This is a genomic window from Lentzea sp. NPDC051838, assembly GCF_040681245.1.
GTDB lineage: Bacteria > Actinomycetota > Actinomycetes > Mycobacteriales > Pseudonocardiaceae > Lentzea.
The window spans coordinates 1-57,671 of record NZ_JBFAYI010000003.1; the positions used below are offsets into that span (position 1 = coordinate 1).

The following is a 57,671-nucleotide window of genomic DNA, read 5'->3' on the forward strand; positions in this document are numbered from 1 at the left end:
GTTTCGCGTTGTTGTGCTCTCGTTCGGCTCGGCTTCGCCATCGCCGCTTGCCTTCGGCTTTGCGGGAGTGCCGCGCGTGCCGCGCGGGACGTTGTTCGCTCGTGGCTGGCTCCCGGCTTGGCGCACAACGTTTCGGCGCAACGGGGCAGCCGACAATGGCTCAGCCGACAACGTCCCGACTGGCAATGGTCCGAGTGACAAATGATCCAGGCGACGACGACTCAGCACCCAATAGCCGGGATCCCAATGGCCAGCCTCACAATGGCCCGCCTTGCAATGGCCGCTCGCCTGGCGGTTCAGGCGGCGGTGTGGAGCTGGTTGCGTCTGGGTTTTCGTTCCGGGTCCAGCCATGGCGGCGGATAGAACGTCGGGATGCCGTGGATCAGCTTCACTTCCCACTCGCTTTGGTGGATCAGCGTGTGGTGGTGGCGGCAGAGCAAGACGGCGTTGTCGACTGAGGTGTCGCCGCCGTTGGCCCAGTACTGGACGTGGTGGGCATCGCAGTGCCGTGGTGGCCTGGCGCATCCCGGGAAGGCACAGCCTCGGTCTCTCGCGACCAGGATGCGGCGGATTCCCGCCGGGAAGGTGCGGGTTTTGCGGCCGATGTCCATCGGCTGCGACTGGCCGCCCAGGACCAGCGGGATGATGCCCGCGTTGCAGGCTAGCTGGCGGACCTGGTCGGCCGGGATGCGCTCGCCGTTGTCCAGCAGAGCGTCGCCGGTCTTCGCAGCTAGGTCGTCGTAGCTCATCGTGAGCGTCAGGGTGACCGGTTCGCCGCCGTGCTCCGGGAGCTGGTCGGCGCGGACCATCAGGTTGACCAGCTCCGCGAACGCCTCGCCTTCGCGTTCAGAACGGTCGCGCTGGTCCGGGCCTTCGCCGGTGTCGGGGCGGGGCTTGGCCAGCGGGTCGAGGGCGGCTTCGTAGGCGGCGCCGGTGACCTTGTCCAGCAGGGCGCGGATCTCCAGCATGCCGTCCTTGCGCCAGCGCTTGTGGTGCTGATTGACCAGCCGCTCCGGCTGGGGCGCGGCTGGCTCGGGGTCGTCCTGGTAGAGGCCGTAGGCCAGGCTCTTGCCGAAGTCGCCAATGGCCTTGGGCTCGTGCTCGCGGGCGAAGTCCACGACGAGGGTCTCGACCTTGGCGGGCAGGTGCTTCATCGCCTTGGCGATCTCCGCGACGTGCGCGATCGACAGCGCACCCTCGGCTGCGGCCGAGGCGGTCTCGGGGAGCTCGGGAGCAAGCTCGCTGCCGGTCGGAGTGATCGTGCTGCTCAACAACGCGGCATTCGCGACCATCTGCCTGGCGGTGTTGCGGTCGCAGCGAATCGTATGCTGCAACACATACGCCACATCCTTATAGCCAAGCTCAGGACCGGCTCCGCGCCGCTCCAACTCGGCGATTTCCTGCATCTGGTCGAAAAGCTCCGCCCGCATCCTCTTCTCCCGGCTGACGATGCTGGCCAGCAGCGCGTCAGTCGAGAGGAGTTGGACGGGAGTTTCGCTCACGTGTTCGACTCTACCGCAAGATCACGACCGGATAACGCGAAAAAGAAGACACTATCGTGTGAACCGCTCGAACGAGAGCATCGCAACGCGGGAAACCGGTGATAACCGCAGCCTAAAAACGAAGACGCAATCACGCACGCGAAGTGATTGGGGCTTGGCTTTGGGTGCGAGGTGCTACCCTTTTCCGCCCGACACAGCGCCTTGCAAGGGACCCGAAGTCAAGCCCCAGTCGCAATCGTCGCGAAGCGGCGATGACGAAACCAAAGCCCGTCATTGTTTGCACGTCGGCGCGGTCAGCTCGCCTCGACTGGTGGGAGATCGTCGTCCAGCCAGTGCAGCGAACCGATGGGATTGGTCACGCGGTCGGCGCGGTGGAAGATCGCCTCGCCCGCCGCGTGCCAGCCGTGGTCTGGCAGATCGACGGCCAGCAACGCGTCGAGGTCCGCGAGCACCGCGTTCTGGTCGCCGTCGGCCAGGTCCGTCGTCGACCACAGGTCGGTCAGCTCGCTGCGAAGTCGTTGCAGCGCCTCGCGTTGCACCTGTTCGGCGCGCTCGTGTTCACCGGCGGCGAAGAGCATGCGGCCGAACTGGATCAGCTCGATGGTCAGCTGGCCTCGCCGGCTCACCGCGTAGTTCGGGCCGGTGAACTCCTCGCTGCCGCGCTGGAGCTCCAGTTCCTGCTCCATGAAGCCGACGGCCGTGTGGAAGTCGCCGAGGTGTGCGTGGGCGTAGGCGAGCACGGTCAGGGCGGTGGACAGGTCCTCGCGGCTGCCGATGTCCTGGTTGCGTTCCCTGGCCACGTGACCGGCCTCGATCGCGTCGGTGTAGCGGCCCTGCTGGTACAGGCACTTGGCGGCGACGCTGAGCAGGCCGCGTTCGAGGTCCATGCGGTTCTCGGTGCGGAAGAGCTCGCGCGCCAGCTCGACCCGGTCGAGTGCGGCGTCGGTTTGCTTGACGGCGGCGAGCACGCCGACTGCCTGGCGGTGGACGTACGCCTCGGCGAGGCGGTCGCCTACTGTCGCGAACGCCGCCGCGGCGTCGTCCATGTAGCCCAGGCACGTCTCGATGTCGTTGTACCACCAGGCGACCCTGGCGAGGCCGCGGTAGGCGTAGCCGGCGCCGCGCTGGTCGTTGGTCTGGTGGGCGGCTTGCAGGGCGATCTCGTTGCACAGAGCCAGGTCGTCGATGCGGCCTGCCCAGTCGAGGTAGCGGCGCAGGTACCAGGTGAGCTGCCAGGCGTGCCGTTCGAAGCCCGTCTCGGCGGCGCGGCGGATCAGGGTCAGGACCGTCTCGTAGGCGGAGTGGAACATGGTGACCGAGGACTGCTCGTCGAAGGCGCGGGGTGGCAGCACGCCCGGCGCGATCTCGATCGGTGGTGGCTGGTCCTCGTTGTGCGGGTCCATGGCCAGAGTGCCCGCGTGGGTGAGCAGCAGGTAGTGGTCGAAGAGACGGCGGTGGGCCGCGAGGATCTCCTCCGGGCTCTCGGTTCCCTCCAAGAGCTCCCTGGCGTAGTCGCGCAGCAGGTCGTGCCAGCTGTAGCGGCCGCGTTGCGGGGTGAGCAGGCACGCACGCGTCAACTCCTGCATGACGGCGGTGGTCTGGCTCAGCGTGAGGCCGATGAGGCTCGCCGCCGCGTGCGGGCTGAACTCGGCGCCCGGCAGCAACGACAGGCGCCGGAACAGTTGTGCCGCTTGGGGAGTGAGAGCGCGGTACGACCACGACAGCAGTGAGCGCAGGTCAGTGCTCGGGTCGGCGGCGCCCAGCACGTCCAGGCGGTTCTCGGCGTGGTGCGTGAGCTGGTCCAGCGCGTCGGAGAGCGGCAGCCTGGGGTTGTTGGCGATGCGGGCGCAGACGACGGCGAGCGCCAGCGGGAGTCGGGCGCAGGTGTCCGCGATTTCTTTGACAGCACCGGGTTCGGCGGCGACACGGCTCGGGCCGAGGCGTGCGGCCATCAGCTCGGCGGACTCCTGGTCGTCCATCAGGTCCAGCGTCACGGTGTGGGCACCGGTGGTGGCGACGAGCCCGGTCAGCTCGACGCGGCTGGTGATCAGTGCGAGGCAACGCTTTCCGCCTGGCAACAAAGGCAGAACCTGTGCGCTCGTCCGCGCGTTGTCCAGCAGCACCAGGACGCGGCGGTCGGCCAGCGCGCTGCGGTAGAGCGCCGTGAGGGCGTCGACGCTGGTGGGCCTGTTGGTCTTGGGCACACCCAGCGCGTCGAGCAGCTCGGCGAGCACCTCCTCCGGTTTCCTTGCCACACCACCGGCTTCGAAGCCGCGGAGGTTGACGTAGAGCTGACCGTCCGGATAGGACGGTGCCGCGTGGTTCGCCCAGTAGACCGCGAACGTCGTCTTGCCGACGCCCGCCGTGCCGTGCACGACCGCGACGCCAGGAACCGGTGGGGTGACGAGACGCGTGGTCAGGTCGTCGAGCTCGGTGCGCCTGCCGACGAACATGGGCAGCGCGGCGGGCAGCTGCGCGGGACGGATCACGGGCGGCGGCAGGAACGGCGGCAGGCCCGACTCCGGCGGCGCGATCGGCAGCAGCGTGGTGTCCGCGGTCAGGATGCGTTCGTGCAGCGCGCGCAACGACGGGCCGGGGTCCACGCCGAGCTCGTCGCGCAGGGTGACGCGCAGCCGTTCGAACACGGTGAGCGCCTCGGCCGGGCGGCTCGCGCGGTACAGGGCGAGCATCAGCAGCTCGTGCACCCGTTCCCGCAGCGGCTCGGCCTCCGCGAGCGCGGTCAGCCGTTCCGCGACCTCGGTGCTGTGGCCCAGTTCGAGCTCCAGCTCGGCGAGCGTCTCGATGGTCTGGATGCCGAGGCGCTTGAACCGCTGCCGTTCGGTCTCGGCCCATTCGCCCGGCAGGCCCGCGAGCGCGTCGTCGTGCCACTCACCGGTGGCTTCGCGCAGCAACGCCACCGCGCGGTTCGGGTTGTCGTGCGCACGCGCCTCGGCGGCGGCCTGGCGCGCGGCGAGGAAGCGGCCGAGGTCGAAGGCCTGGTCGTCGATCCTGAGCTGGTAGCCGTTGCCGACCGAGCGCAACGGGTTCAGCGTGCCGGTCTCGTCGTCGAACACGCGGCGCAACCGGTGCACGTACGTCCGCACGGTGCCGCGTGCGGCCTGGGGTTCCCGATCTCCCCACAGCGCCGCGATGATCTCGGGTACCTGCACGACCCGGCCGCGGGCCAGGGCCAGCACGGCGAGGGTCAGTCGCTGCTGGGGTGAGCCGACGTCGAGCTCGACCCCGCCCCGCCACGCCCGCACGGAGCCGAGCACCGCGAGCGCCAGACCCTTGCCGGCCTGCGGAAGCTCGTCGCTCGCCTCCGACAAGTTGAACGCGACCATGGGCGCATGTTACGTCCCGATGCCCCGTTCGGCCCAATGCCTCAGGGGCACAATTCATTGCGCCGATTACCCTTCGCCGGTTTCGTCACGCTGACGTGCGGCTGGGACGTCCCGGCGTGAGAGCGCGCTCGCGAATCCCGGTCCGCGGCTCGGCGTGGCGGGCTCCGGCGGACGGTGAGCTGACTGATCAATCAGTTATAGCTGGAAAATCACGGTGTGGTCGCGCTTCCACGGTTCCGTCTCATTACGGCGGGTGTGGCGGCAGGGTGTCAACGGCCTGCCGGCCCGGTTCGGGCCCGTTTCGTCGTTCGGTCGAGCCGAGTCCCTGACGTGCGGATTCCTCAGGTTCTGCCGTCTCGTACCCGCTGGTACTGAAAAGTTCTTCAGATTTTTGGTGGACGATCACGCCCGTTTCCCGGTACGACCGTCGCGAATTCGTTGACAGTGCGTCGACGGCGCGTTGACAGATCTGTGTTGTCCTCCGCCCCGAAAGGTGTAGTGGCGCTGGAGAGGTGACCGATGAGTTCGCAAGCGATGGCAGGTGCAACGACCGCAACCCCCGTTCGGGTGGCGGTGACCGTGCTGGCGGGTGATGCACGGCTGGCCGGTGAGGTGGTCGCGTCGCTGAACGTGCGCCGGGACGCCGGGGTGCAGGTGGCCGAGCACGACGACGCGGACGTCGTGGTGGTGCTGGCCGAGCTGGTCACCGACGCGGTGGTGGACGAGCTGGCGGCGTGGGAACGCGCGGGACAGCGGATCGTGCTGGTCGCGGGCCCGTTGCGGGAGCGGTACCTGCCGCGCCTCTTCGGTGCCGGCGTGGTGAGCGTGCTGCCGTACCGCGACGTCAACGCCGGACAGGTCATGCGCGCGGTGCTCGCGAGCTCCGCGGGCCGGGCGGTCGTGCCGGACGTGCTGGTGCGCTGGCTCGTCGACGAGGTGCGGTCGTCGCAGTACGACCTGCTGGTGTCGCAGGGAATGCTGGCCGGTGGGCTGACCGAGCGCGAGGTCGAGGTGCTGCGCCGGCTGGCCGAGGGGTACGACACCAGCCGCATCGCGAGCGAGCTCAACTACTCCGAGCGCACGATCAAGAAGATCATCCAGGACGTCATGAGCCGGCTGCGCTTGCGCAACCGCGCGCACGCCGTTTCGTACGCCATGCGCGTCGGCGCCATTTGAGACGACCCCGTGGCACGAACGGGCTTGATTGAGAGGTTTCCCGGTCATCCCCGCCGTCGCAGTGGTCTAGAGCTGTACGACGCCGAAATACCCTCGCCGGCGTGACGACACCACCGGTCGAGCAGTGCGCCTGCTGCGGCGCCGCGATCACCAGTCCCGGTCGGATCGACCTGACCGTGCCTCTGCCCGACGGTGCCATCGCGTCGGAGGAGACGAACCCCAACGCGGCCTTCCTGCGCTTGGAGACCGGGCAGACGTTCGTGCGGTGCTCACTCCCGGTGGCGCTGACCGGCGGCACGACCCTGATGTACATGACGTGGCTCGAACTGGGCGAGAGCGACTTCGAGCGCGCCGTCACCGCGTGGCGTGACTCCACATGGGACGGTCTGGTGCTGCACGGCACGCTGGGCAACGACCTCAAGCCGTGGACCGCGGAACTGCGCGGCGCGGAGGTGATGGCCTCGGTCCGCGCGATCGACGAGGTGCCGACGGTCGTGAACTCGGATCATCCTGTGCTGCACCGGATGCTGACCGAGACGTGGGACCGCGACGTCGTGCTGAGCTGGTTCCCCGACGCGCTGCCGGTCGCGATCCGCGCGAGGGTCGCGCGGCACTGGAGCCTCGAACGCGGCGAGGGCATGATCGCCGGCCTGAACGACGGCACGTGGCGGTTCGGCGGGCAGGGGCGCTCGGTGTTCGTCGACGTGCTGACCGACGACCGGCGGCGCTCGCCCGCGGAGTTCCTGCACGACCTGCTGGACGGCGCGCCCGACGTGCCCCCGGAGCAGACGCTGATCACGCCCACCGCCGACGACATCACTCACGCTTTCTGGCTCGACACGGTGGTCGACGGCGTGCCGCAGCGCGATTTCTACGCGCACGTGGTTCGGGAGGGCACGGCGTTGAGTCTCGGTGCTTTCTACCGCGATCCGGACGACCACAAGTGGGCTCTTCACGTACTGCGTTCCGTCACTCATCACGGGTGAGAAACGATTTGTGGTCGCTTGCGAAATGAGACGGCGGCGGGTATGTGAACAATCGGGCTTTGTCGCAGGTGAAGTGCGGTGAGAACCCCGTCGAAAGTAGGGTTTTCGGGCCCAGGAGCTCGGGTGATGTCTAGAAGGGCACACAGTCGCGGCGCTTTCGGGCAGTGCTGGTTGCGTGAGCTGCGTCTCCCCGATTAGCGTCCGGAGCCGGGAGCGAGAGCGCTCCCACCGTTGAAGCGCATTCAAGCGATAACGATGTTTCGGTGGCCGCTGCCCGCATTCAGGGCGTTGACCGGCGACGTCGTGGGATTCATTGAGGAGTTGAGCAGCGATGACTAGTGCCGAGAACTCGGTAACTAGGGAGGGAATGCTCGCCGCGGCGGAGCGGATGGGGCAGACCCTGCGCACTGTCCAGACCGAGCGCGGCGAGGTCGAGACCTCCATCAACAGCCTGTCCGCCACCTTCACCGGTTCCGCGGCCAACGAGTACCGCCGGGCGTTCTCCGGCTGGTTCGCCAACGTCGCCGAGATCGAGGCGGCGCTGAGCGAAATGATCCGCATCATGCAGGACGGCGCCGAGCACGTCGGCAAGAGCGACTCCGACACCACGACCGAGGTGACGGAGGGCTCCGGCCGGATGAACAACGCCTTCGCCGGCGGCCTTTCCGGTCTCTAGAAAGGGAACCAACCGTGTCTCAGCCGACCTACACCTACAGCAGCGGCATCAACCAGAACGTCGCCGCGAACATCATGGACGCCAACCAGCGCGTCAAGCGGGAGCTGGACCAGCTCCACACCGACCTGCAGGCCTCGCTGTCCGCCTGGCAGACCCCCACCTCGAGGGACGCGTACAACCAGCGCAAGTCGCGCTGGGACAACGCCGCCAACGCCATGCCCGTGTCGCTGCAGATCGGGTCCGAGGTGCTGACCGGTGTCACGAACCGCATGAACCAGACCGAGACGGCCATCACCGACAGCTGGAGCTGATCGCCGCTGCGCCCGCGGCCGGGTGGACCGGTCCACCCGGCCGCGGCACCGCGACTGAAGTCCTTTGACAGCAACGATGAAGGAGGTGTGGTGAATGGCGGACTACAAACCCGGCGACGTGGTGTACGACCTGCCCGACGGTACGAGTCACGGTGGTGGCCACGACGGGTGGGACTTCGTCAGCGCCACCATGCAGGACGACGGCCGGTGGCTGCTCAAGTACGACAACGGTGACACCGTCTACTCGGGAGGGTCGACGCCCACCCCGCCGAAGCCGGATCCCAACTGGCAGCCGGACACGAGCGGCTCCCAGCAGGGCGACCCGTGGGACATCTACAAGGGTTCCCAGCCGCCGTTCCCGCCCGCGCCGAACGTGCCCGGCGGCACCGAGACGCCCGGCAAGGGCGTCAACGTCATCTCCGTCGACGCGATCAAGCTCTACGCCAACAACATCCGGGCGTTGAAGCCGGTGATCACGCAGGCGATCAAGGAGCTCGACGACCTCGCGGCGCGGGGCTTCGGTCCCGGCAACTTCGGTGCCGCGAACAACTTCAAGTCCAAGGTGTTCGGTGCGGCCGGCGGGCAGAGCGGTGCGACGCTGCTCGCGTCCACCCGTCAGGTGTTCGTCGAAGCGGAGACGATCATCAACGAGGTCGCCGCGCGGTGTGACGAGATCGCGACGAAGTACAAGAACGCGGACGAGCTCACCGAACTGGACGCCAAGGAGTTCACGCAGATGGTGTCCAACGTGAAAGCCAAGGTCGACAACATGCCTCTGGGCGCTGCGGCCTGACGAAGTTCTTCACCAGTCGGGGCCGGCCGGGCGGGCCGGACCCGGCACACCACGTTCGGCGGTGCGTGGTTCGGAGTCCCTGACTGAAGGTGTGGGTGTGCGATGCCTCCCGGCGTGTACGACAAAGACGGGTTCAAACTCGGTCCCAACGGCGGGATCTTCGCGGATCCCACCGCGAACCTGACGGACAACAGGGACTTCGAGAGCTGGGACTGGAAGCAGATCAGGGCCGCCGTCGTCGGCTACTCTGCCGCGCCCGCTTCCGCCGTCCCCACGAGCACACCCTTCGCGGATCCGGACTCGATCCGCAACGCCTCCGTCGTCTTCAACCGTGCGCGCGCGGCACTTCAGCACGTCAGCGACAACGTCCGGTTGCAGACCGAAGCGCTCGCGGGCGAGAACGGCGCGTGGAAGAGCCCCGCGTCCGAGGCGTTCCGCTCGATGAACCTCCTCTTCGCCGCCAAGCTCGAGGCCAAGGCCGAGCAGATCAACGGCGGTGAGTTCGTCGGCACGAACAACGTGCCCGCGCAGCTCTGGAACAGCGGCAACTACCTGGAGTGGGCGCAGGAGGCGATCAAGGCGATCGACGTCGCCTACGCCGACTACGTCCGGTCCATCGGCGTCACCATGGGCAACGGCCTCGCGCGGATCTCCGACTACCCCGAGCTCGTCACGCAGCTCGGCGAGGACATGAAGAAGATCGTCCGCGTGCTGGCGCAGCAGTACACCATGAACACCAACAGCGTCACGCCGCCGAACCCCTCCGACTTCGGCGCCGGCCCCCAGCCGCCCGGCACCGGTGGCAACCAGCCGCCGCCCAACCTCCAGGACATCCCGCCGCCTCCCGGTGGCTCCGGTGGTGGCGGTGGCGGCGGGAACCCACCGCCCAATGTGGACATTCCCCCGCCTCCCGGTGGAGAGGGCGGTGGTTCCGGCGGTGGCGGTGGTGGTGGCGGCAACCTTCCCCCACCTCCGAACCTCAACCTGGCCGGGCCTCCCGGAACCGGTGGTGGCTCCGGTGGTGGTGGCGGCGGTGGCGGTGCGGGCAACATCCCGCCGCCTCCGTCCGTCAACGTGCCGCCCCCGCCCGGCTCGGGTGGTGGTGGTCCTGGTGGTGGCAGCAACGGTGGCGCTGGGAACATCCCGCCGCCTCCGTCCGTCAACATCCCGCCGCCGCCCGGTTCGGGTGGTCCCGGTGGTGGAAACAACGGTGCCAACGGCAACCTGCCGAAGCCGCCTGCGCTCAACGTGCCGCCGCCTCCTGGTTCGAGCGGCAACAACGGTGGAAGCAACGGCGGCAACAACCTGCCGAAGCCTCCGTCCGTCAACGTGCCCCCGCCTCCGGGATCGACGGGCGGCAACAACGGCGGTACCGGCAACATCCCGAAGCCGCCGGCGTTGTCCGTGCCCCCACCGCCCGGCAGCGAGGGTGGTACCGGCAACCTGCCGAAGCCTCCCGGCGTCAACGTGCCTCCGCCGCCCGGCAGCGAGGGCGGCTCGAACACGGGCACGGACATCCCGAAGCCGCCGCCGCTCAACATCGACGGGCCTCCCGGCTCGAACACCGGCACGGACAAGGGCGGCGCGGTGCCGCCTCCTCCGATGGTGCCGCCGCCCTCGGGCATGGGTGGCGGGCCCGGCGGTACCGGGTCCGACCGGCCGGACTCGTCCGGTCTGCTCGGTGGCGTCAAGAAGCCGTGGGAAGCGGGTTCTCCGCCTCCGCTCGGCGACCCCGGTGGCATCAAGCCGCCGGTGACCAAGCCGGAGGACTGGGCCGCGCCGCCGTCGCAGGGTTCCAGTGGCGGCAACGGTTCCCAGGTTCCGCCGCCGCAGGCGCCGATGATGCCGCCGCCCTCAGGGATGGGCGGGCAGCCCGGTGGCTCGAACGCGGAACGGCCGGACTCGTCGGGTCTGCTCGGTGGCGAGAAGAAGCCGTGGGAGGGCGTCAAGCCGCCCGCGCTCGACCTCAGCCAGGTGCCGCCGCCCGTGTCGGGGCCGGAGGACTGGGCCGCGCCGCCCGCCGGGTCGGGCAACGGCACCAGCGTGCAGGTTCCGCCTGGCGCGCCGATGATGCCGCCGCCGTCCGGCATGGGTGGTCAGCCCGGTGGTTCGAATGCCGAGCGGCCGGACTCGTCGGGTCTGCTCGGTGGGGAGAAGGAGCCGTGGGAGGGCGTCAAGCCGCCCGCGCTCGACCTCAGCGAGTTGCCTCCGCCTCCGGTGTCGGGGCCGGAGGACTGGGCGACCGGTGGAGACAAGGACGGGGCTATGCCGCCGGGTGTCGTGCTGCCGCCGGGTGTCCAGGTGCCTCCAGGTGCAGGGGTGCCGCCGGGTGCTCAGGGGTCGTCCGGGGTGAAGGTGCCGGCCGTCGACCTGGCGAACCCGCCGGGCACGTCCGGCCTGCTGCCCGCGACCGATCTGGCGAACCCGCAGGGAACTCCCGCGGTGTCCCAGCCGGGACAACAGGTTCCGGCCGGTGGCATGCCACCGATGATGCCTCCCGGCGCGGGTGCGCCACCCGGCACGGGTGCGGACCGGCCGGACTCGTCCGGACTGCTCGGCGGGATCAACGAACCGTGGACCGGGGCGGGCGACGCCGGCAAGGTCGGCGGCACCTCGGACGTGTCGGTGTCGGCGACGCCGGAGTCGTGGGCGCTCACGCACACCGACCCGGAACCGGAAATCGTCGATCCGGTGATTCCCGGTGAGGAAATCGGTGCGCTGCCTGGGGAACCGGCCGAGCCCGTCGCTGAGCCCGTCGCGGAAGTCGACCTGACCCCCGCGGCCGCACCAGCCGGCTGGGCAGCGAGCTCCGACGTCGTGCCGGCCGTGCAGGAAGGGCCGTCGGTCGCGCAGACCGCCGCCGTGCTGGGCGCGAGTGCCGTCACGGCGGCGGCCGTGCTCGCCACGACCACGCCGCGCGCCACGGACTTCCCGCACGTCGACGCGGACGGCAAGGTCAAGGACGACGACAAGGCGGGCGCGCTGGTGCTCGCAGGTGGTGCCACGGGACCGTTGCCCGGCGTCGACTCGGTGGTCGTCGTGCGGCCGGACGAGGCGGCGCAGGACACGAGCGCGTGGGACACCGGCGGCATGGACTTCCTGTTGCCAGGACTGACGATGCCGCTCGTCGTGGCCAGGTCCGACAAGTCGGGCTGGGACACCGAGGAGCCGAAGTCCGAAGTGGAGCTTGACGAAACTCCTTTGTGGGAGCCGGAACCCGCGCTCGCCACCTACCGGCGGCGCAAGGCTGGCGAGGAAGGGCCCACCGTCGTCGACAGCTTCGTGACGGACCTGTCGTGCGGTGACGAGTTCACGGTGCCGCCGGACCAGCGCGACGAGTGGCTGGCCGCGGAGGCCGAGCGCGCCGAACGGCTGGAGCGCGGCGAGGAAGACGACGAGGACGCCGAAGAAGAGGAGCGTTCCGCGGCCGATCTCCTCAACGAGAGCGACTCGGCGTGGGGCGGCTCGAAGGCCGTGAAGCCGACGGGAGTCCTCGAATGACCAAGAAGGAGCGAGTCTGATGGCGACCGAGACGGTCAAACGTCCCCCCAGGGTCGCCGGTCCCGAGATGCCGACCGGGCAGATCGAGCTGCAGGAACCCCCTGTGCTCGCGGAACCCGCGACCCGGGACATCGCGTCCATGATGATGTTCCTGCCCATGGGCCTCGGCTCGATGGTCATGATCCTGGCCTTCTCCGGTGCCGGTGGCAGCTCGCCGATGACGTACGTCATGGGTGGCGGCATGGGTATCGCGATGATCAGCATGGGTCTCGGCCAGATGGGCAGGGCCGCGGGCGACCGCAAGAAGAAGATGGCGGCCGAGCGGCGCGACTACCTGCGCTACATCGGTCAGATGCGGGCCCGCACCCGTTCCACGGCCGACGAGCAACGCGCTGCGGTGCTGTGGAACAACCCCACGCCGGGGTGGCTCTGGTACATCGCGAGCGGCTCGCGGCTGTGGGAGCGCAGGGCGAGCCACGAGGACTTCGGCCGGGTGCGCATCGGCCTGGGCGCGCAGCAGGCGGCGCTGGAACTGGTGCCGCCGACCACCAAACCGATCGAGGACCTCGAGCCGCTGTCCGCGATCTCCCTCAGGCGCTTCAGCGAGGCCTACCGGACGGTGGCCGGCATCCCGATCGCGGTGGGGCTGCGCAGCTTCACGAGCGTCGAGTTCGCGGGCGACATCGACAAGGCACTGGGCCTGGCCCGCGCCATGCTCGCGCAGCTCGTCACGTTCCACGCCCCCGAGGAGCTGCGCATCGCGGTGCTCACCTCGGAGGAGACCAGGACCGAGTGGGACTGGATCAAGTGGATGCCGCACACCGCGCACCCCGCGGCACGCGACGACGCCGGTCCTATCCGCATGCTCGCGTGTGACCACGACGAGCTGATGGACTTGCTGGGCAAGGAGGTCACGGACCGCAGCCCGCACGACAAGGCGGCGGCGCCGAGCAACTCCGAGCCGTTCATCGTCGTGGTCGCGCACCTCGCGACCGTTCCCGAGTCGTCACGGCTGTTCGACGTCGGCCTGCGCAACGTGGTGCTGCTCGACATCACCGGCATGCTGCCCGGTGGCGCGAAGGTGCTCAGGCTCACCGCCGTCGAGGACCGGGTCGAGTTCCCGTCCGGTGACGGCACGGGTGTCGCGTCGCGCGACGAGCTGAGCCTGGTCGAGTCCGAGGTGCTGGCGCGGACGCTGGCGCCCAAGCGCACCAGCGGTCACGTGGAGCTGGTCGAGCGGTCGCTGGAGTCCGACTTCGAGCTGACGACGTTGCTGGGCATCCGCGACGTCAACACGTTCGACATCAACCACCAGTGGCGGCCCCGCAACGCCCAGCGCGCCCGCATGTCCGTGCCGATCGGTGTCACGGAGGAGGGCGAGGTCGTCGAGCTCGACCTCAAGGAGTCGGCGCAGGGCGGCATGGGTCCGCACGGACTCGTCATCGGTGCCACCGGTTCCGGCAAGAGCGAGCTGCTGCGGACCCTGGTGCTGGGGCTCGCGGCGACGCACTCGTCGGAGATCCTCAACCTGGTGCTGGTGGACTTCAAGGGTGGCGCGACGTTCCTCGGCATGGATCGGCTGCCGCACACCTCCGCGGTGATCACCAACCTGGCGGACGAACTGCCGCTGGTCGACCGCATGCAGGACTCGCTCAACGGCGAGATGATTCGCCGCCAGGAACTCCTTCGCGTCAGCGGTTACCCGTCGTTGTTCGAGTACGAGAAAGCCAGGGCCGCCGGCGAGCCGCTCGCGCCGTTCCCCACTCTGCTGCTGGTGGTCGACGAGTTCTCCGAGCTGCTGGCGAGCAAGCCGGAGTTCATGGACCTGTTCGTCTCGGTAGGACGGTTGGGCCGAAGCCTGGGCGTGCACCTCCTGCTTGCCTCGCAACGACTTGATGAAGGCCGCATCCACCGCGTCGAGGGTCACCTCTCGTACCGGATCGCGCTGCGCACGTTCTCCTCGATGGAGTCCCGCAGCGTCATCGGTGTCGCGAACGCCTACGAGCTCCCGCCGGAGCCCGGCAACGGCTACCTCAAGATCGACCAGACGAACCTGGTGCGCTTCAAGGGCGCCTACGTCTCCGGCCCGGCTCCGGTGCCGCACGCCGAGACCGCCGCCGAGGAGAAGGCAGCCCAGGAGATCGTCCCGTTCGCCACGCACGCCCGGCCGTTGCGCCAGCTCATCCTCGTGGAGGAGGAGAAGGCGGAGGAGCCGGAGGCCGACACCACAGCGCAGGCCAACACGGTCAGCCTCGCCGACGCGTTCATCGGACGGCTCCAGGGTGCCGGTCCCGCCGCGCGTCAGGTGTGGCTGCCGCCGCTCGCGGAGTCGCCGAGCCTGGACTCGTTGCTGCCCAGCGTGTTGCCGGACCAGTTCCGCGGCATGAACGTCGAGGACCCGGCGATGCAGGGCAAGCTGCGCGCGCCGCTCGGCATGATCGACCGGCCGTACGAGCAGGTGCGCGAGCTGATGGTCGCGGATCTGTCCGGTGCGGACGGTCACGTGGCCGTGGTCGGTGCGCCGCAGTCCGGCAAGTCGACGCTGCTGCGCACTTTGGTGCTGTCGCTGGCGATGACGCACACGCCGACCGAGGTTCAGTTCTACGGCCTCGACTTCGCCGGCGGCGGCATCATGTCGATCGCGGGCCTGCCGCACGTCGGTTCCGTCGCGACCCGCCTGGAGCACGACAGGGTCGTCCGCACGATCGCGCAGTTGTTGCTGCTGATCGAGAGCCGCGAGACCGAGTTCACCACGCGAGGCCTGGAATCCATGGCCGCGTACCGGGAGATGCGGCGCACGGGCGAGCTCACCGACCCGTACGGCGACGTCTTCCTGATCATCGACGGCTGGTACACGGTCAAGCAGGACTTCCCCGACCTGGAGCCGCGGATCAACGAGCTCGCGGTGCGCGGTCTGTCGTTCGGCATCCACGTGATGATCGGCGCGAACCGCTGGTCGGAGATCCGGCCCGCGTTGCGCGACGTCATCGGCAGCAAGTTCGAGCTGCGCCTCGGCGACCCGATGGAGTCCGAGGTCGGGTCCCGCAAGGCGCAGACCGTGCCGTCGCAGCCCGGCCGCGGCCTCACCCCCGCGGGCATGCACTTCCTGTCCGGCCTGCCGCGGATGGACGGCAGCTCGGACACGGAAACGCTTGCCTCGGCGACGAAAGCGCTCGCCGAGGAGGTCGCGACGTTCTGGCCCGGCCCGCCGGCCCCGCCCGTCCGGATGCTCCCGCCGCTGCTGCCCGTCGCCGATCTGCCTCGTCCGGAAGGCGATCTGCGGATCGCGATCGGCCTGGACGAGCAGCGGCTCGAGCCCGTGTGGCACGACTTCGAGCAGAACGCGCACCTGCTGGTGTTCGGCGACAGCGAGACCGGCAAGACCAACGCGCTGCGCATGGTCGTGCAGTCGATCATGTCGCACTACGGGCCGGACCAGGCGAAGTTCCTGCTGGGAGACCCGAACCGGCAGCTCGACACGCTGGTGCCCGAGGCCTACCGGGTCGGCTACGCGATCACCGGTGACACGCTGAAGGACCTGACCAGCAAGGCCGCCGTCTCGATGTCTCGCCGCGTTCCCGGTGAGGACGTCAGCGCCGACCGGCTGCGGCGGCGCGACTGGTGGGACGGCCCGCAGTTCTTCCTCGTCATCGACGACTACGAGCTGTTCGGCATGGGCATGGGTTCGCCGATCGACGCGTTGCTGCCGATGCTCGCGCAGGGTGTCTACATCGGACTGCACGTCATCATCGCGCGCAGCACGTCCGGCGCGATGCGGGCGCTCAGCGACCCGGTGATCCGCCGCATGTGGGAGCTCGGCACGCCGGGCATCGTCTTCTCCTACCCCAAGGAAGAGGGCAAGTTCCTCGGCGAGGCGATGCCGCGCAAGCTCGTGCCGGGCCGCGCGCAGCTGGTGAACCGCAAGGGCGTCCGCCTCGTGCAGACCGGGTTCGTGCAGGTGCCCGTTCCGTCGGCGGCAGGGGGATGGCAGTGACCGAGACGAACGAGAGCAAGAGGAAGCTGTCATGACGAGCGCGCAGGCGGAACTCTGCCGCATCACCGTGTTCGGGCCCGCCGGACGGGCCGACCTCGCGGTGCCCGTCTCGATCCCCGTCGCGGGTCTGCTGCCGGTGCTGCTCAAGCACACGACCGACCCCAACGACCACATCGTCGCGGGCGTCGAGGTCACCGGCGAGCGGTCCTGGGTGCTGCAGCGACTGGGCGAGGCCCCGCTGGACCCCGAGGGCACGCCGGAGAGCCTGGAATGGCTGGAGGGCGAGACGTTCTACGTCCGCCCGGCCGCGAACCCGTTGCCGGAGCTGGCTTTCGACGACATCTCCGACGGCATGGCGGTCGCGCTGGGCCGGCAGAAGGACCGCTGGAAGCCCGAGTTCAGCCGGTGGCTGTTCCTCACGCTCGGCGTCGGCGCGACGGCGGTGATGGCCGTGCTGGCGGCGAATGCGGGCTCGACCCTGGCCACGGCTCTCACGACGGCGATCATCGGCCTGCTGCTCGCGGGCGCGTCCGTTCCGGTGTCCCGCAAGATCGAGGACCAGCCGCTGGCACTCGTGTTTGCGGTGCCGGGTCTCGCACTTCTCGCTCTCGCCGGGGCCTACGCAGCGAACGGCGTCGACGCGGCGTTCGACCTCAACCCGAGCTCGGTGGCGTGGTGGGGACTGACTTTGGCGGTCTCGGCGGCCGGGTTGTTCGGTGCTTCCGTGCTGTGGGCGCCCAAGCTTCCCGTGGTGCCACTGGGCGTGCTGATGGGTGCGGGGTTCTCCGCGTTCCTCGGCATGCGGGCCTACCTCGACATGGAGCTGGCGCCCGAGACCGCGGCCGGGGTGTACTCGGTGATCGCGCTGGCGGTGCTGATCGGCGTGCCGAAGCTGGTGATCAGGATGGCCCGGCTGCGCGGGCCGCAGCTGCCGCGCACGGCGGAGGAGCTGCAGTCCGACATCGACCCGCTCGACGCGGAGATGATCATCCAGCGCACCAAGAACGCCGACCGCTACCTGACCTCGTTCATGGTCACCGCGGCGCTGGTGTTCACGTTCTGCTACCCGGTGCTGTTCGACGCTCCCGGCTGGGCGCCGACGACGCTCGGCATTCTGGTCACCCTCTCCGCTTTGGTGCGCTCCGGCGGTTTCCTCAACGCGTGGCAGCGGATCGCTTTGGTGGCGGCAGGCGTGATGGGCCTGGTGCAGCTGCTGTTCACGTTCGGCGGCCAGCTGACGTTCGGGTGGCGCGTGGTCGTGCTGTCGTGCGTGCTGGTCACGTTGATCGCGCTGGTGCTGGCCGTGCTGCGACCGCCGACACGACGGCTCGTGCCGATCTGGGTGCAGCGCGCGCACTGGATCGAGTCTTTGGTCGCCGCCGCCACGATCCCGGTGCTGCTGCAGATCCTGGGCGTCTACGCCTGGGTGCGCGGATTGGCCGGGTGAGCTCGTGCAGACGCAGAAGGACCACGTCCACGCCTACCAGTTCCTGATGCAGCGGATGACGACCGCGCTGACGGTCGGCGACCCGAGCAACATGGAACCGCCGACCAGGCGTGGCCGTTCGGGTCTGCTCACCGGTGCGGTGATCGCGCTGCTGATCGTGATCGGGTTCGGCATCTACGGGCTGATCGTGCCCGGTGGCAACAGGGTCTGGCAGCAGAAGGGCGCCATCCTCGTCGAGAAGGAGTCCGGCACCCGGTACGTCTACGTCAACGGGATGCTGATGGCGACGCCGAACCTGGCGTCCGCGATGCTGATCCAGGGTTCCGGCAACAAGGTCAGCCTGATCTCGCGCAAGTCGCTGGAGGGCTTGCCGCGCGGGCCGCAGATGGGGATTCCCGGCGCACCCGACACCGTGCCGCGTCCGCAGGAGCTGCTGCCGCCGTCGTGGCTGCTGTGCCCGACCGCGCCGGTCGAGGGCGGAAAGCCCGGCGTCAACGTGAACTTCGATCCGGGCGAGCAGTCCGCGTGGATGCCGGACGACCGGTACGCGGCGGTGCAGTCCTCCGACGGCAAGCTCTACGTGATCTGGAAGGACACCAAGCACCTCGTCCCGGACGCGAACTCGTTGGTGGTCTTCGGTTTGGCCTCGACGCCGGCGCCGCGCGTGCCCGACGTGTGGCTCAACATCATCCAGGACGGTCCGGCACTCACGCCGGCGGTCATCCCGGACGCTGGCAAGGCCGGGCTGACCGTGGCCGGCAGCCCGCGCAAGATCGGCGATCTCTTCACGCACGATCCCGGTAACGGGACCGAACAGCGTTATGTGCTGGTGGACAAGGGACTCGCGCCGGTGTCCGCGACCGAGTTCGCGCTGCTGAAGGCCCAGCCCGGCAAGGCACCGGTCGCGATCGACGCGCAGCAGATCCTCACCGCGCCGTTCTCCCCGGACCAGTCGATGCTCACGCGGTTGCCGGACGTGGTCGGCAAGAAGCCGCTCGACGAGTCGATCGGCCACCCGTGCCTGAAGCAGGAGGGCCGGGGCGCCGACGTCATCAGCTACATGGTGACCGTGCCGGGCGCGCACAAGTGGCCCGCCGGCACGTGGGTGCCGACCAACCGGGGAACTCTGGTGGCGGAGATGCCGATCCCCGCCGGGCAGAAGAACCCGGACCGCTACCTGATCACCGAGCGCGGGAAGCGCTTCCTCGTTCCCGACGACAACTCGATCCAGGCGCTCGGCCTGGGCGGTGTGCAACCGGTTCCGATGCGCACCGAAGTGCTGTCCACGATTCCGGCCGGCCCTGCGCTCACACGCAGCTCCGTGGTCGTTGAACAGGGAGGATGACGGCAATGGCGATCATGACCCGCGACCGGGAGACCGGCGGTGGTGAGTTCGGGCTGACCAAGCACACCATCGGCAACGCTCTCGTGGTCTACCCGGTGGGCAACATGACCAAGGCGGCGCAGGACCTCGCGCTCAACGTCGCCGCGGACACGGAGAACGACCTCGTCGTGGTCGATCTGCCGGTGAGCTCACCGATCTCGATGTGGGAGTCCGTGGCGCAGGTGCTGCCGAAGCGACGGCGCGGTGTGCGCCTCGTGATCGGCGGACGCTCGCGCGAGACGACCGCGCTCGCGGGTCATTGGCTGGCAGAGCGGTTGAAGCGCACGGTGCTGGTGCCGGACGGGCCGGTGCTGCGGGGTGCGGGCGGATCGCTGTTCGTCCATTCAGGACCGGCGAGCGGCTGGGTTCGGTGCAGTCCTGGCAAGCCGCCGAAGCTGGAGGCCAAGCGCTTCCCGCGGCCTGGGTGGGACCACGCGCTGATGTCGGAGAACTTCCCGACCAGCGCGCGCGGTATCGCCGAGCCGTTGCCGAGCGGCATCTGGATCCGGCCGATCGGGGACGACCCGCGGTTGCGGGCCAACCGGTTGCGGCTGATCGAGACCATGCCGTGCCAGCCGGACCTCGTCACCGTGGTGCTCGGCAGCCCCGGTGGTATTCCGCTGAGCGAGCACGACGTCGCGTTGATGTGGCGCGAGCTGCCCGAGTCGTTGTACGGCCGGGTGCGGTTCGTCCAATATGGACCGATGTCGGTTCCTCGTGGCGTGCTGGGCCAGACGATCGCCGACGCGCTCGGCCGTGAGGTCATCTTCTTCTCCGGCATGCCGATCGGTCCCGCGGTCGCGCCGGAGATCTTCACCGTGCGCCAGGACGGCAGCCTCGGCTGGCACGCGTTCGCGCGGGAGCTGAAGTACCGGCCGCGCGCTTCGGAGACCGACGAGCCGTCCGTGCCCAAGGTCGTCACGCACCGGGCGCCGATCCCCGGTGCCCGTGAGATCGAGCCCGGCGTGTACTGGTACTCGGTCGACGCGGTCGTCGAGGTCGTCCAGTCCGGACTGCTCGTCCGCCCGCCCGCCGCGACGGCTCACGTCGAGGCCATCCGGGCTATTCCGACCGACCCGGCGACCCACAACCTCATGTACGAGGCGGATTCCGAAGCCGACATCGACAGGATGGAGTACCTCGCGGGGGATCTGTCCCAGCGGCTCGGCAACTCCGTCCGCACGATGTCGCGCGTGCTGCACGCGCGGTCTCTGCTGAACTCGCAGCCTCGGTCGTTCTCGCAGATCGCCGCCGGGTTCGCCGACACCGCCAGCTCTGCCGGGATCTTCGACCGGAGCGAGGAGGCGTCTCTCGCGGCGCTGCCGGCTCCCGTCGAGATGACGACGGTGATCCGCGCGGTGGGCGCGCCGCCGGTCGAGGAGAAGGTGGAGGAGGTCGTGGAGCCGCCCGTTGAACGGGTGGTCGAGCAGGTTCCCGTCCAGGTTCTTCCGCCGGCGCCTCCACTCGCGCTGTCCGCACCGGTCGCGCCTCCGGTGATCGAGTCGGCTCCGGTCGTGTTCGACGCGCCGGTGCAGCCGCCGGGCCTGGGAGTGGCTTCGATCGCGGCTGTGCTGGCTGAGCCTGAGCCTGAGCCTGAGCCTGAGCCCGTGGCTGTGGCAGTCGCGCTCGCGCCACCAGTCGTGGAACCCGAGCCGGTGGAGAAGCCCGCGCCGCAGGTCGTCGCTGAGCCCGTGGCCGCACCGCAGCCGGTCGCACAAGCGATCGCGCAGCCCAAGCCCGTCGCCGTGGCCGCTCTCGCGCGGCTGCAGCCCGTTCCCGCACCCGAAGCGACCGGCCTCCTGCCCAAGCGGGGCATCGAGGACGAGCGCGCCTGGCTGCGTCGCACGCTGGCCGCCGAGTACGGTGTGCTGTCGAACTCGGTCGCCCGCATCCTCTCCGAGCACCCCGGTTTCCAGGGCGCGCTCTCGCGGTCGTCGGCCGAGGTGCTGACCGACGCGGTCGCCGTGCAGCTCTACCTGACCGGCCGGGGCAAGGCTGTCGACGACGCGTTGCGCACGGCCGCGGTGGGTCCTCATGTTCCGTTCGCGCGTTGTGTCGTGGCGGGTCTGAGCAGGCTGCCGTCGCATCGCGGTCCGGCGGTGTTCGTCGCGTCGCCAACGCCCGGCGAGTTGGACCTCTATCGCGACCACAAGCTGGTGACGGAGTGGGGTTTCCTGCACGCGCTCACCGGTCTGCCGGCGGACGCGAAGGGTGACGTGGACGTGCTGGTGTGGTCGATGACCGCGCGGCGCACCAAGCTCCTCGAAGGCCAGAACGGCGTGCCGGAACGCGTGTTGTTCGTGCCCGGCACCAGCTTCAAGGTGCTGGAGATGACCGAGCCGCAGTCCGACGGCGCCCGTGGCCGGATCCTGTTGCGCGAGCTGACCGCCGTCGAGATCGACGCGCAGGGCAGGGTCGACCCGAACCGCATCTCGCTGGACGAGCTCGCGCTGAACTCGTTGCGCCGTCAGGTGGAGCAGTGGGCCGGTGGCGGCTCGCAGGTCCAGCTGGACCCCGCCGCGGCTGACCGTTTCGGCGCATTGCCCGGCCTGGCCTGAGGATTGGTGAACCGATGAACCGACAGTTGCTCACCGTCGCGAGCGACCGTGCTGGCGCGTTCCCGTCCATCGGCGCCGCGCTCGGCAGCGCGCTCCCCGGCGCCATGATCTCGATCGCGCCCGGCCGGTACGAGGAGAACCTGGTCGTCAGCAAGCTCGTGACGCTCAGCGCCGAGAACGGCTCCGGCACGGTGGAGATCGTCGCGAAGCAGGGCAGCGTGCTCGTCGCTTCGGCGGAAGCCGTGCAGCTCAACGGGTTGACGCTGCGGTGCGAGGACGCGCAGCTCGCCGGGGTCGACGTCGTGCGCGGCGAGGTCGCGTTCGACAGCTGTGATCTCGGCGGTTCGTCGTGGGCGACGCTGTACGCGCGCGGCACCGGTGCGATCGCGTTGCGCGGGTGCACGGTGACCAGTGCGGCCGGCGCGGGCATCGTGACGTCCTCCCCGTCGGTCAGCACGATCGAGGACACGCAGATCGTCGACGCCGGCTCGTCCGCGGTGGTGGCGACCGAACGCGGGTCCGTCGTGCTGCGCCGGTGCGTGATCACCCGGCCGCAGGGCAACGGCCTGTGCGTCAACGGCGCGGGCACGATCCAGGCCGAGCAGTGCGAGATCACCGGCGCGGCCAAGCCTGCCGTCGTGGCCGAGCAGCAGGGCGCGCTGAAGCTCTCGCAGCTCACCGTGTCCGGCAGCCAGAACGTCGACCTGTACCTGATGAGCAAGGGCCGGGTGTCCATTTCGGACTCTTCGTTCGACGGTGCCGCCGTGCAGTCCGCGCACATCGCGGGTGCTTCGGAGCCGGTGTTCTCCGGGTGCAGGTTCACCGGTGTCGGCCGTACCGCGATCCAGGTCAACGGCGCTTCCTCGCCTCGGTTCACGGACTGCCAGGTGGGGGAGTCGCCGGTCGGTGTCGCGGTGGACGAGGGCAGCTCGCCGCGGTTCGACCGCGTGAAGCTGAACGGCATCGCCCAGATCGCCGTGCACGTGGGCGCGGAGTCGAAGGCCGCGTTCTCGGGGCTGCGCATGGGTTCGAGCACCGGACGTGGTCTGGTGGTCGTGGGCAAGAGCGTGATCAGGTTGTCCGACATCGAGCTGGACTCGGCGGCCGAGACGGCGCTGGACGCCTCCGAGGGGTCCACTGTGGATGCTTCTGACATGCGGATCGCGTCGACCGCCGAGGCCGCGATCCTGTTCGGTGGCGGTGTTCGGGCGACTTTGACGTCGTTGCTGGTGCGTGGCGGTGGTTTGCGTGCCTCGGACACGCAGATTTCCATGCAGGACAGCGAGTTCGTCGGTGCACGTGGGCATGGTGTCGATCTGCGTTCGGGTGCTGTGTCCACGCTGACGCGGTGTCGTGTGTTGTCCTCCAAGGGAACGGGCGTGAGCTTCTCGTCCGGTGCTGGTGGCACGCTGACCGAGTGCGAGGTCGTGGGCAGCGCCGAGGACGGCATCAGTCTGGACACCGCGGAACCGGTGCTGCTGAGCCGTTGTGTGGTGCGGGAAAGCCGCGGGACCGACGTGCGCCGGTTCGGTGAGGACCGCGTGACGATCGAGGAACCCGTTGGGGCGCGGGCACCTCAACAGCCTGCCTCCGTTGCCGCCACCGTGGCCGCGCGGGCTGATCGTGAGGCCGTCGCTCCGGCGCCCGTGCAGGACGCGGGTGTGGACATGCCGCTTTCGGGTCCATTGGCCGAGCTGGAGACCCTCGTCGGGTTGAGCGGGGTCAAGCGCGAGGTCACCGGGCTGATCAACCTCATCAAGATGTCCCAGGTGCGCAAGGAGATGGGGCTGCCGATGCCCCCGATGTCGCGCCACCTGGTCTTCGCGGGGCCTCCCGGTACCGGTAAGACGACCGTCGCCCGGCTCTACGGCACTGTGTTGGCCGAGCTGGGAGTGCTGGAGAAGGGCCACATGGTCGAGGTCGCGCGCGCGGACCTCGTCGGCCAGTACATCGGTTCCACGGCCATCAAGACCACCGAGGTGGTCACGAAGGCCATCGGTGGCGTGCTCTTCATCGACGAGGCGTACACGTTGTCGGCGCAGTCGGGCGGGTCCGGTCCGGACTTCGGCCAGGAGGCCATCGACGCGCTGATGAAGATCATGGAGGACCAGCGCGAGTCGATCGTCGTGATCGTCGCCGGGTACTCCGAGCTGATGGAGCAGTTCCTGGAGTCGAACCCCGGTCTGGCGTCCAGGTTCACCCGCACGATCGAGTTCCCGAACTACAGCGTCGACGAGCTGGTCACGATCACGTTGGGGTTGTGCCGCAAGCACTACTACGAGATGACCGAGGACGGTCTGCAGGCGCTCACCGACTACTTCGAGCGGGTGCCGAAGAACTCGACGTTCGGCAACGGCCGTGTGGCGCGCAAGCTGTTCGAGGCGATGGTGAACAACCAGGCGTCTCGGTTGGCGACCGCGCCGCCGTCCAAGGACTCGGAGATGAATCGCCTCACCGCGGCGGATCTGCAGTCCGAGATAGACGTGCTGCAGTCGGTGGTGGGGAGCGCTCCCACGCGCGTGGGTGAAGAGGTCGACCCTGCTGCCGCTGTCCAGGGGAGCGTGAGCTGGAAGCGATTCCACGCGATGGTCGGGCAGAGCGGCATCCGGGAGGCGGCGGGCACGAACCTGGTGCGCCTGGCCGGGTTGAAGCGCGGCAACCAGGCGATGGGGCACGCGGCGAACGTCGTGATCGGTGGCAAGCGCGGCAGCGGTCGCAGCGAGATCGCCCGGCTGTACGCGCAGGCGTTGTCGGAGCTTCAGCTGGTGCGGGTGGGGCAGGTGGTGCGCCGATCGGTCGCCTCCGACCTGCTGGCGCACTGGCCGGGGCAGGCGGAAAGCCTGGTGCGAACGGCTTTCGAGGACGCCGCCGGTGGTGTGCTCGTGGTGGATCTCGACGGCGATCCCGATCCGGACCACGCCCTTGAGGTGGCCGAGACGATGGCCGGGCACATGCTGCGCGGTGCTGCGGACCCGGTGGTGGTGCTGCTGGGCGAGCACAGCCGGTTGGTGCCGTTGTTCCAGCAGGTGCCGACGTTGGCCGACTGCTTCCTGGAGGGCTGGGACCTCGCACCGTACTCAGTGGACGAACTCGCTTCGCTTGCCGTGCGCGAGCTCGTCCGCCGTGGTCACGAGGTGCCGGACGAGGTGCGTGACGCCGTCGCTCTGCGGTTGGCGGACACCACCGACCGGGAGACCGTCTACCCGGCGCACAAGCTCGCTCGCCGGCTGGCTCGGACCGCCGCTTCGCGGACACTGGCCGTGGCTGACCTGCCTCCCGTCTCAGTTGGCGCTGCTACGGGGGGTCTGGGGCTCGCTCCGGTGGGCTGACTGTGGCCAAACGGGCACGGAGGTCTGCCCGGAATGCGCCAAGGTGACACCAGTCACTTGTGGCACGTCTAGACCACCTTCTTTACTCGCTGTCATTCGTGTTCTGTCGTTTCAGTGAGGAGCTCGCGTGTCGTCGTCTTTGCAGGACCAGCTCGAGCAGACTCTCGCGGAGTACCGGCAGAAGCGCGCGGATCTGCAGAAGATGCAGGCGCAGATGGCGACGATGTCGTCCACGGCCACCTCGCCGCGCAACGTCGTTTCGGCCACTGTGGACACCCACGGCCAGATCACCGCGATCGCGTTCCCCACCAACGCGTACAAGAACATGGCGCCCGCGGAGCTCGCTTCGGCGGTCTGCGACACCGTGCGCAAGGCGCAGACCATGGCGCGTGAGCAGCTGGTCGAGCTGATGGAGCCGATGATGCCCGCCGGGATGTCCATGCGCGGCAAGGAACCCGGCAAGCTCGACATCGACCGTTTGTTCCCGGAGAACCCCGAGGACGGCGTGTTCTTCCGCGGACTTGGCGAGGGGGTCTGATGCCTTCCGGTGAGGTCAACTGGGCCAGCGTTCCCGGCCTTCGCCAGGCCGCTATCAGGATCGAGGCCGAGGCAGGCAGGTTCGACCGGGTCGTCTCGGATCTCTACGGCAAGGTCAACGCGACCGTCGTCAACCCGGAGACCTTCGGCGACGACAAGGGCGGCCGCGAGTTCTTCGCCAAGTGGGACAAGGACTTCCGCGACTGGGACTCCGGCGTCCGCGAGGTGAGCGGCAGCGTGAAGGCGACCGCGCACGGCGTCGACTCGATGGCCGACGCCGTGGACCGCACCGACAAGGACACGACGCAGATGGCCCACGACTTCAGCGGCGCGCTGAACGGTGGCGGTGGTCCTGGGGGTCTCCCGGACATCCCACCGCTTCCCCCGACTGGTTCCGGTCCTGGCTCTGGCTCTGGCTCTGGCAACACCGGCGGGCACAACATCCGGCATTAGAACGTGAAGGCATTGGTGCGATGAGGACGGGGGCGGTCTTACGTGGCTGTCCACGGCAACATGACCGTGCCCTCGGAGCTCAACTGGATCTTCATCATCCTCGCGGGCGGCGACTGGCCGCCGGGCCGCGAGGGTGACATCTGGCAGATCCACGAGGCGCTTCTAGAGGCCGGCGACGAGCTCGACGGCGTGGTCAACGGCCTGGTCCTGGCCCTGCAGGACGTGATGAACCACGTCGATCCGACCATCGGCCGAGCCTTCTGGCGCTACGGCGAGAAACTGGCGGAGCAGCCCGCGTTCTACGCGAAGGGCGCCCGCGACCTGGCCGAGATGGCGCGCGGCTACTCGCTGAACGTCCAGGGCGCCAAGATCTCGATGATCGTGCAGATGATCTTCGCCGCCACCGAGATCATCCGCATGTGGTTCGACCCCTTCGAATGGCCTTTGATCGGCCCGTTCATCGGCATGATGCAGGGCGTCGTCAAGCTGATCTTCCAGAAGTTCGCGGAGTGGATCGCCCGCGCCCTGCAGATCCTAATCCGCACCAGCTCGACGTTCCTCGGCAAGGCCGTCAACCAGATCACCGTCGACTCGGTGACTACAGCCATCGGCAAGATCATCTCGGAGATGGTCCAGCAGGCGCTGGACGAGGGCTTCGAGGAGGTCTTCGAGGACGCGATCGTCCAGGTGTGGCAGAAGATCGAGAGCGACAAGGCCTGGGACTGGGACGACACCCTGAAGTCGTTCGCCTATGGCGCTGCCGCCGGTGCCTTCGCCGGGTTCTTGGGCGGGAACGTTGCCCACTTCAAGCCTCAGTGGGTGGGGAAGTGGCAGACGTCCGCGTTGATCGAGGGCGCGACCGAAGTGTTCGTCGGGGCGATCACGATTCCGGCCGGGGGTGATCCCGGGGACATCTGGAAGGGGATGGTCAACGGGCTCGTGTCCGGTGGCGGCACCACTGCTCTGCACAACTGGAAGAACAATCGGGATCAGAAGTTCAAGCAGGACGGGGTTGACGGGCCTGGGGCGATCAACGTTCCCGGGTCTGGGAACGGGTCTGGGCTGGGGGCGCCCAACCTGGGTGGGGGTGGGCTTTCTTCGGGTTCGGGTTCGGGTTCGGGTGGGTCTGGGAGCGGCGGGGGATCGGGTCCGAACTCGGGCTCCGGTTCGACCTCCGGTTCGAGCAGTGGCTCCAACTCGGGCTCGAACTCCGGTGCCAACTCGGGTTCGAACAGCGACTCCAACGCCGGCTCCAACTCCGGTACCAACTCGGGCTCGAATTCGGGTACGAACAGCGGGTCCAGCTTCGGGCCGAACACGGGCCTGAACGGTGCGCCTCCGCCTGGGTCGCTCGTGCAGAACGGTCCGGGATCCTCCAACCTGGGTGGCGGCAGCGGGCCTGGCACGTCGGGCGGCAACACCGGGACTGGCGGCAGCAACGTCGGTAGCGGTGGCAGCAACTCGAGTACCAGCGGCAACAACTCGGGTGGCGGAAGCACCAACTCGGGCGGCACCAACTCGGGTACCAGCAATACGGGTAGCGGTAACTCGGGTAGCAGCAATGCGGGCAGCGGAAGCGGCAACAACACCGGTGGCCTGAACAACGGGCCGGGCAACACGCCGGGTGCTCCGAGCAACACGCCCAACACCCCGAGCAACACCGGTGGCAACACCAGCCAGACGAACACGCCTCCGCCGTCGAGCAGCGCGTCCAACCCGTCCTCGAACGTGCCCTCGCCGTCGACGAACGCGCCGAGCACCTCCGTTGACGCGCCTCCATCGTCGAACGTGCCAGCGCCCTCGACGTCGACGAACGTTCCGTCGCCGTCGACCAGCACGCCCTCGCCGTCGACGAATGTGCCGTCGAGCTCGTCCAACGTTCCGAGCACCTCGGGGAACGTGCCGTCCACCTCGTCGAACGCACCCAGCACGTCGGTGAACGCACCATCGTCGAACACTCCATCTTCGTCGACAAACGTGCCGTCGTCGAACACGCCTGCTACGCCCAGCACGTCGACGCTGAACACGAACTTGGGCGACAAGCACGGGGCGCCTGCGGTGGTGCCGCAGTCCACTGTGGAGACTTCGTCGTTGTCGGTGCCGCCGCCGTCGGTGTCGCCTGATGTCGTGACTGACTTGTCGGTCACGGACAGTTCGAACGACAGCCAGTTCGGCACCACGTCGGTCTCTCCGGCGCCGACACCGAACACCGCTACGCCGAACACCTCGACCAGCAACACGTCGGTCACGCCGAACACGACCACGACGACTAACACGACCACGAGCACCACGCCGACGCCGAGCACGCCGAAGGTCGACATCAAGGAGTCGAGCTCGACGACGGTGTCCACCGAGACCACAGGGCCGGAGTTCTCGGTGGACGTCACCTCCACGCCGAAGGTCGACGCCGCGCTCGAATCCGACGTGCACGTGCCGATTGCTCCGGAGCTGGACCAGGACTTCGACCCCCAACTGTCCGACAGCGACACGGAGTCCGAGACCGACACCCTCTTCGACCACGACGAGCGCCACGCGGGCCTCGGCTACGACCCCGACTCGGACACCGACGTCGAGTCCGATGTGGACGAGAAGGTCGGCAAGGAGCTCAACCCGCACGAGGGTCTGCTCGGCGCGGTCAACTCCGAGCTGAAGCGCTGGGGCTGGCCGGGTGGCAGGGTCGATGCCGACGAGCTGAACGTGGTGCTGGCTGACCTCGGCGCGCAGCAGGTCACGTTGTCCAAGGATCCCAAGGGGGCTGGGCGGCAGGTTGCGGAGACCTTCGTGTCCGGGACGATCGCCCGCGAGGTCGGCGGGATCGGTGAGTACCTGAGCTCGGTGCGGGACAACGGTGAGTCGTCCGGCACCAACGTGCTTGTCGTGCTGGGTGACGATCTGCGGTTGCGCGGGGAGAAAGTCGGCGACTTCTACCGGCTCGGCGAGATGAACCTGTACGTCGGGGTCGACGTCGTGAAGCGGGGGAGTTCCGAGCAGAAGAAGGCGCTGGCCGACCAAGTGAGGCAGTACCTCGGCGATGGCGTCACGTTGTACAGGGGCGTGCCCGGCTGGCATCCGAGCTGGCACGAGATTCGCAACGGTGCGGTGCCCGCGCTCGACGGGAATCCCAACCCGGACTTCAGCGCGCACGAGACGAGTTTCATCCCGTTCACGGCCGACCTCAACGACGCCCAGCTCGCCGCCATCACGACCGAGGGGCCCGAGGAACACCAGGATCTCCGGTTCGTCCAGGGGTACGACCCCAGCGATCCGCAGTTCCCGGTCGGCACCGTGGTGACGACGAGGATCTCGGTCGCCAGTGACACGCCGCTGGTTCTTGTCGACGGCCGCACGGCGCGGGTTGGTGGGCCGGTTGAGCAGTTCCACGACGTGGTGCTGACCATGGGCACGCCGGTGACGGCCGTGTTCGACGGCGACCACGACGGCACGGTGCTGGGCGACACGATGCCTCCGGTGCCCACCACGGAGGAGGTTGTCGACTTCGTTGCCGTGTATGGGGATTTGTTGCCTGATCCGCGGCCGGCGCCGGGCAAGGGCAAGGGGCGTGCGGGTGGTCCGAGCATCAGGGTCGAGACTGACGCGCCGGTGTCGACGGAGAGCGACGGGTACGAGAGCGACCTCGACGATGACGAGAAGGTCAGTGGCAGCGAGCACGCCAGCGAGTACGGCGGCGACGACGACCAGGAGCAGGACGACGACCAGGAGCAGGAGCAGGAACGACCGCACGCCTCCGCGCCCGGCGACCCCGGCGACTCGGACGACGACAGTTCCGACAGCGAGTCGGACAGCGAAGACGACGAAGACGACGACCAGGATCAGGACCTCGGTGGCGGCAACCTGATCAACGGGCAGCCGGTGCCCGACACGAGGCCTGGCAGCGTCGTGCCGCGCATGGTCTTCAACCTGGACCAGCACCGCCAGCTCGACCTGCAGGGCGTCGACACCATCGTGGCCAACGGCGACACCGCGGTCGACAACGTGGTGGACGCGATCAGGAGGAGCCTGCCCACCGACGCACCGCGCGAGCACGCGCGGATCACGACCAACCTCGGCAACTACACGACCGACGACCGCGAGAACGCCGATCTCAACGCGATCGCGGAGGCCGCGGGCGTCCAGATCCACGTCCTGCACCCGAACGGCACGTGGACGTCGCACGGACCGGTGACCGGGCGGCCCGTGCACGTGGTCGAGAGCGACGTCAACGGGCAGCCGCGGTACCTGGCCACGAAGGAAGCCGTCCACATCGGACGGATGGACGTGCACTACCCCGGGTCGACGACGGCCGAGTGGGACGGCGGCAAGCACTTGGTGCACCGGGGCGAGTTCGAGGTCGAGACGATCGCGGGCAAGCACTACGTCCGGCTGTACACCGCGCTGGCGAACCCGGCGGCGGCCAACTCCGATCACAAGGACGTGCACCAGCAGGCCGACGGCACGGTGACCATCACCAGGGGCAACTCGCCGGAGTTCTGGGTGAACTCGGGACGTCCGCTCCGCGCGATCCAGTGGGTCGCCAAGTACCAGCACGAGTGGGCGCAGAAGCCCGAGCTGAAGCCCGTGCTGCGCAGCTATCTGGTGCCGTTGAAGACCTTCCTCGACCTCACGAACAACACGAAGATCGAGGGTGACCCGGTCGCGACCGCGTCGGGCACCACCACGACGAACGTCGACCAGAGCGCGGACGTCAACCAGTTCGGTGTCCGAGGTGTCGACTGGGACGCGTTGCAGCGCGATGTCCGACCGGGTTCGTTGGTGACCTACGCGCCGGACAGGAGCAACGGCTACGACCTGCCGCACCTGGCGGGGCGTCAGGAGCACCTGGCCGATCTCTACGCCAGGCTCGGGCTCGACGACGACTTCAACCCCGCCGCGCTGGGGCCACGCAACGACCCCTGGTTCGTGTGGTCGAAGGGGCACGCGTCCACCAACTGGCGGTTCGGCGGCTTCCGCAACGACCCGGAGGCGTTGCGCACGCTCGCGACCGACCTGACGAAGTTCTACGTCGGCTGGACGAACAGGGACTCGGCGAACCAGGTCGGCACGGCGCTGACCGATCCCGCGTACGACACCATCCCGGGTGGCAGCAAGCCGAAGGGCAGCGCCAAGAACACGGACAAGAACGCCGAGCTCAACGAGTTCATCAACACCTACGGCCCGCCCTCGGAGAACCTCGGCCAGATCACCTCCGTGGTGGAGAGCAGTGTCGCGGGGATCCTCGCCCAGCAGGTCCCGGCCGGCACGACCATCCCGATGGCGGGTGGTCAGCCGATCAACGTCATCAAGGACGCGGTGCAGGCGTCGTTCGACCGGGTCAAGAAGGACATCCAGAACAACATCAACAAGGCCGTGCTGCCTCCGGCCGCCACAGGTTCGCCGCCGGCCGTGCAGGAAGACGGCCTGAAGAACCTCATCGTCAACGGCGGCCCGCGGGGTTCGTTCGCCGACCAGGTGATCGCCCCGGTGATGGCCACCGTCGCGGCTTCGACGGTCGTCGACCCGCGTTTCCAGATGATCGACAAGGCCGGTGCCACCGACGGGAAGGTGCCGGGGCTCGAGCCCGTGCTGCTGGACGGCCTGAAGCGCGTGGCCGAGCGCAAGTTCACCGAGTTCGCCACCGGAGACACCGCGCCGGACTGGGCCACGAACGGCGAGAAGGGCACGGGCAAGAACGCCGGCTGGTTCAGCGGGACGCGCATCGACCAGTTCATCCAGGACGTGGTCGCGGATCTCGGCAGGGACCCCGATTTCGTCGCCGACGTCAAGGCGCTCGGCCTGCACATCGACCACGAGGCACTGATCTCGGTCGTGGCGTCGAAGGCGGGCGTGGGTTCGGCGAAGTCGCTGGAGACCATCACCACCTCACAGCTGTGGGACGTCGAGCCGGACGAGCTCAGGCGGAGGATCGTCGACGACGTCCTGCCCCAGTTCAAGACGAAGATCCGCAAGCAGCTGAGCGACGCCAACGATCTCTCCCTGGTGAACGCCGGGTTCCGCAACACGCTCTCGGACGCGATCGTCGACGACGTCGAGACCGCGGTGCAGGATGCGTTGCAGCAGGCCGTTTTCACCGAGATCAGCCGGGACCGGGTCGACAGGTTCATGGCGAAGATCCCCGACGTCGCCACGCAGGCCGAGATCGGGTCGCTCATCGCGACCGACCACCGCCGCAACAAGGTGGACTACAACACGAGGACGGCGACCGACGGGCCTTACCTCAACGAGTACGGCCGGTGGCGGGTCGAGCACACGAAGGGCTACACGCAGTACAACGATCCGAAGGTGTTCGAGCGGCACCGGGAGATCGGTGACCGCCTGGCCACGGAGATCAACCAGAAGTACACGGACCTCAAGCCGACCTCGGCCAACGACCTGCTGACCACGCTGGTCACCGAGATCGACAAGGGCCTGACCGGCCGCGAGAACCCGAACGGGTTGCAGCGCAAGTTCGACGAGGTCGTCGCGGAGTCGAACAGCCAGGGCGGCCCGTACCGCAAGGACAAGAACAGGGCGAACCCGAGCACCTTCGGCGAGCACGCGCAGATGGTGCTGAACCAGTTCCTGAAGCTGACCCAGCACGACAACGACGCCGACCGGTTCGTGTCCCGGGAGGCCCTGGCCAAGGCGATCCTGTTCCACGACATGGAGAAGGAGAACTCCAAGCACCAGTACGGCGACGGCCAGGAGCAGCACGACCGCGAGCCCGAGCACCTGGGCGCGGTCAGCCAGATGAACCGGCACGAAGGCCTGTGGACCGACGAGCGCGACTTCAAGCTCGTTCGGTCGATGGTGGACGCCGACCCGCTCGGCTACTACATGCGCGACCTGGGCGGGGTGAAGGCGAAGGACGCCCACGACTTCATCAGGAACCTCGCGGAGACGACCGGCAGGCCGGGCGGCGGGCCCGTGACGGATGCCGACGTGCTCGAGTTCTTCCACGAGTTCCACCAGTACTACCAGGCGGACTTCTCCTCGTACACGGATCACGCGGAGTTCGTGAACAGCTACACCGGAGACGTGGAGAAGTTCAAGAAGACCCCGATCGCCGGGATCCTCGACACCGTCCGCGGCACCAAGGAGCTGATCCTCGACGAGGGCGGGCGGCGGTATCGGTACACGCCGAAGTACGAGAAGAAGTACGAGGAACTGCTCAAGCTCTTCACGAAGACTCCGGACGTTCCGGCGTCCAAGCCTGCCGATGTGGTTCCTGAACCGGTGCTGGAGAACGACTTCCGGGGTGCTAGTACGTCCACTGCGGACGTTGAGGTGCAGGACGACTTCGACGGCGTCGGTCTCGGGTTCCTCGATGACGACGTGGAGGCGGCGCCTGTTGAGGTCGTGCACGAGTCCGAGGGCGTGGAGTCGGACGACGACTTCCTCGGAGGGCTCGGGGGCGGTCTGTTCGAGGAGGACAGCTCGCCAGCTGTGCCGGTTGCGCCTGCTGTTGCCGAGGACGGCGAGGAAGAGCAGGACGGCGAGGAAGAGCAGGACGACGACGAAGACACCGACACCAGTACCGAGGAAGGTACGGATGACGAGTCGGGCACCGATGACGAGTCCGAAGAGGACGATGACCACGATGACGACGAGCCCGGCCAAGGAGGCTTGACCGAGGTCCGCCGCGGCGAGGACTTCGGCACCGACGAGGAATGGACGCGGTGGTGGAACGACGTCGTCGCCGACGCCGAGGCAGATCGCCAGAACGAGGACACGACCGCGGCGGACGCGGAGGCGCGTCGGGTCGTCGCGTCGGTGTTCGGGCCGGCGAGCGCGCAGGATCGCGACTGGGTCCGCGACCTCCAGGCCGACGCCGAGATCCTGGTGGCGGACCAGATCCTCCACGACGGCGGTGTGATCACCGTCGAGTCGATGGAGCTGGCCGCGTGGGCAGCTGAGCAGTGGCGGGTCGTGGACTCGGCGCCAGTGCGGGACCGGCTGATACACCTCGACAACGTCGACGACGCTGCGGCGTGGGATGCGGCTCTGGATGTCGAGACGGAGGTCGACGAGCAGTACCTGGATATGGCGCGTGAGCTCGTGGCCGATGCGCTGGGCGACTTCGAGGGTGACGACCGGCAGGACTTCGCGTGGCGCCGTGACAGGGTTGAGGAGCTGGTCGGGGAGCAGCTCCAGGCGGACAACGGGTTGCAGGGCCGCGGCCTCGTCCTGGCGCAGTGGCTGGGCGAGCACATCACGAACCTGACGGACGTCACCGACGACGAGCGCGAGATCGGCACGATCCCGGACGAAGACGTAGACGTCGACACCACGCGGTACCAGGCCCCGCACGGCATCGGGCAGGGGCGCGGGGACGTCGAGTTCCGCGACGAGGCCGCCGCGATGCAGCAGATCGCCCAGGCCGTCACGAACGCCGTCAACGACCGGCAGCGCTCGCTGCAGGCCAGGGAATCGTTCCTGCACAAGGTGAAGACGGCGTTCGACACCGTCAAGCGGACGCTCACGCAGAAGCCGCGCCCGGAGGCCGTCACCACGCGGCAGTTCAACGAGCAGGCCGTTCAGAACCTCGTCGACACCGAACGTCCGAGCAGCGTGCTCGACGCGATGCTCAACGGCGGCGTGACCATCCGGGTCATGACCGACACCCCGCTGGGCCAGGTCGAGCAGGACGTGGTCATCCGGGCGACGCTCGGCCCCGGCGACTTCCAGCGCACGGCACCAGGACTCCCGCACGCCGCGCCGGTCGAGGGTGACCTCTTCGGTGCCGACATCAACCCCGACGTCGTGCCGAACGCGCTCAACACCGTGCCGGACGTCCAACTACCCACCGAACTGCAGGCGCACTTCACCCACGACCTGCGGATCACGATGGACGCGCCGCTGGGCGAGTTCAACCGCACCGCGGTCATCGAAACCGCCGTGAACTCGTCGATCGCGGCAGACCAAGCGCTCGAAGAACCAGCGCCGCAGACCGAACCCATCCGCGAGAACCGTCAGGCGTTGCGCCGCGAACAGAAGCGCAAGGGGCACATCGGGTTCAGCGAAGACGCCCACGTCGAAGCGACGCCGGCACCCGCGGTCGAGCTGCACAAGACGATCACGAGACTGCTGCACCCCGCCGACGCGCCCCGCCGCGGCACGACGAGGCCCGCGCCCACGCCAGCAGCCACCCAGCAGATTCTCGACGCCACCACGCCGACAGAGTTGTGGGACAACGTCCGGCAGTCGATGTCGGAACAGGGCCGCACCATCACGTTCGACAGGGGCTCGCTGTCCCAGGTGACGCTCAAGCTCGACCTGCAGAACCGCCAGCTGCTGGAGGAGATCCAGACCGACGACGGTCCGCGCTACCGGGTGCGCGGCACGCCGACGTGGGACGTGAAAGCGAGCTACCGCAAGACTTCGGTCGACGACACCTGGTCGGGTTCGCTGCTCAGCGCCCCGGACACCCCGGTCGACCTCTGGGTCGACGAGCAGGGCCTCAGGGACCTCGGCCTCGCGCCACAGACCACACCCACCCACACCACCCTGGAAACGATCACCGAGGAGGACGAGGACGGCGAGGAGAGCTCGTTCCAGCCGACTCCCAAGGGGCCGTCCGAACAGGTCCTCGAAGGCATGCCCGACTACCTCGTCAACAGCGAGGGCTTCGGCGAGGCCGCGCCGCACACCCAGGTCAAGGGCATCAGCATCGAGAGCGCCTTCCGCGGCATGCTCCCGGCAGGAAGACGAATCCTGGTCAAGAGACAGGACGGCGTGCGTCGCCCCACTGGCAGGCACAAGCAGAAGATCCAGGGCCTGCACCACGTCGAACGCGCGATGAAGAACGACGTGCCGAGCATGCTGGGCGACGGCCGCGAGTTCACCGTGGAGATCGACGGCAAGCCGCACACGTTGGTGGTGAAGGCGAAGCTCGACTGGACGACCGCGAACGGCGTGCCCGGCAAGCCCCGCTGGACGATGCCGCCGGAGACCCGCTACCGCCGGTTCCGCAAGGCGGGCAACGGGTACTCGGTGGATCCGTCGCTCGCCCTGCCGATCACGGTGACGGCCTCGCCGCCGTTGCTCGTCATCGCCACGCCGTCCGGAACGCCCAACGTCAACCAGAGCATGCAGCGCGACGTCTCCGAGGAGCACAAGCGCGCGTCCCTCCTGCTCGATCTCGACGTGCGTGCGAGCGAGGTGCACGTCTCCTACGAGTTCGAGCTGCGCGACGCGAAGCAGGACCTCGTCGGCCGCGTCGAGCACGGCGAGAACGAAGGGCTCGGCGGCACGCTCCGGTTCGGGCACCCCAAGGCACCGCGCGCGAACGGCGGCCGGGGCCTGAAGCCGTTGACCGGCTCGCCGCCCAAGGACTTCGGCCTGGAAGAGCTGCTGGTCAACACGCCGGAGGGCTCGTCGTTCTTCGACCAGGTCGCCAAGATGCTGCCGAAGCACCTCACCGAGGTCGGCGCGCCGGGCCGGGACGTGCTGCAGGAGTTCCTGCACCGCACCAACATCAAGGCCGAACTGATGAGCATGGTCACGGCCGACCCGATCGACCACCCGGACTCCAGCTGGCGGCGCTCGGACCCGTTGATCAAGGGGCCGGTGAGCAGCCCGGCCGACCTGTTCCGGAACAACTCGGTGATCGAGATGCGCGCGGTGGCGCGCCAGGTCGAGATCGTCGAGGAGATCGAGGACACCGACGACAAGAAGCACACGTCGGCCTTGCTGGACTGGGACAACTCGAAGGCCGCCCGCACCGACACGTGGACAGCCAAGCGGCGCGGTGCCCTCAGCGTGTTCGCCGGAACGTTCGTGACCGCGGGCAAGTTCATCGTGACGCTCGGCGGCCTGGTCAGCGTCGGCCACGACCGGTCGTGGAGCAGCAAGTTCAAGCGCGAGACCGGTATCCGGTTCGAGCACGACTTCGGCGGCAAGCTCGTCCGCTACAAGACCGTGTACCAGCTGCAGGTCCGGGTGCTGGGCCAGCCGCCGGTGTTCCTGGAGGGCGACCTCGTCGGCGCCCAGGTCGTGACGCGGGAACGCGCGCTGGCCTCGGGCATCGTCGACCCCGGGCCGGACGAGCACGCGCCCCAGTACCGTACCGGCGACGACCGCACGCACTTCGCGCCGGCGCACCTGGAGTCCGGGTTGTCGACGGCGGGTGCGAAGGTGCACACGTTCCGCGGCAAGGACAGGATCTACGGGGCGATCGCGGACACCCTGCGCAAGGTGCCGAACCACCACTGGTACCACTTCAGCTCGTCGGAGTTCATCAAGTACTTCGACGACCCGGACCTGGCGGCGGGCCTCAAGTCGCTGATCAACGACACCACGCGGCGCCAGCGCAACGCCAAGTCGCGCATGTCGGACAAGCAGCTGATGCAGCTGGTCGACCTGATGCTCGGGCCGGGCCTGGTGATCCCGCTCGTCAAGCAGGGTCCGTTCACCGACACCGTCGTGATGGTCCGGATCAAGGCCACGCTGGAGAGCCTCGCCGACGGCGACCTGCAGATCGACCTGGCCGACTCCACCACGGAGACGCGGACCAAGGAGTACGAGACCCGCACCTTCACCGCCAGCAGGTCGACGAGCGCGAGCATCGGTGTCCAGGGCCGGGTCACCGCGGCGATCGTCAAGGGCGCCAACGTGTTCCTGGCGACGCTGAAGATCGGGCGCACCTGGTCGTCGTCCGTCTCGATCGCCAACGACACCGGCAAGGTCACCGAGCACAAGCACGCCGGCACGAAGCTCACCGAGTCCGGCGGCCAGAACGACACGCAGATGCGGCACTTCGCGGGCGATCTGCGGCTGACGCCCGAGGTCACGACCTACACGCGCACCAACAAGGCGCTGCGCAGGATCAGCCTCGGTAAGCCGGGCAGGCACGGGCTGGACGTGCGGCCTGTCGCGCTGGACGGCGAGTTCACCGGGCTGACGAGGGACCAGGACACCCCGCTCGGCCAGACCGTGCCCGTCGAGCTGCTGATCCCGAACCACCTCGTCACGGAGGAAGCTCCCGAAGCGCTCGTCGTCACGCCGACCCCGGTGGAGGACCTGCCGGACACGCTGATCGACAACCTGCCCAAGGGCGACCGGACGGTGGAGGGCGCGGACGTCCTGTCCATCGCCGGCACCGAGCACATCGTCCACTCGGTGTACCGGATGCTCGACCGCGCGTCCGGCGACCCGGCGTTCGCGCAGCGGGTCGGGTCCAACGCCGAGCTGGTCACCGACCAGTTCTCACCGGAGGCGTTCCGCAAGGATCCGCGGATCTTCGGCAAGGTGCACGTGGTCGAGGGCATCGGCCACGAACGGCGCCGCGCCGACGTGCACGCGCGAGCCGGTGTCGTGCTGAAGCCGGTCAACCCCAAGCGCCTGGGGCCGGTGGAGTACCAGCGGACCAAGAACACCACGGTCAGCGGCACCGCGGTGAGCATGGCCAAGGGCGCCACGACGTCAGTGGACTTCGACATCACCAACGTGGACGCGATCAGCGGAACCGCGGATCCGGTGGCGGGCGGCGCGAAGGGCGCTCCTGAGGGCGTGTTCATCTTCCGGCTCGCGCCGTGGGCCGGCAGGTTCGGACGCAAGCGCGCGCAACGCATCCAGGGCGTCGAGAAGAACCACTTCACGCCGAACCCGACCAAGCGCGTGCTGATCTCGGTCGGCGTCGAGGCGTCGGTGGTGGCCGAGACGCAGGTGCGCGGCAACCTCGACTTCGCCGAGCTCAAGTCGCGGCCGCCGCTCGAGTCCGCGGGCGAGAAGTTCACGCTGAACGACTCGGTGCTGATGTGGGTGACCGAGGAGCAGCTGGCGGAGCTGGAACGCCAGGACCAGGAGCGCGAAGAGGCCGCCGAGACGCCGGAAGCCGAGACGCTGCCCGCGCCGGAGTCGTTGCGGAACACCAAGGTCACGTCGCTCGGCATCGGTGGTGTCGCCAACCGCATCGACATCAGCTCCGTGCTCGACGATCTCCGTCAGCAGATCCGCGACCACGAGGAGCTCGGGCCCGAGGCCGCAGAGGAGCTGCTTCCGACGTCGCCGCTCACCAGCTCGCAGAACAACTCGCGCGTCGTCACCGAGCTGCTGTCCAATGTGGACCGTATGTTCACCACCGTGATGAACGGCGGTGTGGGCACGCCGCTACGGGTCGAGTTCCGGTTCTCGGGCCGCACCTACGTCTTCACGGTCGAGGGCGAGTGGACGAAGCTGCCGGCCAAGGGCGAGATCGAGATCGTCCGCAAGCTCGCGGCCCGCAACATCGTCTCGGTCGGCGACACGGACGAGAAGGTCTTCGGTCAGAACATCATCGACGTCACCGCCATCGCGCGGGCGCACGGCCAGTTCTCGGACCCGAACACGTCGCCGTCGGGCACCTCCAAGCCGACCTCGGGCAACCTGGGAGTGGGTCTGCAGGCTGGTTACGTCGCGCTGGCCCAGACGCACACGGAGTCGTACTCGCACTCGCAGTCCGCGGGTTCCTACGGCGCGGTCCGCGGCCCGGTCGGCTCCTACGAGGGCGACATCCGGCTGACCGTGAAGATCGAGCGGAAGCTCGGCTTCGACCCGGAGACCCAGCAGGACACGTCCCGGCCGGTCGTGTCGTCCACTGTGGACCAGACGGTCAAGGTCCGCACGATGCCCGAGGAGAAGCTGCTCCCGCCGGGCAGCGCGAAGCCGCTGGGTGCCGAGGGCAAGATCGCGAAGCTGCCCGCGTCCGACGCTCGCGACATCGCCGACTGGCGGTCGGACGCGGACGAGAGCCTCGCGCTGCCCGACTCCGGCCAGTACGAGGTCGAGCACTACTTCGGCATGATCGACACGCTGCGCACCACGGCGAAGGTGGCGCTGGTGGAATCCGGCGTCACGGTCGACACGAAGGTCTCGCTCGCCGTCGACGCGGCGATCACGCCCGCCACGGTGAAGGCGGGTATGCCCGCGATGCGCGCGGGTTTGTTCCGGTTCCCGGTGGCGGGGCTCGACCGCGACGTCGAGTTCCACGCGCGGCTCAAGCCCGGCGCGAAGCTCGCGTCCGCCAGTGGCCGGGTGGAGATGGACAGCTTCGTCGGTGACGCCGCGAGTGACTCCGTCGAGCTGTCGTCCGGCAGCGAGTACTCGACCGGCGGGATCCTGCGCGGCAACGGCGGCACCGACCACGCTTCCGGCTCGCAGAAGGACTTCGGCGCGGTGCAGACGCTCGCCGTGCTGGAGCGGTCGGGGCCGTCGAACCGCGCGGACAAGACCGTCAACATCAACGTGCACACGGAGAGCACCTCCAGCCGCGACCCCCGGTTCAACCACCGCACCACCCACCCCGGCCTGTCGTCGCGCGGTGTGCTCGCGGACGTCGAGTTCAAGGTCGTGGCTTCCAAGCCCGGCTCCACGTCGAAGGTCGGTGTCGCAGGGGTCTCCGTCGACAACGCCTACCTCGTCCGGATGCGCGAGCCCGCCGCCGAGGACCTGCTGGGCCCGTTGCCGCAGCCGTTGGTCAAGGCGGTCGCGGACTTCACGGCGGCGAGCAAGGAGTGGACGGACACGGTCGGCAAGCTCGAGGGCGCGCTGTCGGCCGATGCCGAGGCGGACGTCACCGACCTGCAGACGGCCATCGACGACGCCAAGACCGCGTGGTGGGACGCGATGGCCGAGTACCACCGGCAGCTGCGGCTGGCGCAGGCACCCGGCTCGGTCACCGCGCGGGAACTGGCCGCGGCGCAGGAGATCCAGCCCGTCGCGGGTGTGTTGCGTCCCGCGCCCGCACCGGATTTCCTCGCAGGGTTCGACTTCAGCGCGTTGTCCGTCGATTCGCAGGTGTCGTTCTTCGAGTCGCTGGACCTGTTGAAGACCGCGCCTGCCGACGTCACACCAACGTCCCGTCCTGACTCGGTGATCAGCGCTAACGGCCGGGACTTGCCGAAGATCGTCCACGTACCGGTGCTGGGTGGCCCTGTCGACGCCTCGGCGTGGAACTCTCTTGCCGTCACTGCTGAGACCGCGCGCCGCGAGGGCTTCACGCCGGTGCTGGTGACCGACGTGCCGCGTTCACTGTTCGTCGCGGCGCGGGCCGGTGACCCGCAGCTGGTCGACCTGCTGCAGATGGACCAGCTGGCGCGCGAGCACGGGTTCCTGGTCGTCAGCGTCGACGAGGTGTTCAACGCCGAGTCGCCGATGGTGGACCAGGACCTGTTCTCCGCCGCGCACGACAACACGACCGACGAGAACCGCGACCTGGCCCGAGCGATCCTGGGTGCGGAGCTGACGCGTCGCTTCGGTGGTGTGGTCGTGTCCGCCGAGTACGCGCTGACGGACACCGGAACGTTCGAAGCCGCGGTGTCGAGCGAGTACGGCTTCGCGCTCGGGGCCGCGCCGGACACCGAGGTGCCGCCGGTGCTGATCGTGCCGCGTGGGCACCAGTTCGCCGATCTCTACACGCAGCAGCTGGGTGACTCCGTCCGCACCGCGTGGCGCGGAAACGCGAACATCGCGGCGAAGCGGGCAGCCGGGCGCCTCGGTCCGATCCCGTTGATCGAGGACGCCGCTTCCTTCCGCGGCGAGCCCTCGGATCCGGCGGGTACGCCGACGCTCGCGGATCTGGTCGACCTCGTGGGCAGCGTCGTGGAGACGTTGACCAAGGGACTGCGCGCTCGCGGGGACCTGGATTTCGCTGTGGTGGAACGGAAGTTGCGCGACCACCCGCACGGCGCGGTCGTGCTGGAGGCCGCGGTCGCCACCATCGCCGGCGAGCAGGCTTGGCGGGACATGGTGCGCACGGTCACGATGCCGGATCGGGCTCCTGGCGTGCGGAACGTGGCCGCGGAAGCCCAGAAGTGGCTGAACATCGCCCCGGACGCGCAGCCCACGACGCGTGGGTTGACGAGTGAGGCGCGCTTCCACCTCGACGTGCTCTCGGCGACGGATCCGGACGTCGCGCCGACGACGCGCGAGGCTGCGGCGGTGCTCACGCTGAAGGTGCAGCAGGGCACGACTGATGACGACCTCGCGCTGCAGATCCGCGACGCCTTGCGCGACGGGCTGGCGAACCGCGACGGCACGCTGGCCCTGGACACCGCCGTCGAGCTGGCGAAAACGCACGAACATCCCGGTGTCGTGCTCCGCGCCGCCGTGTCCGCCATCGCCGCCGATCCCGCGGACGCCGGCCGCGTGCAGTCCGTCGCGATGCCGCCCGCCACCGAGGGCTCCCTGGTCCGGGACGTGCTGGACCTGTTCGTGTTCCCCGAATCCGCGCTGGATCAGCCCGCAAGCCACTACCCGGTCACCCTCATCCCGGCCCCCGAGGTCGCGCCCCAGCTGCCGGGTTCGGTGCAGTTCCGCGCTTACGGCTTCGAGGACGGCACCACCCAGCCGTCGGACGAGGTCAGGGCGGCGCTCAAGCTGCAGGCAGAGCTGCTCGCCGAGGCGATCGTGGTCCGGCACCGGAACGGTCTGGCCCAGCCGGAGGTCGTGGTCGAAGGCGGTGGCGCGGAACACGGCGAGGACCGTCGCACCAACATCGCCGCCCTGCTGGAGACCGCGCTCGATCGGCAGCTGGAACTGGCTCAGCACGACGTCGACCCGAGCGCGCGCATCACCCGTGACGACGTGCGGTTGACGGTCCGCACGAGCGATGCCGACGCCCACCGGACGAACAGCGTCCGCGTGGTCGTGGACGGCACGGTGGCTGCCCCGGTCCGAGAAGAGACGGTCACGCCCGCTGTCGTCGTGATCGGCGAGGACGGCGAGGTCGAGGACGCACAGCTCAACGCTTTCTTCGAGGACGTGGCGAACGCCGGGCCGAACGCTCGCGTGCTGGTGCGCGGCGGCGGGGAGCAAGGAACGCTGCGGCAGAAGGTGGTCGCGGGCCTCAAGGCGGCGTTCGACTCGCTGGCGAACAGGTTCCACGGCGTCTCGATCAGGGAGGAAGCGGGCGACGGGCCCGTCACCGTCCAGGTCGACAAGACGCAGACCCGCAACAGCCGGTTCGCCACCGCGATCAAGGCGGCGTTCAGCGGCAACGGTTTCCGCGGTGTCGGCACGAACGGAAAGACGTTCTACTTCACCGCCGCCGACGTGCAGGTCGTGCCGCTGGTCCAGAACGGACAGACGATCGGTGCGGTGTTCCCGAGTGACCGCAACGAGGTCAGTGCCACCGAGCACGCGACGTTCTCCGCCGAGTTCGTGGAGAACGCGGGCAAGGAGTCCCTGTCCCAGGTGTACACCGTGGGCGACGAGGTCTCCATGGAGGACGCGGTCGAGCAGGGGAAGTCGGAGGAAGCGCCGTGGCGTGACGAGCGGTACCGGCCGTTGTTCGTCGACGCGCACGGTGCCGACGGGTTCGTGGCCGTGCGGCTGAAGGACGGCGCGAACGTCTCGATGACGCCCGACGCGTTCGCGAAGCTGGTCGCGCGGACTGCGCCGATTCGCGGTGCGGTGCGGCAGAACCCGAAGTCGCCCATGGTGCTGTTGATCTGCGAGGCGCTGGCGGGTGCGGCGACGGCGGTCAGCCGCGAGCTGGTGGCGCTGGGTTCCCAGGTGCACGTCTACGCGACCGGCGGTGATGTGCATCTGCGGGTGGACGGGCAGATCGGTACCGAGGGCGGTCCGTTCACCAGGGTCGACGCCGACACGCCACCGAGTGCGCCCCGCACCAAGCCGCGCGTCGTCGCAGCAGACGGCACCGCAACCAAGCCGCAGACCGTTGCCGTGGACGGCCCGCGGACGCAGACTCGCAGCGGTGGCGGCACCACCGCGTCGTCGGTGGTCGCGAACCCGTTGCCCAGCAGGGATCTCGGCACCATCCCGGAGCCGCAGATCTTCGTCACGAACCCGGACGGCGTCGAGGCGCCCGCGACCACGTTCGAGTCGAGGCCAGTCGAGGTGCCGGTGCACGTGCGCGAGAGCCGCGCGCTTGGGCTGGTCAAGGCGTCCCACCAGAAGATCGGCACGGAGGTCGCAGACCTCGTCTCCACCGTGCTCGACGCCGAGGTCGAGGGTCTCAAGGCCATCGAGACGATGGTGGACACCGACAGCGAGTTCGAGTCGTTCCTCGGCGACGGCCGCGAGTTCCAGGTCAAGGTCGGCGAGCGCTGGTACGCGGCAACGGTCACGGCCGAGCTCGACGTGCCGCAGCACCCGATGTCGCGGGACGGCGTGAGCGCCAAGCACAAGGCAGACCTCAGCGGGCTGGACCCGAAGTCGGTGTCCGCCAACAGCACCATCGCGACCGGCGGAGACATCGGCGCGACCGTCGCGTTCAACTCGGGGCTCGGCCCGACCGGCACTTTGAGCGTTCGCACGCCGCTGGGTGCTCCCGCGGTGTCGCAGTCGCACTCGACGGGCGTGCAGACGTTCCGCGGCCTGTTCCCCGGCGAGACGGCGGCGCAGACCGACGTGCCGGTCAAGTGGTCGGTGTCCATTGTGGACGCCCAGTTGAACCCGGTCGGCACGGACTCGCTGAACGACACCGTGACGTTGAGCGTGCCGGAGAAGAAGAACACGCTTCCCGAGGGCACCGACACGTCGTGGAAGCAGATTCCGGACGGTGCCACGCCGCAGCTCACCACGATGCTCAGCGAGGCCGTCACCCGCGTCGAGGACAAGTTCGCCGACGTCGCGGGCATGATGCACCCGTCGATCACCAAGGTCGGCGCACCCGGCCGCACGGCGCTCAAGACGTTCCTCAGCGCGGTGAACATCCGCGCCGAGCTGCCCAGCATGATCGACAACTGGGTCTCGTCGGCCGACCTGGTGAGCCCGCACGGCAGCCACGGCGCGGCGGTGCGGATGAAGGCCGTCATCACCGAGGCGCAGCTGCTCGACAACTTCGACGACACGACGCTCGCGCTGCACGACGCGTCCACCAAGGGCGTCACGAACACCCCGACGTCCAAGAAGGGTTTCGGCGTCTCCGGCAGCTTCGGTGGCGCGTTCCCCGGCGGCGCCGTGCTGCTCGGCGGCGGCGTGAACGTGTCGAACAGCGAGTCCACGCCGGCGGGTGCGCAGGGCAAGCACGAGATCGGCACCGACGTGAAGGGCCGGACCGGCGCCTACGCGGTCAAGGCGACGATCACCGTGCAGTCGGCGGAGGGCACCGAGGTCGACGTCGAGGTCGACGCGATCATCCGGCTCAGCCTGGCAGAAGCGGAGAAGCACGGGTTCGCTGTGCCGGCGGGCTTCGACGGCACGGAGGTCAAGCCGCCCGCCGACGGCAAGCCGCGCTTCCTGCCGCCGTACCTGGCGTTCGACCTCGCCACCGGCAACGCCAAGGCCGCCCGCCTCGACAGGATGGACGAGGTCAAGCAGCAGATCGAGGACACCCTCACCGGCATCGAGGGCTTCGAGGAGTTCCTGCCGACGTGGGGTGCCCGCCCGGAGCACAAGCCCTGGTACCGCGTGGATCTGACCGCGGTGAAGGCCCAGATTGCGACGGCGTTGTCCAAGATGTACGGCGGGTTCGAGAACGCGTTGCGCAAGATGGCCGAGGCGAAGTCCCGGCCCGGCGACGACTACGCCCAGTTCGCCGAGATGATGACGAACCAGCGGATGCTGGACACGAACCTCTCGCCCGGCGCCACGAAGTCCCAGATGGACAGCCTGTTCGGCAAGAACGTGCCGATCGTGTTCAAGCGCAGGGGTTTCTACTCCAACGACTACGTCCGCGTCACCGTCAAGGCGAAGCTGCGGGACCCCTCGTACGACGGCGAGGTCGTCGACAGGGTCGTCCGCAGCTCGGACACGCGCGAGTCGAAGATGGGCGCGAGCAGCGACCGGGCGTTCTCCTACTCCGTCGGACCCGAGGGCCGCGCGGTCGTCCCGACGGACCTAGGCGACTCGACGCTCGTCGTCGTGCCGAACGCGTCGATCAAGTACAACTCCTCGACCACGCACCAGAACTCGTCCGGACCGCTCACGGTGAACTTCCTGGTGAACGCGGGAAGCGAGACCAGCCACCGGTTCTCCGGCGGAATCGAGTACGAGGTCGCCGTCGAGACCTACTCGCGCCCCAAGGCGTGGGTGCGCCGCCTGCTGCCCGGCCTGCCCGGCTGGCAGACGCCCAAGGTCAAGACCATCGCGCACACGGGTGACCCGAACCCGGATCGCACCGATGCCGACCCGATCACGCTCGCCCCGGTGAAGGGCGACATCCAGCTGTTCCTGCCGGACAGCTCGGTGCTCACGGACGACCCGTCCGAGTTCCGGCCGGGCACGCCGGGTGAACCGGAGCGGATGGAGCAGCCGCCGTCGATCACCGACCTGATGCTGCACCCGCGGACCACGCCGGACGGCCAGATCGCGGTCACCGAGTGGCTGCACGTCGAGGCGTTCACCGGTGCCGCGGAACTGGAAGAGGCCGCCCTCGCCGCACTGGACACTGCCGCACGCGACGACAAGGTGCTGACGCTGCCGGGTTCCGCGTCGAGGCGTGCGGCGGATCAGATGTTCGCGCCCGAGCACCTCAAGGCGAACCTGAATCACGCCGTGAACACCGGCCTGCAGGACAACGCGCTCAAGCACAGCCGCCGCCTGGAGGACCGCTTCGGCGCACTGGGCACGAAGATGGTGTTGTCCAACCCGAAGCTCGTGTCCATTTCGGACAACACCGCGACCGAGTACTCGTCGGTCGGCGGCACCAAGGCAGGTTCGTCGAAGAGCAGGAGCCGCGGCTGGGACTTCAGCTGGGGCACGGCGCTGATCGCCGCACCCGACACCGGCGAGACGAAGCCGACCATCGGACGTGGTGGCGCGGCGCTGTCGAACAAGTTCTGGTCGTGGCGCAACACGGTCTCGAAGATCCGCGAGATGACCGGACTCAACGAGCGCAAGCGCAACCTGCCCGGCACCGGCCGCACCGTGCTGATCCAGGTCGACGCGAACGTGGACATCGTCGCGGAGAGCCGGGTCGGCAGCCTGGTGCACAGCCGGCAGGAGGGACGTGAGGGCGTCCACGTCGTGCTGCCCGGGGCGGTCTACCTGCGGGTGAGCGAGGAACAGGCTCGCGCTCTCGGCCTGCTGCCCGAGGTGACGGACCGGCCGTGGACCGAGGACGGCACGCTCGCGCCGCCGTCGACGATGCGCGAGGGCGAGCCCAGCTCGCTCGGCCTCGGCGTGTTCGAGCAGCTGCCGGACCTCACGCCGATGGTGCCGGAGCTCAGGACGAAGCTCGGCGCGACCGGCACCGACCTCATCCCGGACGCCGTGCTCGACGACGCGATGAACAACCTGCAGCGCATGCTCGACCTGGCGGACAAGGAAACCGTCCGCGCGTTGATGGACAGCGCGCTCGACGGCGGCGTCCCGCTGATCGCCCACGACCCGCAGGTGATCGGCCGCGACTCGTACCAGGTCGTGCTGACGGCCAAGCCCGGCACGCCGCAGTTCCACGACGTCGTCAACGACGGCGTGAAGATGAACAACATCCTCGTCTACTTCGGACGCGACGCCGAGACGAAGACGCACTCGAAGTCCTGGGGTGCGAGCATTCGGGCGTTGTTCGGCGTGGCCCCGCACGCGGCCGACCCTTCTCGCACCGGCAACGCGACCGGCGCGCTGGCCACGGAGATCGGCCAGTCGCAAGCGGTGTCGAACACGACCGCGTTCACCGCGCTCGACGTGCACGTGCTCGACGCCGACGGCCCGGCGGCCAGGTACTCGGTGCCGGTCGACTGGCAGCTGGAGATCCGCAAGCCGGACGGCACGACCGAGTCGGTCACGCGGTCCGAGGACATGACGGTCCGGGTGCTGGCGGACGACCTGCAGTCGACGACCGCGCCCGCGCCGGAGCACCGGGAAACGGTGCGGCAGAACGAGTCCGAGGCCACTCCGGAGGCGCTCGCGGCGTGGAAGGCCGAGGGCGTCCAGCTGCCCAAGACCGTGCACCCGCAGACCACCGTCGGTGCGACCGAGCTGCGGAAGGTCGCACTCGACGCACTCAACGCGGCCGGTCTGAGCCTGGATTCCACCGGTCCCGCGAAGGGGCTGACGAACACCGCGTTGTCGGCGTTCGGCGCGGAAGCCGTGCGCACCGGCGTGATCGACGCGTCGCACGAGGGTGTCGTGCTGCCGGACCTGCACGAAACCGCGCTGCTGTCCGGGAAGCACGCCACGCTGCAGGTGCACACCAGGCTGGTCGAGCCGAAGCTGACCGGTCTGAGCGACGACGTCACGATGATCAACCAGCGGGCGATGATTCCCGGCACGGGCAGCGAGTTCCGCGCGGGGGAGACCGTCGACACCACCGTCGCGGTCAACGGCGAGCTCGGCACCACCAACGACAAGCACGAGAAGGTGCGCGATCCGGGCGCCCGGTTCGGCGACTTCGACGCCAAGGCCTCGTTCGGCCAGGCCGAGTCGTTCGGCAGCGAGGTCGGCTCTGCCCGGCAGGAGGGCACCGGCGACAGCGGCCGCACCGGCCTGGTGACCTACGACGTCGAGTACCGGATCATCGCCACCGTGGACGGTCGCACCGTCGTGTTCGACGTGCACCGCAGCCGTTCCGGACAGATCCGCGTCGCCGGGGTCGACCTCGAAGGCGCGCTCGGCCGTTCGGTCTCGGCGGACGTCAACGCCGCGCAGGACGAGGTGAAGAAGGCACGCGACACCTGGCGCGAGGCGGAGCGCGAGGTCGAGAAGGCACAGCACGAGTACGACGACCTGGTCAACAAGAACGCGGCCGCGCGGGCGCGGGCGGACGAGGCACTGCGGCTCGCTCAGCTGGATGTCGACAGCGCGGTGGAACGTCTTGACGCGGCCAGGACCGCCTTGGCGGACGTGCCGGTGGTGGCGCGCAGGCTGGACGACGAGGAGATCGCGATCTCCTTCCGCTTCAACGAACTCGCGATGCAGCTGGCGGATCTGCCGTCGCGCGACACCGAGACCCAGCGCGAGATCGACCTGCTCGCGGCACAGCTCACCGAGGTGCAGCGGGAACGGGCGGCGCTGTCCGACCGGCAGCAAGCCGTGGTCAGGGCAGAGGGCAGGCTGGCGTTGAGCCAGGAGTTCGCGGACGAGGCCACCGCTGCCGTCACCGCGCTCCAGACGCCGCGCGAGGAAGCCGCGGCGAAGGTTCAGGCCGCCCGCGACGCCGCCGATGTCGTGCGGACCCGGTGGTGGAACGCGAAGCTGGAGCTGGAGCGGCGGATCGAGGCGTTCAACTCCGCTCCCGTGGTGGCGCCCGCGACGGACGACTCGGACGACGAGCCCAGCGTGCTGAATTCCGACTCGGACTCGTTGAGGGTGCCGGTCGACGATCGGGAACGGCACGCGCCGGTGCGGGAGGTCCTCAGCTTCAGCACCCCGGAGACCGATGACCGGCTGGTGGGTGTCACGGCCGACGGGTCCACCCGCCGGTTCCACGCCCAGGACGTTCGCGCGGTTCCGCACCTCGACTCCGTAGGTGCCGTCGACGGCGTGTTCTTCCCGATCACGGACACCGATGTCGCCCCCGACGTGCCGGGTGACAGGCCGACCGGCGACGAGACGTTTTTCGTCGGGGCCACGAGCTTGGACACCGTCGCGTTGAACGACGGCACTGTCGTCACGATCGACGCCGCCACGTTCGGGAAGGTGATCACCGGGTCCGAGGCGTTCGAGATCGGCCGGGACCGCGACTCCCTGACCCTGTTGGTGGACGCCGAGATCGAGCCCGCCGCGGACATCTGGGACGCGCTGTCCGATGTGGACGGACCGCCGAAGGTGTACGTGCGGACCGAGTCCGGGACGTGGACGACGGTCGAGGACGTCGCCGACGACGAGACGGTGACGCACGTTCCTGCCGCGCCGATCACCCTCGCGGACGTCGACCTCGTGCGGTCGGACGCCGCGATCACTGAGGTGCGGTTGCTCGGACCCGCCGGCGCGCTGGCCTTCGACGTGATCAAGGTCGAGGTCCGTCCCGGCGTGTGGGTGACCGAGGTCAGCCTCGCCGTCGCCGTGCCCGCGCAGGCCGAGAGCGGTTGGCTGGCGGCGGTCGCGAAGGAGATCGACCAGACCTTCAACACCGGCCTGAAGTTGTCGGACGGCAGCACCTTGCGCCTGAACGTCGCGCCCGCCACCAAGCAGTTCTCGCACCAGCAGGTCGAGGCGACCGGACACTGGCGCGTCGAGAACGGCCTGCCCGTCGCGGACGACGCGGCGGGGCGGGCTGCGGACATCGCGTCCTGGCTTGGCCTGGGGCCGGTGCCGAACGGGCTTGACGCCACGCACGCGGCCACGTTCGAAGAGCTGATCCTCGCCAACGGTCTGCCGATCACGCCGCGACCGTTCACGACGCCCGACCCCTCGTGGCTCACCGGTGTGGACAAGCTGAGCCGCGAACGTCGTTACTACGCAAGGCAGGTGGTGTCCGCGCCGCTCGTCGCGCCCGGCACCGACGACGTCATCGGAGTCGTGTTCGCGTCCAAGCCGACCGACCTCAAGGCGGCCCGCGACTGGGTGGGCGTCCAGCACGCCGGCAAGTCCGCTCTGTTCGGCTCGGACGTCCGGGAGACGACCGACGTGGTGAAGGCCGACACCGAGTCGGACTTCCTGGACGTGCCCACGCCGTGGACCGTGCCGGGCAACGCCGCTGTGGTCGTGCTGCACGCCTCGCCGACCGCGGGTGCGTTGAAGGTCAAGGGAATCGGCGTGCTGATGTCCGACGGCCCGACGATCGCGTCCGTGGCGATGCAGACCGCGGCCTTTGTGAGCGCGGTGCAGGCACACCCAGGCCTGACAGTCGCGGTGGCGTGCGACGCGGCTCAGCTCGACACCGAGGACGGGATGCTGCGGGGCTTCCTCACCGGCCTGCGAGACCACGGCGTCGACACGGTTCTGCTCGGCGGCACCGGGCGGATGTTCCCGATGATCCGGGATGATGCTGACGGCGCGCACGGGTCGATCGGCATCTACCGGGGCGGCTTCTGGGACGCGGTGGGCGGTCCCGCGCCGATCCATGACGCGTCGGTGGCTGCCGAGCTCGCGGCCGCGGCGGCGCACAGCAAGAAGACCGGGCAGCGGTGGAAGTATCCGGATTCCCCGTCCGGCACGGGGCTGCGTGACCGGGCCACGTCGCTGGACATGGTCATGGCGGCCATCGACACCGCCGAGGCGACGCTGGCCGACGGGGTGCTGGATCTGCCCGCGCTCGCTGTGGACCTGCGCGGGCACGATCGGCCGGACGTGTTGATGGCCGCCGTGGTCATGTACGTGGCCGCGAACCACTCGGGCGATCTGCGGATCATCGAGTCGTGGCAGCGCGGGGACGGCACGTGGGAGTCCTGGACGCTCCCGGACTACGCGCAGGCGCGGTTGACGGCCACCGGCGAGACCGTGTGGGACGACGTGACCGGGCGGTCGTCGCGGCCGATCAGGTTCGTGCACGGCTTCTCCGCGCTCGATGCCCCTTCAGGGCACCCGGACATGCCGGCCACCGAGAGCGTGCTGGACCACTCGCGGGCCGTTGGTCTTTGGCTCGACGGTGTGCTCGAAGGGTGGGGCGGCACGGTTCCGGACGTGCCTCGCGTCGACGCCGAAAAGCTGAGTGACGTCGTGCCGGAACGCAAGTGGTGGCGGCATTATCTCGACCCGCGTGACCACTCCGGCGCTCTGGAGATGGACCCGATCAACCCCGGTGGTCGTTACGACGGCGAGGCTTCTCCCGGTTTCCAGCGCGGCATGGTCGGTGCGTTCAAGTCCGTTTTGGACGATCCTGCGGTCGTCGCCGCACGGGTCGGCTGGCACGAGTACGCGCGGATGTACGGGCTGGCGACGTCGCACGTGAAGGCTCGCGCGCAGGACCCGTCGTACTTCGAGGTCGTGGGCGCGAACGTGTTCCGCGACTTCTACATCGGCTCCGAGCAGCCCGCCGCCGATCTGTTCGACGACGAGCTGCTGGGCCGGCCGCTGGTGAACACGACCGATCCCGAGCTCGCGGGCGACGAGGAACGCGGGCACGTGTTCCTCAGCGGCGGCAGGTCCGGGTCGACGTGGGAGTTCCTGCGTTCCTACGAGGCTTCCGAGGCGCCTGAACTGGTCGAGGCGGCGTTCGAGGCCTACTACACCTCACTCGACGCGGCCACGACCGACCACGACCGGCTGCGAGCTGTTGCCCGGCTCGTGCGCACCTTGCACGTGCTGCACGTCTTCGGTGACGGCAACGGCCGGTTGAACGTCTACCTGCTGCTGCCGAGGTTGTTGCTGGCCAACGGTTTCCCGCCGGTCGTGCTGCCGTCGGCGTCGATGCTGTTCTCCGGTGGCTTCACGGTGGACCAGATCGCGGCGGCGCTGCGGTGGGGGATGGACCAGGGCCTGGACGTCTCGGGCGGCTCCGAGGTCGTGCCGGAGTTCACGCCGGAACCCGATGTGTCCACTGTGGATGCTGTCTCGGCGTTTGTGAACGGCGAACTGGACCTCGACGACGAGCGCTCGGTCCGGGCGTTGACGTCGGGCCTTGAACAACTTCCGCCGTATCACGGTGCCGTCATGCGGGTCGTGCACGTCTCAGACCCGTCGGCTCTCGCTGCGCAGTACTCGCCCGGTTCGGTGGTGCGGGTCGACGAGTTCACCGTCAGTGCGCCCGTTGCCGAGCAGATCGGTGACGAGAACGTCGCCTTCACCATCCACTCCACGTCCGGGCGCGATCTCTCGGCCGAGTTCGGCGCGGACGCGGTCGTGTTCACGCCCGGCACCGACTTCAAAGTCGTGACCCGCCAGTTCCGGGAGGACCCGTCGCTCGACGGCGGCGGGATGTGGCTGTTCGGCGTGATCCAGCAGACCGGTGCGGAGCCCTCGCCCGCACCGATCACGACCGAGTACGACCACACCACCAACGCGATGGTGCTCGCCGACAACGCCGGCCTGGTCGACCGGTTGTCGTCGGGCGAGGCGATGGAGTTCGCGCTGCACACGGCGATCCACACGTTGATGGACCAGCCCGCCAGTGGTCCGGCGTTGGCCGAGGCGTTCGACATCGCCTCGCGGCACGGCCTGGTGGATCTGCTGCTCGCGCGCGACCTCGAAGCTGAGGTGCTGGGCGGTGACCTGTTCGACGTGCTGGAGCACCTGGCGGGCTCGCCGGATCCGGACGCGCGGGCGGCTGAGCTCGCGGCGGAGTTCTCGCAGACCCTGGTCGACGAGGCAGGTCTGACGGGCCGGCTGACCGCGAGTGCTGCTCGCCCGGACGCGGCCGCGGTGGCGTTGCGGGAGATCGTTCAGCTCGTCGGTGCTGACCCGCGGGTCGCGCGGGACTTCGCGCGGGCTCACGATCTCGCGCAGCTCTTCGGGTTGACGGACGCGGTGCTCGGCCGTGACCACGACGCCGAGGTGCTGGGTGGCGCGCTGGTGGACGTGCTCGGCCTGCTCGGCGACGACAGCGCGGCGGAGAAGGTGGCGCAGGCGTTCGAGTTGCTGGACGCGCAGGGGATGGTCGACCGGGAGCTGCCGAACCGGGCCGAGTTCCTGGTGCTGCTCGGCGAGGTGGTGGCAGCGCTGCCGGAGTCGCGCGCGGAGGACCCTGTCGCCGCGGTGAGTTTGGTGGCAGCGAAAGCTTCTGGCGAGCAGAACTCGCCGCGACGTTCTCCGGTCGTCGATCCTGCTGTCGAAGCCCGGTGGACCGGTTCGTTCGCGCTGGCCAAGGGCGCGGTGGACGGCGAGCCCGATCGGCAGACCCTCCTCCAGCAGGCGATCCGCGTCGTCACCGCACGCCACGCCACCCCGGCACCCATCATCGAGTCCGCGCACCCCAACGACGTCGCGTACCGGCGGGTCTACGAAGGCATCGTTTACCTCGTCGCGAACCGTCTGCGCCTCGACCGCGACCTGCCCGAGGCCGACCGGATCCGCAAGGCCGGGGAAGCGTCCGAAGAGCTGCGCGAAGTGTTCGGGTCGAAGCGCACCAGCGGCGCCTACGCGGGTGCGCCGGACTGGAGCGTGCAGCACGTGCCCGCCGAGTCGTGGGGCGGCATCGTCCTGCCGGGCCGCGCCATCCGGGGCGAGCGGCTCGACGACGTGCACATCACGTCCAAGCAGGTGGCGCACCAGCTCCTGCGGCACGACAGCCAGGTCGTCAGCGTCGACCTCTTCGGGCCTGGCTCGACCGTGCGCCTTCGTGAGTGGCTGCTGACGCCGGGTCGCACCACGACCGTTGCCGTGCAGGAGCGGGGCAGGCGGCGGAGTCTCACGTTCGACCTCACCGCGATGTCGCCGGACGGTGTGCTCGTGGTGGGCGTGCGGATCAGCGGGCGGACCGCGCTGGTGGACGTGCCGGGTCTGTACGACGTGCGGGTGGACGGGTTCACGCTGGCGCACCTGCTCAAGGCGTTCGGTGCGCTCGACGGGCACCCGGACGGTGGTCTGGTCGTGCTCGCGGGCACGTCGTCGCACGACGAAGAGGGCTACGAGAGGCTCGGTGAGCAGCTGCGGGAGAGCCTGGCGGAGCTGGGATTCGACCGTCGGGTGGCAGTCGGCACGACGCCGGTTCCCTCGCACGCCAACGAACTCATGGTGCCGGATGGCGGGCACCTGCGGATCTTCGGTGGTGGGGATCTGGAGGACGTGGCCGAAGAGCTCGCGGTCGCGCACAAGCAGAAGTGGAACTACCGGCCGTCACCCACCCTCAACGGCAAGTACACCGACCTGAACGACCGGGCGGGCGCGCTCACGCAGTTGTCCTTTGTGGACCGTGAGACGAAGGTGCCCGGACGGACGCCCACCGAGACGTTGGTCGCTGTGCTCAGGGGACTGCGGCTCAGGGTCGCGCCGGATGTCGCCGACGTGCTGCTGCTCGCCGTGGCGAACGAGCAGTTCGGGGTGCGGACGTTCGACGACCTGCACGCGCTGATGGCACAGGCACAGGTCGGCGCCGCGGAGTTCGACGAGGTGCGGGACCACGCGACGGTGACGTCCGGGGAATACGACACGGCTCGGGTCGAGGTCTACCCCGGCGTGTGGGCGCGCGAGGTGCAGCTGAAGATCCAGCCGGTGTTCAGCGAGGGCACGACTCCGGAGCAGCAGGAAGCGTTCTGGCGCGACCTCGTCGTCGGGGTGGACCGCGTGTTCGGGCCGGGTACGACGGTCAACGGCGACCGGTTCCGCGTGCAGGTGATCCGCGTCGACCAGGACGCCCACGTGACGATGACCGTCGGTCCTGAGTGGACAGCCGACGCCCTCGGTGCGCACGTCGCCGATCTGATCGGCACACCCGCCGAGCAGCTGGACGGCACGCCGTACGCGCAGCTGCGGGAGGCCGCCGACTGGAACCGCCGCCTGGTCTCGGGACACGACGAAGCGGGCCGTGAGCGCAGGTTCCCCGTCGCCGCCGTCCAGATGACGCCGCTGGGCGACCGAGGCCTCGCCTTCCCCACGAGCACCTGGTCGCCAGAGGCGCTCGACGCGTTGGCAACGCACGGAATCCGCGAAGTCCGGCTGACCGAGCAGAACTCCGGCCGCACCCTGGACGCGGGCCTGGACCTGAGCGACTTCCGGACTGTCGTGGTGAACGCCGGCCAGACCACGGCCACCGTGACCGTCGACAAGATCGGTGAGGTGCGGCTCGATGGGGCCGCGTTCGCCATCCTCGTCGCCCCGCACCTGCAGGCAGGTCTCGGTTTCCGGCCCGCACTGCTGCTCGCGCCGCACGCCGGAGCGCTGAATCACCAGGGCGGCTTCGCCTTCGACCTCACCGCGAGGCTGCGCGGCCCGATCGCCGACGCGACCGTGGCCGCGCCGACACACGACATCGTGCTCGCCCCGCCCGCCGTGACGATCTCCGCGGGCGGTCACCTCAACGTCTTCCCGTACAACTCGCGCGACCAAGCCGAGATCCGCAGGGCGCTGGAGGCGAACTGGGAGTACGCGCCGTCCGAGCCCAAGCAGGAAGGCCGGCTGACCACAGCCGACCGTGCCGCCACGGTCGCGTTGATCAAGGAACTGGCCGAGCACGCCCGCACGACGGCGGCGGAGAACGACGGCGTGCTGCACCTGATGGACCTGTACCGCCAGGCAGCCGCGAAGCACGAACAGCCGGACGTCGTGATCGCGGAGACGTTGCGGCACATGACGACCGACGGGATCACCTCGGTGGTGGACCAGGTGCGGGTGGAGACCGGGCGGTCCAAGCGGGTGTGGGTGCGCGTGCCGGGCACGAGCGGCCAGTTCACCACCGCCGGCAAGGCGCAGTGGGACTACAAGAAGGGCGAGGTCCGCAGGCCGGTCGCGCAGACCGAGACGCCGTGGGACTTCAGCGCGCTCGACACCGTCATCCACTTCGACACGGCGGCGCCGAAGGCGGACACCAGGGCCGCCGGTCCGATCAAGGACCGCAAGGAGCTCAACCAGCTCGCGATCTCGCTCGCCGAGATCCTGGTCGAGCACAGCGATCCGGACCGCCCGTTGCCCGTGTTGAAGCTGACCGGGCACGGCCGGATGGCGCTGTCCGTACGGCAGACCGAAGCCGAAGCCGACGCGCACGCCAAGGCGATGCAGCGCGCCCAGGACACCCTCAAGGAACTCCGCACGCTCGTCCGCACTCACCTGACCGCGTTCAAGCAGCAGCAGGCGGTCCGCGAGAACCGGTCGTTCAAGGAGCTCATGCGCACGGCCGAACTGACCGCGGTCGTGGAACCGAGGAGCGCCGACCGCGCCGAGGCCGCCCGCGTGGAGATCAGCGTCGTCGCGAGCGAGACCCTCGTCAGGCAACGCCGTGACAGCGGTGACGTGGCTGGTCTGATCAAGCTGAAGGACGGCGGTGTCCAGCTCGCCCGCACGATGCTGGTCGACCTCGCCCGACGGGGCAACGCGTTGGCGCTGCAGGTCTTCCTGGCACCACCACAGTCCGACGTCCGCGCGATCGCCGTGCTGGCGGCGGCCGGTGTGCAGGAGGCCCGCGACGCCCTGGACGCCTTGGCGCGGGCCGGCAACGCGAACGCGATCGCCGAGATGACCCGTGCGGCGGACGTCGAGGGCCTGGCGCTGGCCGGTGTCGACGCCGCCACCGACGCACTGCTCGAACTCGCGCTCGGCGGCCACGCGTTCGCGGCGCAGGTGCTCGTGAACCGGCGCGACGTCGCCAGGCTCGCGAGGCTGGCCGACGCGGGCATCGCGGGAGCCCACCCGGCGCTGGTGGACCTCGCGAAGTCCGGCGACGACGACGCGGTCGCCTTCCTCGTGCGCACGAGCGACGTCGCCGGTCTGGTCGCGGCCTCGCTGGCCGGCGTCAAATCGGCTCGCACGGCCCTGGCGGCGCTGGCGGGAGACGGCAACGCCGAGGCGATCGCCGCCATGCCGGTCGTGTGGGGTGCGCGGACGTGACGGGCCGTCAGCGTTCGCGAGCGGTACTTTCGCGGCACAGCAACACGACGAGAAAAGGTGCGACATGACCACGGCGGGCGATGACCAGTGGGTGCTCCTGATCGACCCCGCCTGGGAGGCTCCTGAAGGCGTCGAGGGGCCACCGGTGGAGGCGGTCGTCGGTGGTTGGCTCGTCGCGGGCGACTCCGTCGGGACGTTCCGCGCGAACCCCGGCTACCGGCCGTCCCAGCCGGGATCGCCGACGGATCCGGTCGACGCGACGCTGCAGCTCCTGGTGCGCGGCGAGGTCGACTCGACCGCGTTGTTCGCGGTGATCAGGGAAAGCGTGTTCGACGTGGCGCTCGACGAGGACGGCCGCCCGATCATCGCGCCGTCCCCGGACGACGTGCCGTCGCTGCTGGTGTCGACCGCGCCGGCGCAGCGGTTCCGCGTGCAGACGGACAG

The 57,671-nt window shown here is 69.1% G+C and carries 17 protein-coding genes (1 of these 17 running past the window's edge); 15 read left to right on the plus strand and 2 right to left on the minus strand.

Features of this window, described 5'->3' with window-relative positions:
* Positions 1 to 296: 296 nt before the first annotated feature.
* On the minus strand, positions 297 to 1,430 hold the full coding sequence (locus AB0M24_RS09085; protein ID WP_363763101.1) for a DUF222 domain-containing protein: 1,134 nt from the start codon (positions 1,428 to 1,430) through the stop codon (positions 297 to 299).
* A 365-nt stretch (positions 1,431 to 1,795) separates the two neighbouring features.
* On the minus strand, positions 1,796 to 4,846 hold the full coding sequence (locus tag AB0M24_RS09090; RefSeq protein WP_363763104.1) for a BTAD domain-containing putative transcriptional regulator: 3,051 nt from the start codon (positions 4,844 to 4,846) through the stop codon (positions 1,796 to 1,798).
* 519 nt (positions 4,847 to 5,365) lie between these two features.
* Between AB0M24_RS09090 and AB0M24_RS09095 the strand changes: the two genes are divergently transcribed.
* The 15 genes from AB0M24_RS09095 to AB0M24_RS09165 form a co-directional block, all read left to right on the plus strand.
* Positions 5,366 to 6,022 carry a LuxR C-terminal-related transcriptional regulator gene (locus AB0M24_RS09095; RefSeq protein WP_363763107.1) on the plus strand — a complete coding sequence of 219 codons (657 nt, stop codon included), beginning with the start codon at positions 5,366 to 5,368 and terminating at the stop codon, positions 6,020 to 6,022.
* A 101-nt stretch (positions 6,023 to 6,123) separates the two neighbouring features.
* Entirely contained in the window at positions 6,124 to 7,008 is an 885-nt protein-coding gene (locus AB0M24_RS09100; protein WP_363763110.1) for a DUF2199 domain-containing protein, read from the plus strand.
* 331 nt (positions 7,009 to 7,339) lie between these two features.
* Positions 7,340 to 7,684: a WXG100 family type VII secretion target gene (locus AB0M24_RS09105; RefSeq protein ID WP_363763113.1), complete on the plus strand. Its 345-nt coding sequence runs from the start codon at positions 7,340 to 7,342 to the stop codon at positions 7,682 to 7,684.
* A 14-nt stretch (positions 7,685 to 7,698) separates the two neighbouring features.
* Positions 7,699 to 7,995: a hypothetical protein gene (locus AB0M24_RS09110; protein WP_363763116.1), complete on the plus strand. Its 297-nt coding sequence runs from the start codon at positions 7,699 to 7,701 to the stop codon at positions 7,993 to 7,995.
* 94 nt (positions 7,996 to 8,089) lie between these two features.
* On the plus strand, positions 8,090 to 8,788 hold the full coding sequence (locus AB0M24_RS09115; protein WP_363763118.1) for a hypothetical protein: 699 nt from the start codon (positions 8,090 to 8,092) through the stop codon (positions 8,786 to 8,788).
* A 102-nt stretch (positions 8,789 to 8,890) separates the two neighbouring features.
* Positions 8,891 to 12,289 carry a hypothetical protein gene (locus AB0M24_RS09120; protein WP_363763120.1) on the plus strand — a complete coding sequence of 1,133 codons (3,399 nt, stop codon included), beginning with the start codon at positions 8,891 to 8,893 and terminating at the stop codon, positions 12,287 to 12,289.
* 19 nt (positions 12,290 to 12,308) lie between these two features.
* On the plus strand, positions 12,309 to 16,283 hold the full coding sequence (gene eccCa, locus AB0M24_RS09125; protein ID WP_363763123.1) for a type VII secretion protein EccCa: 3,975 nt from the start codon (positions 12,309 to 12,311) through the stop codon (positions 16,281 to 16,283).
* Between the two features lie 31 nt (positions 16,284 to 16,314).
* Positions 16,315 to 17,730: a type VII secretion integral membrane protein EccD gene (eccD, locus tag AB0M24_RS09130; RefSeq protein WP_363763126.1), complete on the plus strand. Its 1,416-nt coding sequence runs from the start codon at positions 16,315 to 16,317 to the stop codon at positions 17,728 to 17,730.
* A 4-nt stretch (positions 17,731 to 17,734) separates the two neighbouring features.
* Positions 17,735 to 19,075: a type VII secretion protein EccB gene (gene eccB, locus AB0M24_RS09135; RefSeq protein ID WP_363763128.1), complete on the plus strand. Its 1,341-nt coding sequence runs from the start codon at positions 17,735 to 17,737 to the stop codon at positions 19,073 to 19,075.
* Positions 19,076 to 19,080: 5 nt separating this feature from the next.
* Entirely contained in the window at positions 19,081 to 21,672 is a 2,592-nt protein-coding gene (locus AB0M24_RS09140) for a hypothetical protein (RefSeq protein WP_363763131.1), read from the plus strand.
* A 14-nt stretch (positions 21,673 to 21,686) separates the two neighbouring features.
* Positions 21,687 to 25,001, plus strand: coding sequence for a right-handed parallel beta-helix repeat-containing protein (locus AB0M24_RS09145; protein ID WP_363763134.1), 3,315 nt, complete (start codon positions 21,687 to 21,689; stop codon positions 24,999 to 25,001).
* A 127-nt stretch (positions 25,002 to 25,128) separates the two neighbouring features.
* Positions 25,129 to 25,539, plus strand: a complete 411-nt coding sequence (locus tag AB0M24_RS09150) for a YbaB/EbfC family nucleoid-associated protein (RefSeq protein WP_363763137.1) — start codon at positions 25,129 to 25,131, stop codon at positions 25,537 to 25,539.
* A complete protein-coding gene (locus AB0M24_RS09155; RefSeq protein ID WP_363763140.1) occupies positions 25,539 to 25,991 on the plus strand; it encodes a hypothetical protein in 453 nt (150 codons plus the stop codon). Before AB0M24_RS09150 ends, AB0M24_RS09155 begins: the two co-directional genes overlap by 1 nt.
* Positions 25,992 to 26,051: 60 nt before the next feature.
* The gene (locus AB0M24_RS09160) at positions 26,052 to 57,227 is read left to right on the plus strand and encodes a hypothetical protein (RefSeq protein ID WP_363763143.1); all 31,176 of its coding nucleotides are present in this window, start codon (positions 26,052 to 26,054) and stop codon (positions 57,225 to 57,227) included.
* Between the two features lie 64 nt (positions 57,228 to 57,291).
* Positions 57,292 to 57,671: the 5' portion of a type VII secretion system-associated protein gene (locus AB0M24_RS09165; protein ID WP_363763146.1), read on the plus strand. The gene runs 136 nt beyond the window's last position; the window shows 380 of its 516 coding nt (coding positions 1-380); its start codon is at positions 57,292 to 57,294; the stop codon falls past the right edge of the window.

What these genes read in the sequence shown, in the direction of transcription:
- AB0M24_RS09085 (WP_363763101.1), bottom strand. Translation starts at nt 1,430, where the DNA reads ATGCGGGCGGAGCTTTTCGACCAGATGCAGGAAATCGCCGAGTTGGAG.
- AB0M24_RS09090 (WP_363763104.1), bottom strand. Translation starts at nt 4,846, where the DNA reads ATGGTCGCGTTCAACTTGTCGGAGGCGAGCGACGAGCTTCCGCAGGCC.
- AB0M24_RS09095 (WP_363763107.1), top strand. Translation starts at nt 5,366, where the DNA reads ATGAGTTCGCAAGCGATGGCAGGTGCAACGACCGCAACCCCCGTTCGG.
- AB0M24_RS09105 (WP_363763113.1), top strand. Translation starts at nt 7,340, where the DNA reads ATGACTAGTGCCGAGAACTCGGTAACTAGGGAGGGAATGCTCGCCGCG.
- AB0M24_RS09115 (WP_363763118.1), top strand. Translation starts at nt 8,090, where the DNA reads ATGGCGGACTACAAACCCGGCGACGTGGTGTACGACCTGCCCGACGGT.
- AB0M24_RS09120 (WP_363763120.1), top strand. Translation starts at nt 8,891, where the DNA reads ATGCCTCCCGGCGTGTACGACAAAGACGGGTTCAAACTCGGTCCCAAC.
- eccCa (WP_363763123.1), top strand. Translation starts at nt 12,309, where the DNA reads ATGGCGACCGAGACGGTCAAACGTCCCCCCAGGGTCGCCGGTCCCGAG.
- eccD (WP_363763126.1), top strand. Translation starts at nt 16,315, where the DNA reads ATGACGAGCGCGCAGGCGGAACTCTGCCGCATCACCGTGTTCGGGCCC.
- AB0M24_RS09140 (WP_363763131.1), top strand. Translation starts at nt 19,081, where the DNA reads ATGGCGATCATGACCCGCGACCGGGAGACCGGCGGTGGTGAGTTCGGG.
- AB0M24_RS09145 (WP_363763134.1), top strand. Translation starts at nt 21,687, where the DNA reads ATGAACCGACAGTTGCTCACCGTCGCGAGCGACCGTGCTGGCGCGTTC.
- AB0M24_RS09155 (WP_363763140.1), top strand. Translation starts at nt 25,539, where the DNA reads ATGCCTTCCGGTGAGGTCAACTGGGCCAGCGTTCCCGGCCTTCGCCAG.
- AB0M24_RS09160 (WP_363763143.1), top strand. Translation starts at nt 26,052, where the DNA reads ATGACCGTGCCCTCGGAGCTCAACTGGATCTTCATCATCCTCGCGGGC.